Consider the following 57,421-nt stretch of genomic DNA (forward strand, 5'->3'; position numbering starts at 1 on the left):
AGTAGGGAACTGCCAGGCATCAAATAAAACGAAGGGCCCTGTCGGAAGACAGGGCCTTTTGTTTTATCTGTAGTCTGTCGGTGAGCACTCTCCTGAGGAGGAGAAATCCGCCGGGAGCGGATTTGAACGTTGCGCAGCAACGGCCCGTAGGGTGGCGGGCAGGACGCCCGCCATAAACTGCCAGGCATCAATTTAGTGAAGAAGCCCGTCCGTCTGGACGGGCTTTTTTGCGTGTGTGGTAACTGTAAAAATGTAGGCCTGATAAGCGCAGCGCCATCAGGCAACCGGCACCGCCGGATGGCAGCTTCGCCTTATCCGGCCTACAAGGAACGTGCTTTCTCTAACCACCGCAAAATGAAGGCAGAAATCTGCGATACATCATTAAGATCCAAAACGGGTACCGCTACGGCAAGTGGAATATCACTGGCAACCGCAATAACATGCTCATCAAGAATTAATTCTTCCTCGCTGTGCCCACATCCCTGACGAAAAAGTAAGATCTTCGCAACTGCCTCGTGTTTAAACCCTTCTACCAGCACCATATCCAGCTTTGATGCATCCATCCGGCTCACCAGCCATGCCAGATCCAACTCTTCTTGCCCCGGCGTTTCAGTCATTAACGCCCAGCGCTGCTGACTGGCAACCAGCGTCTGTGCCGCCCCGGCCTTACGTAATTCGTAGCTATCTTTACCCGGTTTATCAACATCCATATCATGATGGGTATGCTTAATCAGCCCTGGCCGAATACCGTGCGCACAAAGTGCTGGGATCAGTTTTTTCAGCAGTGTTGTTTTTCCCGTGCCGCTCCACGCGGCAATGGCGAGTAGCGGTATCATGGTCTCTTTTGCCATTGCGCGAGTTCCTCCGGCGTGTTGACGTTCACAAATGCCTCCTTACAATCGCTGAAATCAACGGCGTGTCCGCCTACCTGGCGCATAAAAATCATTACCCGCCGCTCGCCTGCTTGCAAATAAGCTGTCAACTGGGGCTCAACGGCACGATTAATCAACGCGATCGTTGGATGATCGCGCTCTCCATCATCAACCCAAACCACGGGTGCGCCATGACGCTGCGCTGCTAAACGATCGACCAGGTTGGGGGGGATACAGGGATTGTCACAGGGACAAAACAGAAACCAGTCGCCTGCTACCTGCTGAAAAACGGAAAGCATACCCGCCAGCGGACCGGGAAAGTCAGCAATTGAATCCGGAATGACTTTCAGGGCGCTGGCCTGGTAGATATCCAGATGGCGATTAGCACTAATGACGACCGTAGCCAGTTGCGGCGCGAGCGCGTCGGCAACGTGTCGCCAGAGCGGTTTACCGTTCAGTTCAAGCAGACCTTTATCCACACCTCCCATCCGCCGGGCTTTACCGCCTGCCAGCACCACGCCGGTTATTACTTCATCCAGATTCACCGATATCGCCTCTTTTATTGTGGGATTGACCCTGCTACCGTGTCTGTATCAAGAATAAGGAGCACAGCTATGAAATGTAAACGCCTGAATGAAGTCATTGAACTCCTCCAGCCAGCCTGGCAGAAAGAGCCTGATCTTAATCTGACGCAATTTTTGCAGAAACTGGCGAAAGAGTCAGGTTTTGACGGCAAACTGGAAGATTTAACTGATGATATCCTGATCTACCATCTGAAAATGCGCGATTCCGCCAAAGACGCCGCCATTCCAGGGATTCAAAAAGACTATGAAGAGGACTTTAAAACGGCGCTTTTACGCGCCCGCGGCGTTATTAAAGAGTAAAACCTTGTAAGCGGCGCCACCGAAATCGCCACGAAATGATATCCTGAATCATTCGTAGTATTTTCCGGATGATGGTGGGATGAACGACAACGCTTTTACTTTCCAGACGCTACACCCGGAAACCATCATGGATGCGCTGTTTGAACAGGGGATCAGGGTGGATTCCGGGCTGACTCCACTAAACAGTTATGAAAACCGCGTCTATCAGTTTCAGGATGAAGACCGTCGACGTTTTGTCGTTAAGTTTTATCGTCCTGAACGCTGGTCTGTTGATCAAATTCGGGAAGAACACCAATTCGCGCTTGAACTGGTGAAGGATGAGGTTCCGGTTGCTGCTCCGCTCGCGTTTAATGGCCAGACACTGTTAGCGCATCAGGGCTATCATTATGCCATTTTCCCCAGCGTAGGCGGTCGTCAGTTTGAAGCAGACAATATCGATCAGATGGAGGCGGTAGGGCGTTATCTTGGCCGATTGCATCAGACGGGGCGAAAACGTCCTTTCACTTTCCGGCCTGACATTGGGCTTGCAGAGTATCTTTTTGAACCTCGCCAGGTATTCGAAGATGCCGCACTGATTCCCTCCGGGCAAAAAGCGGCTTTCCTGAAAGCCACTGATACTCTACTGTCTGCAGTTACCGAATGCTGGCGCACCGATTTCGCCACGCTGCGATTGCACGGCGATTGTCATGCCGGCAACATTCTATGGCGTGATGGACCGCTGTTTGTCGATTTAGATGATGCCCGTAACGGTCCGGCGATACAGGATTTATGGATGCTGCTGAACGGCGACAAAGCCGAACAGCGAATGCAGCTTGAAACCATTATTGAAGCTTATGAAGAAGTTAGTGAGTTCGATACGGCTGAAATTGGTCTCATTGAACCTTTACGCGCCATGCGTTTAGTTTATTATCTTGCCTGGTTGATTCGTCGTTGGGGCGATCCTGCGTTTCCAAAAAACTTTCCCTGGTTAACAGGGGAAGATTACTGGCAGCGACAGACAACGGCTTTTATTGAGCAGACTAAAATTTTGCACGAACCCCCTTTACAATTAACGCCAATGTATTAATCGGAGAGAGTTGATCATGAAAAAGATTTGGCTGGCGCTGGCTGGTATGGTTTTAGCTTTTAGCGCCTCGGCAGCACAGATCAGCGACGGTAAACAGTATATCACGCTGGATAAACCGGTCGCTGGCGAACCCCAGGTACTGGAGTTTTTCTCCTTCTACTGCCCACATTGTTATCAGTTTGAAGAAGTGCTTCATGTGTCTGACAATGTGAAGAAAAAGCTGCCGGAAGGCACCAAAATGACCAAGTACCACGTTGAGTTCCTGGGGCCGTTGGGCAAGGAGCTCACCCAGGCATGGGCGGTGGCGATGGCGTTGGGTGTAGAAGATAAAGTCACGGTCCCGCTGTTTGAAGCCGTACAGAAAACCCAGACAGTACAATCTGCCGCGGATATCCGTAAAGTGTTCGTTGATGCGGGCGTCAAGGGCGAAGATTACGATGCGGCATGGAACAGCTTCGTGGTGAAATCACTGGTTGCGCAACAGGAGAAAGCCGCGGCTGACCTGCAACTGCAGGGCGTTCCGGCGATGTTCGTCAATGGCAAATACCAGATTAACCCACAAGGCATGGATACCAGCAGCATGGATGTTTTTGTTCAGCAGTATGCTGATACTGTGAAATATTTGGTTGATAAAAAATAAAAAGAACGCCGGTCACTGACCGGCGTTTTTATAAGATGTTTTAATCTCTTCTATCTGTATATCTTTCTTATCCCACAGCGTATTAAGCCAACGTTGAAAACGGCGTTTGAATGTTTTGTCGTTCACGTAATCGCCGTGCAGTTCTTCATTTATGGATTCCAGTTGCACCCGAACAACAATACGCGTCAGCCTACCGCTTAGCATATCGTAGAAGGGGTGGCGATCGTTGTTTGGGTAACACAACGTAATATTAAGCAGCTTATCGAACTGTGAGCCTAAAACATTAATCGCCATTGCAATACCGGCTGCTTTTGGTGGCAACAGATGTTGATAGGGTGAATGCGTTTGCTGACGTTTCTCATGCGTAAATCGCGAGCCTTCAACAAAGTTAACGATAGTGGTGGGATACCGACGAAACTTCTCGCAAGAGCGGCGAGTTGTTTCAACATCTTTGCCACGTCGATCGGGGTGGCGGAGCAGATAGCTACGAGAGTAGCGCTTCATAAACGGCATATCTAATGCCCAGCACGCCAGGCCGATGAACGGCACCCAGGCCAATTGCTGTTTAAGAAAGTACTTATTCATTGGGATATGCTTGCGGAACAGAACGCAAAGCACAACGATATCGGCCCAGCTGCGGTGATTACAAATCAGTAAATACCAATTTTTCTTGCTCAGCCCTTCTAACCCTTCTACATCCCATTGCAAGTGCGGATTAAGGCGTAACAGCGCTGCAAGACCAGCACACCAGCAATACATCATGAAATTGCAGAAAATGGAGACCTTGCGCCAGATACCGGGAACAGGCAAAAGAAGCTTTACCATACCGGCAACGATGATCGGTACTGAGCAAACAATAGTGACCAGGATGGTCAATACGATACTCAATGGGAGCGTGATAGCCGCGAGTATTCTCGTCATAATAAATTATTCAAAAGTTAGCCATAAACGGTGCGCGAAAAGGGCGCAAGAGGCTGATTCTATCAGAAAACGATGCTAATGATGGTGCTGAGTGAAATAGAAACACTCGTAACAACTATCCACATTATGATAACGGCATGAATCAGATAATCAGAAAAACGTGATGTTAACAACTCATTGAAAATAATGGTTAATTATTAAGGTGAGAAGGCTATCGCGCTGATTTTAAAGTAATGGTAAGAATTTACACACAAAGTTATCCACAGGTTGTTTTGCGAGCGATCCTGAAGATCGACAAAACTTTTCCGCAAATGCGGCGAAAAACTCAAGTTTTCCTCCTGTATGTGGCATCCTTTAACCATAATCTGTTAAACAGGCACGGACATTATGGTTCAGATCCCAGAAAACCCACTTATTCTCGTAGATGGCTCATCCTATCTCTATCGCGCCTATCATGCGTTTCCGCCGTTAACCAACAGCGCGGGAGAACCTACGGGCGCAATGTATGGTGTCCTCAACATGTTGCGCAGCCTGATCATGCAGTATCAGCCGACGCATGCTGCGGTGGTGTTTGACGCCAAAGGAAAAACCTTCCGTGATGAGCTCTTTGAACATTACAAATCGCATCGTCCTCCGATGCCGGATGATCTGCGAGCGCAAATAGAGCCGTTACATGCCATGGTTAAAGCCATGGGGTTACCGCTGCTGGCGGTCTCTGGCGTAGAAGCGGATGACGTTATCGGTACACTGGCGCGAGAAGCGGAGAAGGTGGGGCGTCCGGTATTAATCAGCACCGGCGATAAAGATATGGCACAGTTGGTGACGCCGAATATTACGCTGATCAACACCATGACTAACACCATCCTCGGCCCGGATGAAGTCGTTAATAAGTACGGCGTGCCGCCTGAGCTGATTATCGACTTTCTGGCGCTGATGGGGGACTCCTCGGATAATATTCCGGGCGTGCCAGGCGTGGGTGAGAAGACGGCGCAAGCCTTGCTTCAGGGATTGGGCGGCCTGGATACGCTGTACGCCGAGCCGGAAAAAATTGCCGGTCTCACTTTCCGCGGCGCCAAAACGATGGCCGGTAAATTAGCGCAGAATAAAGACGTAGCGTACCTGTCTTATAAACTCGCCACCATTAAAACGGATGTTGAACTGGAGCTGACCTGCGAACAGCTTGAAGTGCAGCAGCCGATTGCGGATGAACTGCTGGGCCTGTTTAAAAAATATGAGTTTAAGCGCTGGACGGCGGACGTCGAGTCAGGTAAGTGGCTACAGGCAAAGGGCGCGAAACCGGCGGCCAAACCGCAGGAAACGGTCGTTATTGATGAATCGCCCAGCGAACCGGCAGCGGCGCTCTCTTATGAAAATTATGTCACTATTCTGGACGACGTTACGCTGGAAAGCTGGATTGAAAAGCTGAAAAAAGCGCCAGTTTTTGCTTTCGACACGGAGACCGACAGCCTGGATAATATCGCCGCCAACCTGGTGGGCCTCTCGTTTGCCATCGAACCTGGCGTTGCCGCGTATGTACCTGTCGCACATGATTATCTGGACGCTCCGGATCAAATCTCCCGCCAGCGTGCTCTGGAACTGCTGAAGCCGCTGCTGGAAGATGAAAAAGTGCGCAAAGTGGGGCAAAACCTCAAGTACGATCGCGGCGTCTTGCAAAATTACGGTATTGAGCTGCGCGGTATCGCCTTCGATACCATGCTTGAGTCTTACATTCTGAACAGCGTCGCCGGACGCCATGATATGGACAGTTTGTCCGATCGTTGGCTGAAGCACAAAACTATCACCTTTGAAGACATTGCCGGTAAAGGTAAAAACCAGCTCACCTTTAACCAGATCGCACTGGAGGAAGCGGGGCGCTATGCGGCAGAAGATGCGGATGTCACGTTACAGTTGCATCTCAAAATGTGGCCTGAGCTCCAGCAGCACAAAGGCCCGCTGAATGTTTTCGAAAACATCGAAATGCCGCTGGTGCCGGTACTGTCACGCGTTGAGCGCAATGGCGTAAAAATCGATCCTGCCGTCCTGCACAAACATTCGGAAGAAATCACACTACGTCTGGCGGAACTGGAAAAGAAAGCGCATGACATTGCGGGCGAGGCGTTCAACCTGTCCTCAACGAAGCAGTTGCAGACCATCCTGTTTGAAAAGCAGGGTATTAAGCCGCTGAAGAAAACGCCTGGCGGCGCGCCGTCAACGTCGGAAGAGGTGCTGGAAGAGCTGGCGCTGGACTATCCGCTGCCGAAAGTGATTCTGGAGTATCGTGGTCTGGCGAAGCTAAAATCCACCTATACCGATAAGCTGCCGCTGATGATTAACCCGAAAACCGGGCGCGTCCATACGTCCTATCATCAGGCGGTAACGGCGACGGGACGTTTATCGTCCACCGATCCGAACCTGCAAAATATTCCGGTGCGCAATGAAGAAGGCCGCCGCATTCGTCAGGCATTTATTGCGCCTGAGGATTATCTCATCGTGTCTGCGGACTATTCACAGATTGAGCTGCGTATTATGGCGCATCTTTCCCGTGATAAAGGGCTGCTCACGGCGTTCGCCGAAGGGAAAGATATTCACCGCGCAACGGCGGCGGAAGTCTTTGGCTTGCCGCTGGATAGCGTGACCGGGGAACAGCGCCGAAGTGCGAAAGCCATTAACTTTGGCCTGATTTACGGGATGAGCGCCTTCGGTCTTTCTCGCCAGCTTAATATTCCGCGTAAAGAGGCGCAGAAGTATATGGATCTCTACTTCGAACGCTACCCTGGCGTGCTGGAATATATGGAGCGCACCCGCGCTCAGGCAAAAGAACAAGGCTATGTGGAAACGCTGGAGGGACGCCGCCTTTATCTGCCGGATATTAAATCCAGCAACGCGGCGCGGCGCGCGGGGGCGGAACGCGCGGCGATCAATGCTCCCATGCAAGGAACGGCTGCCGATATCATCAAGCGCGCCATGATTGCCGTCGATGCCTGGCTACAGGCCGAGCAGCCACGCGTGCGGATGATTATGCAGGTACACGATGAATTAGTGTTCGAGGTGCATAAAGACGACTTAGATGCGGTAGCAAAACGTATCCATCAGTTGATGGAAAACTGCACGCGTATTGATGTGCCGTTGCTGGTAGAAGTCGGTAGCGGGGAAAATTGGGATCAAGCGCACTAAGCATTTAAGGAATAACGCGCTTTTTTCGTAATTAAGCAACATAAGCACGGGGGTTTTGTGATGGGTATTAGAATTCCCTATGTAAAGAATGAAAAAAAATTACGAAAAGGTCTTTCTGTGTTGCTCAAAAAAGAGTAAAGTTATTCACGTAGGGTACAGAGGTAAGATGTTCTATCTTTCAGACCTTTTACTTCACGTAATCGGATTTGGCTGAATATTTTAGCCGCCCCAGTCAGTTTATGACTGGGGCGTTTTTTATTGGGCATAAGAAAAGTTTCGCTCACACCGTAGGCCGGATAAGACGCGCAGCGGCGCCATCCGGCATAGCGGGTGATTATTCCCCGTCCTGAATCTCTTCGACCGGTGCCAGTTCGCTAAACCAGCTGTCCAGTTTCTGACGTAACTTATCCACGCCCTGCTTTTTCAGCGAGGAAAACGCTTCTACCTGCACATCGCCATTAAAAGCCAGCACGGCTTCACGTACCATATTCAACTGCGCCTTGCGCGCGCCGCTGGCCAGTTTGTCCGCTTTGGTCAGCAGAACCAGAACCTGGATATTGCTCTCTACAGCCCACTGGATCATCTGTTGGTCGAGGTCTTTCAACGGATGGCGGATATCCATTAAAACGACTAAGCCCTGTAGGCTTTGACGTTTCTCCAGATATTCCCCCAGCGCGCGTTGCCACTTGCGTTTCATCTCTTCCGGGACTTCCGCATAGCCATAGCCCGGCAGGTCGACCAACCGTTTGCCCTCTACGACTTCAAACAGGTTAATCAATTGGGTACGGCCCGGCGTTTTAGAGGTGCGCGCCAGGCTTTTTTGGTTGGTCAATGTGTTCAGGGCGCTGGATTTGCCTGCATTGGAACGGCCAGCAAAAGCCACTTCAATTCCGCAATCGGAAGGTAAATGGCGAATATCAGGCGCACTCATCACAAAATGCGTCTGTTGATAATTCAGGTTAGTCAAAGCGGTCGTCTCCGTCAGTCAAAGCATTGTGGCGATTATACCTGAACGCCAGCAAAAGACGGATTTTTCGGCGCGGCGGTGCTGTAAGTAAAAGCCATACGCTTTGTGAGACATTGACCATTGCACTTATGCGACATGACAGAGTCGTTGTCAGGCTCAAAGCCAGTTAATATAGTTAAATCATGAATTTATAGAAAGGTAATTGTCTGAAAAAAAGGGATTTGCCGTGTCGGTATCTTGTGAGTTTACCCCAAAAAAGTAAAGTAATGCACATAGCGAGGACGCTAACAGGATCAACGACTCAGGATGAGGGTCAGGAGCGCCAGGAGGCGAAGACACAGGATTGTCAGGAAGACAAACGTCCGGAGACGTTAGTAAAAGGAAATGGAAACAACATGGAATGTTCCAGGCTAAGGGAAAAACAGGGCGTGTTGATAGCCAACAGGGATGGTGGAACCCGTTAAGGGTCGTGAGTCAAGAAAAAAGGCGGCAGATTACTCTGTCGCCTTTTTTCTTTGCTTGCTTTCTGCTAGATTCCGCCTCAATTCTATACTGAATAAAACGGCTTAAAGATCTGACATCATGAAAAAACCAACCTCTGCACCGCGCAGTAAAGCCTTTGGCAAACAGCGTCGTAAAACGCGTGAAGAGTTAAACCAGGAGGCGCGCGACCGTAAACGCCTGAAAAAACATCGCGGTCATGCGCCGGGAAGTCGCGCGGCGGGCGGCAATTCCGCTTCGGGCGGCGGCAATCAGAATCAACAAAAAGATCCACGTATTGGCAGTAAAACACCTGTTCCATTGGGCGTGACTGAAAAAGTGACCCAACAGCATAAACCGAAAAGTGAGAAACCTATGCTTTCACCGCAGGCGGAGTTGGATTTACTGGAAACGGATGAGCGCCTGGATGCGCTGTTAGAACGTCTGGAAGCGGGCGAAACCCTGAGTGCGGAAGATCAAGCCTGGGTAGATGCCAAACTGGATCGTATTGATGAACTGATGCAGAAGCTTGGTCTGTCTTACGATGACGACGAAGAAGACGACGAAGAGGACGAGAAGCAGGAAGATATGATGCGCCTGCTAAGAGGCGGCAACTAACGGGTTTACACCGTGGGCTTGCCCGTCCTGCTTATAACCCTTCCGGTTATATGTTATCTGGTGTGGTTATTCGTTAAACTACAGCGATTGTCGCGGCGACAGAAATGGCTGCGCAGCCGGCTTGCCGCCCGTCATGGCGTGAAGCCGGTACGCCGTACCCGCCAGAGACGCCATCGGAAGGAGTGAGCATGTCTGAACAGCAAATAGACTGGGATCTGGCCCTGATCCAGAAATATAACTATTCCGGGCCACGATATACCTCGTACCCAACCGCGCTGGAGTTTTCTGAAGACTTCGAGGACGCCGCATTCTTGCAGGCTGTGGCGCGTTATCCTGAACGTCCGCTCTCGCTGTATGTGCATATCCCGTTTTGTCACAAGTTGTGTTATTTCTGCGGCTGCAACAAGATTGTCACCCGCCAACAGCATAAAGCTGACCAGTATCTTGACGCGCTTGAGCAGGAAATTCGTCATCGCGCGCCGCTGTTTGCAAACCGTCATGTCAGCCAGCTTCACTGGGGCGGCGGTACGCCTACTTACCTGAATAAAGCGCAAATCAGCCGCTTAATGACGCTGTTGCGTGAAAATTTCCACTTTAATACCGACGCGGAAATCTCGATCGAAGTCGATCCCCGTGAAATTGAGCTGGATGTGCTCGATCATTTACGTGCGGAAGGTTTTAACCGCCTGAGTATGGGCGTGCAGGACTTTAATAAAGAGGTGCAGCGCCTGGTTAACCGCGAGCAGGATGAAGAATTCATCTTTGCGCTGCTTAATCACGCCCGCGATATCGGCTTTACCTCGACCAATATCGATTTGATCTACGGTCTACCGAAACAGACGCCGGAAAGCTTCGCTTTCACGTTGAAGCGTGTGACGGAGCTGAACCCCGATCGTTTGAGCGTCTTTAACTATGCGCATCTGCCAACGCTTTTTGCCGCCCAGCGTAAAATTAAAGATGCCGATTTACCCAGCGCGCAGCAGAAACTGGATATTTTGCAGGAGACCATCGTATCGCTTACTCAGGCCGGTTATCAGTTTATCGGGATGGACCATTTTGCCCGTCCGGACGACGAACTGGCCGTCGCGCAGCGCGAAGGCGTGCTGCACCGTAATTTTCAGGGCTATACGACCCAGGGCGATACCGATCTGCTGGGGATGGGGGTTTCTGCTATCAGCATGATTGGCGATGGCTACATGCAGAACCAGAAAGAGCTGAAGCGTTATTACCAGCAAGTGGATGAGCGGGGCAATGCGCTATGGCGTGGTATTACGCTGACCCGTGATGATTGCATTCGTCGCGATGTTATCAAGGCGCTGATTTGTAACTTCCGCCTGGATTTTAACGCTGTCGAACAGCAGTGGGGTTTGCATTTCGCTGAGTATTTTGCCGAAGATTTGCAGTTACTGTCGCCGCTGGCGAAAGATGGGCTGGTGGATATTAGCGAGAAGGGAATTCAGGTGACGGCGAAAGGTCGTTTGCTGATTCGCAATATCTGCATGTGCTTTGACGCGTATCTGCGCCAGAAAGCGCGGATGCAGCAGTTCTCGCGCGTCATTTAGCCGGGTTGCCCGGTGGCGCTGCGCTTACCGGGCCTACACGTTGCGACAACCTGTAGGCCGGATAAGCATTAGCGCCATCCGGCACATTGTCAGCTGAACAGTCCCACCAGCGCGGCACACAACACGGCGGCTAGCGCAGTTTGTGGCGTGTGGCTGTCGACCGCTCCACTCGATACCAGATTAATAATAGATTCTAACATAATGAATCCCCCCGTTTGCCGGGCATGATCATACTGAACTCATCGGAACAGTAAAGCGCAAAATAGCAGCGTTTTGCGCTCAATTATTAATCTTTACACTCGCGGGTAATGTTTACTCCATTCCCAGCTCTTTCAACTTCCGCGTTAGGGTGTTTCGCCCCCAACCGAGCAGCCTGGCGGCTTCCTGTTTATGACCCTGCGTATGGCGTAACGCCGTGGTCAGTAGCGTTCTTTCCAGTTCTGGCTGCGCTTCAGAAAGCAGGTTTTGATGACCGGATCGCAAGGCGCGGTCCGCCCATTGCGCCAGTAATGTAGCCCAGCTATCCGGCGGCAGGTGGGACGGGCTATCCGGCGCCGAGGCTTCAAACAGTTCGCCCGGTAAATCCTGGATCAATACCTCCTGTCCGGCGGCCATGACGGTGAGCCAGCGGCAGGTATTTTCTAACTGACGCACGTTACCAGGCCATGCCAGGCGCGTTAACGCCGTTTCGGTTTCCGGATGTAATAATTTGGCTTCCACGCCTAATTCACGGGCGGCGACCTGCAAAAAATGGCGCGCCAGGCGCGGAATATCCTCACGACGCTCGCGCAACGGCGGAAGATGGATACGAATCACGTTCAGGCGGTGGAACAGGTCTTCGCGGAATTTCCCTTCCTGAACGCGTCGTTCGAGGTTCTGGTGGGTGGCGGCGATAATGCGCACATCCACTTTTACCGGCGCGTACCCGCCCACACGGTAGAACTGTCCGTCAGCCAGCACGCGTAACAGACGAGTCTGGACATCCAGCGGCATATCGCCAATTTCGTCCAGAAACAGCGTGCCGCCGTCAGCCTGCTCGAAACGGCCCTGCCGGATGGTATTCGCCCCGGTAAAAGCGCCTTTCTCATGGCCAAACAGTTCGGATTCAATCAAATCTTTCGGGATGGCCGCCATATTGAGCGCGATAAACGGCGCTTTGGCGCGTGGGCTATGGCGATGTAGCGCATGGGCGACCAGTTCTTTACCGGTTCCTGATTCGCCGTTAATCAGCACGCTAATCGAAGAACGCGACAGCCGACCAATAATGCGAAACACATCCTGCATGGCGGGCGCTTCGCCTATCATGTCTGTTGTCGGGCCGTTAACCTCGATATTACGCGGCTGCTGCTGCTCCTGATAGTGGCTAATCGCGCGCTCGACCAGAGCGACGGCTTCATCAATATCAAACGGTTTAGGCAGATAATCAAACGCCCCCTGCTGATAGGCGCTCACGGCGGCATCTAAATCGGAATGCGCGGTCATAATGATGACCGGAAGCATCGGGTGACGCTGTTTAATCTGCTTTAATAGCGCCAGCCCGTCCATTCCCGGCATTCGGATATCCGACAGCAAGACGTCCGGCGTTTTACTGGCCAGCGCAGCCAGTACTTCATTACCATTCTCAAAGGTGGTACAGGTCAACCCTGCCCCGGCGAGAGCACGTTCAAGCACCCAACGGATGGAACTATCATCATCGACGACCCAGACTATTCCTCGTTGCATAAACACCTCTATTTCCGAATCGGCAGGTAAACCGAAAACTCGGTATGCCCCGGCCAACTGGTAAATTCAATTTTGCCGGCGTGTTGATCGATAAGATTGCGGGCGATAGATAACCCAAGCCCGGTGCCGCCTTCGCGACCGCTGACCATCGGGTAGAACAGCGTATCCTGTAAATGGGGAGGAATGCCCGGCCCATTGTCTTCAACGTCTATACGCGCCGCCAGGCGATAGCGTTCGCCATGCAGCGTTAACTGGAAGGCGGTACGGGTACGCAGCGTAATTTCGCCGCCTTCCGGCCCCAGCGCCTGCAAGGCATTGCGGACAATATTCAGCAGTACTTGCTCAATTTGTTCCGGATCGTGCGGCAGTTCTGGCAGACTGGGGTCGTAATCGCGGATAAGCCGGACATTATCCGGCAGTTCCATCGACACCAGCGCCACCACGCGCTCCGCGACTTTATGTATGCTCTCGGTAATGTGCATTCCCGGGTGCTGCGGCCCCAGCAAACGATCGACAAGGTTGCGTAGCCTGTCGGCCTGTTCAATGATGACTTTGGTATATTCCATTAGCGCCGGGTCGGGCAGCGCCTTGCTGAGTAGCTGCGCCGCGCCGCGCAGGCCGCCGAGCGGATTTTTGATTTCGTGCGCCAGACCGCGCACCAGATCGCGGGCGGCGATTTGCTGCGCGTGCTGCAACTGCTCCTGACTCAGACGACGCTGGTTATCCATCGGCGCCATTTCGAGCAGTATAAAATCGTCGGGCAGACGTTGGGCGGTCAAAGAGAGAATATGCGAGCGACTATCAATCACCAGCGTCACTTCGTTATCGGTAAAGCCTTGCCCTGCCGCTAAACTTTCGCGCATCAGGTCAATGTTTAACGAAAAATAGCTCAACAGTTCAGGTAACGGCGTCCCGAACAGTTTGCGTGAGCTTTGCGCGAGCAACTGCTGCGCGGCAGGGTTGGCGTAATGGATTGCCAGCGCGTCGTCGACCACCAGCACGCTGTTGATTAACGAATTGAGGATCTGCCCAGCATCGGGCTGTATGCCGCTTGCCATTCAGCAGTCTCCTGGAAAAGGTTGCACCATTTTAGTGCATTATAGCTTTTTACCACTAAAAAGCGCGTGAGATCAGATTGTTGGTGGAGAAAAAAGCCCATCCTGGGATGGGCTGAAAGTTTCCACGGCAACTCAAAAACTCCTGACGCCTTTCACGCTGCTGCTGCGTTGGCTGCCTTCGCTTACCCCGGTCACATCGCTATCTATGCTCCCGGGGATGTGCTCAGTTGCCGCCTTGCAGCAACGCGAAATTCGTCGGATTTTTAATATACGATTAAACGCTGTAGTACAGCTCAAACTCTACCGGGTGCGGAGTCATACGCACGCGGTCATCTTCTTCGCGACGCAGCGCAATATACGCATCGATCGCTTCATCCGTGAACACGCCGCCTGCTTTCAGGAACTCGCGATCCAGATCCAGCGCGTTCAGCGCTTCTTCCAGAGAACCCGCTACCTGTGGGATCTCTTTCGCTTCTTCCGGCGGCAGGTCATACAGGTTTTTGTCCATGGCTTCGCCTGGGTGAATCTTATTCTTAATCCCGTCCAGACCGGCCATCAGCAGGGCGGCAAAGCACAGATACGGGTTAGCCGCCGGGTCCGGGAAACGCACTTCGATACGGCGCGCTTTCGGAGACGCCACCACCGGAATACGGATGGAGGCGGAACGGTTACGAGCGGAGTAGGCCAGCATTACCGGCGCTTCGTAACCCGGGACCAGACGCTTGTAGGAGTTGGTGGTCGGGTTCGCCAGGGCGTTGATGGCTTTGGCGTGTTTGATGACGCCGCCGATGTAGTACAGCGCCTGCTCAGACAGACCGGCATATTTGTCGCCAGAGAACAGGTTGGTGCCGTTCTTCGCCAGCGACATGTGGCAGTGCATACCGGAACCGTTATCGCCGAACATCGGTTTTGGCATAAAGGTCGCGGTCTTACCGAAGCGGTGAGCCACGTTATGCACGACATATTTGTAAATCTGAATTTCGTCGGCTTTTTTGGTCATGGTGTTAAAGCGGGTCGCCACTTCGTTCTGACCTGCGGTCGCTACTTCGTGGTGGTGCGCTTCAACGACCAGGCCCATCTGCTCCATGACCAGACACATTTCAGAACGGATATCCTGCGCGGAGTCAACTGGCGGAACCGGGAAATAACCGCCTTTCACGCCCGGACGATGGCCTTTGTTGCCGCCTTCGTACTTGGTAGAGGAGTTCCAGGCGCCTTCAATATCGTCAATCGCAACATGTGAGCCGGAGATAGATGCGCCGAAGCGGATGTCGTCGAACAGGAAGAATTCAGGTTCCGGCCCAAACAGGACGGTATCGGCGATACCGGTCGCGCGCAGGTAGTCTTCCGCACGTTTTGCGATGGAACGTGGGTCACGGTCATAACCTTGCAGAGTGCCAGGCTCCAGGATATCGCAACGGATAATCAGGGTAGAGTCCGCGAAGAACGGGTCAATCACTGCGGTGGATGCGTCTGGCATCAGCACCATGTCGGATTCGTTAATGCCTTTCCAGCCGCCGATAGAGGAGCCGTCAAACATTTTGCCTTCTTCAAAGAATTCGGCATTTACCTGATGAGCAGGAATCGTGACGTGCTGTTCTTTGCCTTTGGTATCGGTGAAGCGCAGATCGACAAACTTCACTTCGTGCTCGTTCAGCATCGTCAAAACGTGTTCAGCGGACATACTTGTACTCTCCCGGATTGGTCATGGTCGGTCGTCGTGGTAACGAGATCTTCAATTCTGCTGGCCGTGTCGCCGTAAAAATATAAAGCGAAATCTGTGCCAACTTTCACATTGCCCCCAAAAGGCGTTATCATGCGCACCATCGTGCAAAAGGGCTGCACCACGGTGACTATGTTGCACCAAAATAGTGCTTTAATGTGAACATTAAGCACCACATTGGTGCAATAGAACGCAAGCCACCCTTTTAACGCTCCGTGAAAGCGATCACAAAGAGACTCTGCAATACTTGTTTGCGGAGGATGTTTGTGATCCTGTTTTGTAGTGCGATTAATCCGTGTACAATAACGCGCTATTTCTAATGCCTGAGGCAAAGTTGTGATCGAAAATTTGCGTAACATCGCCATCATCGCGCACGTTGACCATGGTAAAACTACCCTGGTTGATAAGCTGCTCCAGCAATCCGGTACGTTCGACGCGCGTGCCGAAACTCAAGAGCGAGTGATGGACTCCAACGATTTGGAGAAAGAGCGTGGTATTACTATCCTCGCTAAAAACACCGCTATTAAATGGAATGATTACCGTATCAACATCGTTGATACTCCCGGGCACGCTGACTTCGGTGGTGAAGTAGAGCGCGTCATGTCCATGGTTGACTCTGTGCTGCTGGTGGTTGACGCATTTGACGGCCCGATGCCGCAAACGCGCTTCGTGACCAAAAAAGCCTTTGCTCATGGCCTGAAACCCATTGTGGTTATTAACAAAGTTGACCGTCCTGGCGCGCGCCCTGACTGGGTTGTTGACCAGGTATTCGACCTGTTTGTTAACCTCGACGCGACCGACGAACAGCTGGACTTCCCGATCATCTACGCTTCGGCGCTGAACGGTATCGCGGGTCTGGACCACGAAGATATGGCGGAAGACATGACCCCGCTATATCAGGCGATCGTTGATCATGTTCCGGCGCCGGACGTTGACCTCGATGGTCCGTTGCAGATGCAGATCTCCCAGCTGGACTACAACAACTACGTTGGCGTTATCGGCATCGGCCGTATCAAACGCGGCAAAGTGAAGCCGAACCAGCAGGTCACTATCATCGATAGTGAAGGGAAAACCCGTAACGCGAAAGTAGGTAAAGTGCTCACGCATCTGGGTCTGGAGCGTATCGACAGCGATATCGCCGAAGCGGGCGATATCATTGCGATCACCGGTCTGGGCGAGCTGAACATTTCCGACACCATCTGCGACCCGCAGAACGTTGAAGCGCTGCCGGCGCTGTCCGTTGATGAGCCGACCGTGTCTATGTTCTTCTGCGTTAACACCTCGCCGTTCTGCGGTAAAGAAGGTAAGTTTGTGACTTCTCGTCAGATTCTTGACCGTCTGAACAAAGAGTTGGTGCATAACGTGGCGCTGCGCGTTGAAGAAACCGAAGATGCGGATGCGTTCCGTGTATCCGGTCGTGGCGAACTGCACCTGTCCGTGCTGATTGAAAACATGCGTCGTGAAGGTTTCGAACTGGCGGTTTCCCGTCCGAAAGTTATCTTCCGTGAAATCGACGGTCGTAAACAAGAGCCGTACGAAAACGTGACGCTGGACGTCGAAGAGCAGCACCAGGGGTCTGTCATGCAGGCGCTGGGCGAGCGTAAAGGCGACCTGAAAAACATGAATCCGGACGGTAAAGGCCGCGTACGTCTCGACTACGTGATCCCAAGCCGTGGGCTGATTGGTTTCCGTTCAGAATTCATGACCATGACTTCCGGTACGGGTCTGCTGTACTCCACCTTCAGCCATTACGACGATATTCGTCCGGGTGAAGTGGGCCAGCGTCAGAACGGCGTACTGATCTCTAACGGTCAGGGTAAAGCGGTGGCGTTTGCGCTGTTCGGTTTGCAGGATCGCGGTAAGCTGTTCCTGGGCCACGGCGCGGAAGTTTATGAAGGCCAGATTATTGGTATTCACAGTCGCTCCAACGACCTGACGGTAAACTGCCTGACCGGTAAGAAACTGACCAACATGCGTGCGTCTGGTACGGATGAAGCGGTGATTCTGGTTCCGCCAATTAAAATGAGCCTTGAGCAAGCGCTGGAGTTCATTGATGACGACGAACTGGTAGAAGTCACCCCAACCTCTATCCGTATCCGTAAACGTCACCTGACGGAAAACGATCGCCGCCGTGCGAACCGTGGTCAGAAAGAAGAGTAATTAACGCTCTTACGGATAAAAACCCTGCCGAAATGAAAACTCGGCGGGGTTTTTTTATTCACGTTGAGAAAGGGATAAGGTTGCCAAAAAATCAGCAATCGCTGGCGTATTATGCCGACCAATGACAATGGTCAGTGAGCGAAGCTTTGGCAGATCTTCATCGGTTAAAATCAAATTAATGAGCTGTTCCTGGGTTAATTCATTGTCCCAATCAATATTAAATCGCTTATTCATTTGTTTCCCTTCTCTATAAGCATGAATACGGTAAAACGCTTTGTGAATATTATCATGGCGCTTAGGGGCGGGATATCGGGAGTCTGATTCAGGATGAATGAGCGGGCAGAACAACTACCCGCTGTGATGCTGATTCGTAAAATAGAGGCGATAATATCAGAAGAAATACTTCGCCCCGATACGAATCTGGTTTTGCTCTCTATGGTAGGGGCCCACGTTACGATCTAACCAGCGTAATTCAAAGTAGGGCAACCAGTGTTCATTGATACGATAACGGAAGGTATTAGTGATTTCCCAATGATGCTTCGTACCATTACTACTATTAAAATCATTAACGTTATAAAAATAGTGTGGTTCAAAGGTATAAGAAAATTTATCGGTAATGATAAAATTCCAATAGTTACCGATTTCATAGCTGTCATTATTATCCAGTTCGCCATTCAAATCGGTTGAACTATAATTATTGTGATTATATCGGTTACGTACCGTAAGATTAAACCACAGGGTAAATTTATAGTTAACATCCAGATAGACGGCGCCGCCGGAACCAATGCTTTTGTCGTTTATTAACCCGCCAGGCTGGATGGTTAATTTATCTGTAGGTTTAAATAACGGATACCAGCCCTCAATCTCATTATAACCGTGCTTTAATTCATTATCACGCTGTAGCGTATAGGTATTGGTCAACATAATTCCGGCCCCCATATCGGAGTTATAGCCGACGCGCAGCATAAACTCCATTTGGTCAGACGCCAGGTTATAGGCCTCACGGTTTTCTACATAAGCGCCAGCAAAAACAGAGGTGGATATTACAGAAGTTAATATCACTAGAGTATTCAGAGATTTCATAATAAATCCATTTTTCAAATATAGGGAAGCCGCCATCCATCGGGATGGATAAAGCGGCAAGCGTCGTTTAATTATTTACAGTAGAAATACTTTGTTTATTATTAGTCGCGACAATTTGATTACCTGTTTTCTTTCGTTGGGCAATTTCCTCGATAATAAAAGCGAAACGTTGTTCATTGAGCTTATAAAAAAAGCCCATCGTTAGTGCTGCGATAATGGCAAGACCGCAAGGCCATAAAAAAATGAGCTGACGCAAACCAAGCAACGTGGTGTCACTTTGAGCTATGTTGGGGATATAACCGATTTGCGTCAGCATAATACCTGGCAAAAAGCCAGCAAGCGCAGCGGAAATTTTTCGGGAAAAGGTATAACCCGTATACACCGAGCCTTCAGCGCGAATACCCGTTTTCCATTCACCATAGTCAACCGTATCCGGAACCAGCGCCCAGTTCAGGCTGTTGACGAAAGCGGTACCGAAGAAGGCGATACAAGAAAAAATGACAAAATAAAAGGAGTTATAACCCCAAAAATAATTTAAAACATCGCCCGCGGCCCATAAAAGCATACCTGCTAAATACACGCGTTTCTTGCCAAAGCATTTTACGGTCCAGGGAACTAACAAAACACCAATAATTACACAGCCCATACTAAAAAAACCCATCCAGGATAATAGGTTAATGTCATTTAGTACATATTGGGTATAATAAACCTGAATAGCGAGCTTGATATTAAATGCTGCTAGTGTACACAAATTTGCAATGCATAGAACTAATAGTGGTGGGTTGTGAAAAATTGCACAAAATGATTTGATGATGCTTGCCTTATGTCCCGGCGATGGGGGTTCAATGTAATGTTCTTTGGTTCCTTTATAACATAACATAATAAAAATGAAACCAAAGATAGAGAAAGTTAAGGCTGCATAACCATAACCAATGGTAGTTGTAGAGAATAAAGATTGAAGTGGAATAAAAGCAACCGTACAGATTAATAATCCTATTGTTGCCCCTCCCTGCCGGAAAGCTGCCAGTTGTGCGCGTTCATTTGGATTTTTTGTTATTGCTGGGATCATAGCGCCATATGAACAGTTCATTAGACTGTAAAACAGTCCGAATAACATAAATAGACCGGTAGCAATAGCGGTCTTTATCGGCAGACTAAATGTTGTAGCAATAAACTGAACTGTCGCAATAATTGCTGATGGTGCTGCTGCATACAGAATGAAAGGTCTAAATTTCCCTCTGATTCCAATGTTTTTTTGAGAATCGAGAAGAAATCCGGTTAGCATATCTGTAAATGCAGTAAAGAATTTTGCTATGAGGAAAATAACCCCGCCATAATATGCAGGCATTCCTAGCTCATCTGTGTAAAACTTGAGCAAATATAATGTGCCAATGCTTAGCATTAGATTAGAGCCAATATCACCCGCACCGTAAGCGAGTTTTTCTCTCAAGCTTAGTTTTAGCGTTAGCGGATCATGGTCAGGCATAACCACTCCTTACAACGCCCCGAAGGGCATCAGTCATCATTATTGTTAAGCAGTACGTTTACGTGCTTCTATTTCCTCAACGATACGTATGTACATTTTCTCGTTGAGGTTGTAAAAACAGCCCATTGTAATCATGGCCAACACTGCGAGGGCACAAGGATATATGAAGATCAACTGACGTAATCCTTCAACAGTGCTGGTTGATTGCACCACGTTGGGTATGTAGCCAATTTGAGTAAGCATCCATCCGGGAAAAAATCCAGCCAACGCTTGGGACATTTTGCGAAAGAAGGTGAGCCCGGTATAAACCGTCCCTTCGGAACGAACACCTGTACGCCATTCACCATATTCCACTGTGTCCGAGACTAGCGCCCAGTTCAGGCTGTTGACGAATGCTGAACCAAAGAATGCCAGACAGGAGAAGGCCACGAAGCTCACCGAACTGTCGCCGAAGCTGTAGTTAAGCAAATCACCCACGGCCCAAATTAGCAGTCCGCCGATATAGACTTTTTTCTTACCAAAACGGCGTACAGCGGTAGGCATTAAAAATACGCCGATGAAGATACAACCCATACTGAAGAATCCCATATAGGACAACAGAATCGGATCGTTCAGCACGTACTGGGTGTAGTAGACCTGAATCGCCAGTTTGACATTAAATGCCGCAAGGGTGCAAAGGTTGGCGACGCACAGAATAAACAACGGGCGGTTACCGGCGATGGCGCGAAAGGATTGCAAAATTCCTGCTTTTTGTGCGGAATCAGCCTGTTTGACCTCGACATAACGCTCTTTGACACCCGCATAGCAAAGCCACATAAATAGCAGCCCGCATAACGAGAAAAGAGCAGCGGTTACGCCATATTGCAATTGTTGATTGCCTTCAATCAAATTCATAACTGGTACAAAAGCAACGGTGCCAATGAGAAGGCCTAAGGTGGATCCGCCCTGGCGCCAGGCTGCCAGCGAGGCACGTTCATTTGGATTTTTGGTTATAGCTGGCACCATCGCGCCATAAGAGCAGTTCATTAGGCTGTAGCATAATCCATACAGCATAAACAGCAGCGTTGCGACGACCGTTTTGCCCGTAATTTCTAACGGTGTTCCTATAAAGTTGGCTGTAGCCAGCAGTGCTACTGGGAATGAGCCATACAGAACGAACGGGCGAAATTTACCTTTCGGTCCTATTTTTCGCCGCGAGTCGAGCACAATACCAGTGCCCATATCGGCAAATGCGGTAAAGAATTTAGCGATTAAGAAAATAATCCCACCATAGGTTCCCGGAAGACCGAGGACATCTGTGTAGAATTTCAACAAATAGAGTGTGCCAATATCCAGCAGAATATTGGAACCCAGATCGCCTATGCCATAAGCTATTTTTTCTTTAAGCGGCAGGCGTAGCGTTGCCGGATCAGCAGAGGTCTGACTCATTATTTTTCTCCATCTGCCCGCAGGTTTCCCTGCGGGCGAGCCGTATTAGATATTCCGTAAAGAAGCAAAAAGTGAAGCCCACTCGCTCTTCGCGCGATAGAAGACTGGCGGCTTACCAATGGGCGCATCCACGGTAATTTCACCGCCGTGGTGAGCTTCGCCGGTCCAGATATTCACCCAGTGCTCTTCCGGCAGGTACAGCGTCCAGTCGCAACGCCCCTGCTCGTGAACCGGCGCGACCAGCAGATCCTGACCGAGCAGATATTGATATTTCAGGGTGTAGGTTGTGGCATCGTTCTCGTAGTGCAGGAATAGCGGACGCATGACCGGCAGACCGGTAGCCGCGTTTTGCGCCACCGCCTGCTTGAGATACGGTTTCAGCGTGGTAAAGACGGTGGTCATGCGGGCAAAGTGGGCAATAGTTTCCGCGTCGCCGTCGAACTGCCAGTTATCGCCGGGGCGGTTGCCTTCATGGGTGCGCATCATCGGCGTAAAGGCGCTGAAATCGCACCAGCGCAGCAGCAACTCTTTGCTGCGTTTCATGTCAAACAGGGTGGTGTAGCCGCCGATATCGCTGTGATGCAGACCGTGGCCGGTCATCGCCAGCGACAATGCCGCAGGCACGACAGAGGCCAGACCATCATCAAGGCTCCAGTCAACGTTCTGGTCGCCTGCCCACATCATGGTGGAATATTTCTGACTGCCGGTGTAACCCGCACGCATAAAGAACAGGATCTCGCCGAGCTTGCCGGTCTCCTGTAGCGCTTCGTAGTTACACTTCGCCCAGAGCGCAGGCCAGGCGTTATGCATGATCTCTGCGCTGACGCCGTTGTGCAGATACGTGTCGGTCGGCAGATATTCGCCGAAATCCGCCATCCAGCCGCTGCAGCCGAGCGCGATCATGTTCTTTTTGATGACGTCTTTGAACCAGTCGTAAGCTTCAGGATTGGTCAGATCGACCACGCCGCCATAGAATTCGCCAAACTCGACCAGATAGTCGCCGCCCGTGGCGTCTTTCGCCAGGTAGCCGTGTTTCGCCGCCTCGGCGCAGAGGTCTTTATCACTGGCGACGTATGGGTTGATATAAGAGAGGAACTGGACGCCTTCTTCTTTCCACTGTTTGATACGGCTATCCAGCTGTGGATAGTTGTCGCTATTCCACTTCCAGTTCCACATCACGCGTTTGCCGAAAGAGGTCATACGAATGCCGGACCAGTCCTGCGCCCAAATACCGTTCACTTTTACGCCTGCGTTGCGCATGGTATCCAGTTTTTGCTGGCAAACTTCCGTACCGCCCTGAATGCCTAGCGTGACGCCGTCGTAAACCCAGTCCGGCAGCTCCGGCTGGCGACCTAACAGCGCAGTCAGTTTTTCCAGTAGGGCGATGTAGGTGTCGGCACACTCAAAACGTAGCGTAGTTTTATCTTCCCACAGCGCCAGTTCGTGATACTCCGGCGCGCTGAAGTCGAAATTCATATAGCAGCTATTATCGACGTGGCAGTAATACTTCTGCGTGCTGACAAAGGTCGGTTGCGGGAAGAAGGTCCAGTAATAGTCGCCGCCGGAGTTCTCTTTACAGTCTGCCTGCCAGGTGACATAGCTGGTTTTATTACGGCCAACGCCCTGTTCGCTGGTCCACAGCGGGAACGGCTTGCCGCGCAAATCGAAATAAGAGAACTGTTCGCCGCAGCCGTAGATATGGTCGTCTGGATTAGCTACGAGGCGTAACCAGATACGGTTATGGTGCAGGTCGTCGTTTTGCAGATCCAGCTGCAGGCGTCCCGCCTCATCGGTGGAGATGCGAAGGGTGGCGCTAATTGTTGCGCCACGGCTGAATTGTACCAGCCAGCCGTCAGGTAGCTCGCTGACGGTGGCCTCCGTTAATGCAATCTTCTCGTTAAGTTTGTCTTTGATGCTGAAGTTGCCGCGAAACATGTCAATGTCGGCAACGCCCGCGCCAATCCACAGACAGGGGGTTTCGGCGCTGTGGCGTAAAATCAGGCGCTGGTGGTACGTCAGCGTAAAGCCCTCAATGTTCTTTTCTATCAGGACAGAGGATAAATGCTTACTTTGCGTGCTCATAAAATATTCTCCATGAAATTGAGGAACGCGAGCATACTGATTGTTTATGATTCGTTATTATTCATTAGCCTTAAATAGTTATGCGCTACTCTTGAAGTAGCGCCTGAACAAAGCAAGCACTTATTATTTGCTGGCATCCACTTTACGAATCTCAGCAATTTTTTTGCCTAAAAGTATTTGTAATATTGCCAACAGTACAAATGGTGGTAGAAGCGCAGTAGCCGCTGAAACACCTAATGCACCTTTTATTAACATTGCACCCGAAGCAATTAATAATAAAAATACTAAAACGCGGAATACTTTTACCGAAATACGCTTATGAACATATTGCCCGACTAAGGAACCGAGTATCATGGTAGGGATACAGAAAATAACCAGTTTAAATGTTGAAATTGTTAATATTCCACTGGTTGCCAGGCCGCCGACAACTGCAATGTTGTTTGCCGTAAAGAATGCATTCAGCGTACCGCGAAAAGCGGCTGGGCCAAGGTTACGTAGCATTCCATACATCACAACTGGCGGTCCATTTGTGGAAAAGGCCGCTCCTAGCGCCCCAGCTATCGCCCCTAACGGTGCAGCAATCCAACGTCTGTCATAGATGGGTAGACGGGGAATAAACATACTGTAGAATGAGTAGAGAATAAGAAAACCACCCAATCCTATTTTCATTATGTGATCAGGTAGATAGGAAAGTGCATATAAACCTACCGGAATGCCAAGAAAAGAGAAGCCGATAAGAACGGCAGCCGATCGCCAGTCCGTTTCTTTACGAGATAACCATGTGGCATAAATGGCGGTCGCTGTTCCGACAATAACAGAAAGTGGTGTTGCCATTTTTACAGGTAGCATTAGGGTTATGAGCGGCATGGTAGTCAATCCACCACCAAAGCCAGCACATATTCCTACGAATGTATAAAGAAACATTAAGGCTATAACGGTGTATATAACACCAGGTTCCAACATCACGCCATCAGGTGTAAATAAATTAAAGAAATCCATTATAATTCCTTCATTATCAAATTCTAAAATATTACTTTGACTGTTTTAAGTCAGGGTAATAGGTATCCTGCACAAATAAATACATGAACTATATGCATTCACCACAAATATTAAAAAACAATATATGCTGTTGTTTTGGTTTAAGTAATAGTAAGTCGATCCCAGAATTAAAGGCATTCGGCGGACAACTCATCGGTTCGATAGCTAATCCCCGGCGATTCAACTTTTCGCCACTATAGACCTGAAGCCACGGTTGATCGGAACATAAACTAACAGCCAGTTCCTGTTGATGGTTAATAATTTTCGCCTCCCATCGCTCGCTGTAAGTTTTGAAAGTATGATCAATCCGTTTATCACCAATTTTTTGTTGGATGGAATAGTCCAGATTCAGCTCATCGACGCGTAGTAACGTTGATGAGTTAGACTGTGTATCGAAAGCAAAAACCTCTTTTGCAGGAAGTTGCAGCGTATAATCATCAACAGGTGCTAAGTCGCAGGTTAAGTAGGGGTGAACACCGACGCCATAAGGTGCTGGTTTATCGCCGATATTTTGGCTAATTATTTCAACGGACAGCCCTGTTGTTGCGTCCAGTGAGTAAATAACCTGCGAAATCAATGCGAATGGGTAGCCATAGCTTGGCGGTAAAAATATGGAGAACGAGGCTTTTGTGGCTGTTAATTCATCAACTTGCCAGTCTCTCCATGCAAGCAAGCCGTGAATAGCGGCGTTAGAGCCATGTTCATTAATCGGCAACTGATACTCATGCCCATCATGCTGATAGATACCATTGGCAATACGATTTGGCCAAGGGATTAATACCTTACCCAGATGAGCAAGAGGCATCTCTTCTGGTTTATGAGGTATAACCAGATGCTTGCCCTGCCAGGTTAATTCGGCAAGACCGGCACCCACTGAAACTATTTGCGCCCGGTAATCACCTGCAGCGAGTAATATCGTATTCCCACCACTATGCATACATATCACCTTAATATTAAATACCCTTACTAAACAACGGCATATGCAATGTTCATTTGCTGATATGCCGTCGTTACCAGGCTTATTTATTTCGCATTGATATCTAACAAACCTGCTGCTACGGCTGGTGCCAGCCCTGGAGCGAGCGGGATGCGTGGAATTACCAGACAGTGCAGAAGATGGTATATATCCTGCTTACCGTCCCAGACTTTAGTTGTCACCTTGTTGTCAGCATCCAATTCTTGCCACCAGGAACCATTTTCATAGTCCATCAGGTATTTAATGCAGTAATCCCACCATGTTTGATACCAGGTTTCGTATTGACGATCCCCTGTTACGGTATAGAGGGCATAGGCTGTCCCCATCGCTTCTACAATTGGCCAGCGTACACGTTCACGTACAACGGGTTTCCCTTCCCAATCAACGGTATACACAATGCCGTCTGCTCCATCCGGAGCCCAGGCATCACGTACCGTAGCGTGGAACAAACCTTTCGCGTCTTCCAGCAGCCATGCAGGGGGTTGTTCGCATCTGGCTTCCAGTGCTGCGTGGATATGCAGCATTAAACGACCCCATTCGATCCAATGACCTGGAGTACCGCCAAATGCACGGAAACGGTGTGCTGGATTTTCTTTGTTATAGTCGCGGATAGGATTCCACTGTGAATCGAAATGTTCATTAACACGGTAATGATTATTTCTGGCTACATCATGAATAATGACTGATGCGATTCTGATAGCGCGATCCAGCCATTTTTTGTCATGGGTAACGTCATAAACAATCAGGAACGCTTCGACGGCGTGCATATTGGCGTTACCGCCACGGTAATCTTCGGTTTTGCTAAAGGCTTCGTCCCAGGACTCCAGGCACATCTGCTCTTCTTCACTCCAGAAGTATTTCTCAATCACTTCTATGGTGTAATCCAGCAATTTTCTGGCTTCAGGATGACCGGTCGTGACGGCGCTGGCCGCGCCCAGCAAGGCGAAGAAGTGTTGATAACCCTGTTTAGAGGCATCTACCACGCCCTGATCGTTAACGCAGGCATACCAGCCGCCGTATTTTTTATCGCGCAGCGCGCCGTTCATGGCTTTGATGCCATGATCGACCAGATCATAAGCGCCCGGTCGGCCCATCGACGCCGCCACGGAATAAACGTGCAGCATACGCGCCGTGATCCAAAGATGGGTGCCCATCTCTTCTTTAATTTGCCCTTTATTTCCCAGCCAGCCGAAGCCTGTCGGCACCACGGCGTTTTTACCGAAATTAAAGATGCGGTCGGTTTCCTGCTCCAGCCAGCGGTTGTGGCTCAATGTGTTAAACCATTTCATTCTTTCATCCTCGTATTAGCGGCGACAAGCCATCATTTCATCGACAATGTCACCTAAACGTTGCAATTTAGGCGCGGAAACATCACGTAGCATCAGCTCGGTATCCGGTAAACCAATCACTGATGACCAGACCGCGCGTCCCGCCAGGAACCCGGATGCGCCAGCTTCCATGGCGACCCTGACTGCGCGAGGGAACAGTTTTTCGTCCACACCGGAAGAGAGGATGACCCACGGCATATTGATATGCCCATTCAGGCGTTGTGAGGCGGTAAGAAGATCGGAGCGCGCGCCTTTGCCGTAGAGCGGCATTTCAACTTTGTAAAGATCGGCGCCGCTGTCGCCCAGCTCTTTGGCCGCATCGATAATCGCCTGCTCGCGATCGAACTTGTCGCCGCAGCGCGGCGGACGTACAACCGGTTCGATAATGCTCAGCAAACCATTGGAGTGGCATAATTCATTGAATTCTTTGACCATATCCAGACGCTGCTGCGCGTCTTCGTCGCTGCGCCACAGCACCAACAGTTTTAAGGCTTTCGCGCCATCCCGTTTTACCGCCTGCGCATTAATTTTTTTATCAATGACCACGTTATCAACGGGAATACCGTTGCCCGGGATGAAATCATCCGCCGCGACGATCATGGCGCAGCTTTTAGCGACCGCGTTTTGTTCTACGGCCTGGCGATAACAGAACTGCTGATCCAGCAGAACGGCAGAGGCATACGGGGAAAGAATTTTCGCCGCATTCACTTTGAAATCCGTCAGCACGCTATCGGCAACGGGTGTTTTCGCACCAGCAGCAGCAAACATTAAACGCATCGCCTCGCGCTGATCGACAGCCAGCATGGCAAACCCGCCGGACGCTCGCGTAATGTCTTTGATGGTGTAGTTGTTCATTCAATTTTCCTTTATACAGTCGTTACTTTTTTACGTTGGCGGTCAGCCCGGCGCTGATGCGCACCTGTTCCAGGATGGCGCTCCAGTCTTCCCGACCGCGGCCTGCGGCCCGGGCTTGGTTATAAACTTCACGGGAGGCGGCGCCGAGCGGCATCGGTACGTGCAGTTGATTGGCGACATCCAACGCGATGCCAAGATCTTTGTGCGCCAGATCGATCATGAAGGCGGGAGACAGATCCCCTTTCATCACTTTATTCGGCCAGGTGGTGGTGAAATGCCCTTTGCCTGCGGCAGTGCCGCTCATCACTTTTAAAGCCACGTCGAAGGAAAGCCCCAGCGCTTCACACAGCACGGCGGCTTCGGCGGAGAGCGCATTTAGCGCAATACTCATGTAGTTGTTGATCAGTTTTACGCGAATACCCATTCCCGGGCCGCCGGTGTTGACCAGCTCATTACCCATCGCCATCAGAACAGGGGTAGCGCGCTCTACTTGCTCCGCCGTACCGCCTGCCAGCAGCAACAATGTGCCGGTAATCGCGTTGTCGGATGTCCGGCCTACCGGCACATCCATCATGCTGAACCCTTTGCTCTGCATGTCGGCAATCAGCTTATCGGTTTGCAACGGATGAATAGTGGACATATCAATGACCAGCGCTTCACGGGAAAGGGTTTCACAAACGCCTTGCTCGCCAAACAAAACGGAACGAACCAGATCGCCGTTCGGGAGCATGGTGATAACAAATTCAGCGCCGATGGTTGCCTGAGCCGGGCTGCTTGCAGGTTGCGCGCCTTTGTCTACCAGACGCTGTACGGCGTCTGGATTAACATCGAAGACGCTGAGTTGATGGCCCTGCTTTAGCAGATTGCTCGCCATAGGGGAGCCCATCTGTCCCAACCCGATAAATGCTATAACTGCCATATCGTTCTCCTGAACACGGTGGTGTCATTTTTTGTCATTAATGAGCCTTTTTCTGTCTGTTTGTGATCGTATTTGTAATTTATAGTCAAAAAATTGACAGCCGTCACTTTTTAAACATTTCGTGAAATTAAAATGAGCACATCGAAAATGCTTGAGGAATGACCATGGTTCGTATTGCTTGTGTAGGTATTACCGTGATGGATCGCATCTATTACGTGGAAGGATTACCGACAGAAGGGGGTAAATATGTGGCGAAGCGCTATACGGAAGTGGGCGGTGGGCCTGCGGCGACCGCTGCCGTGGCTGCGGCGAAATTGGGCGCGCAGGTGGACTTTATTGGCCGTGTGGGCGATGACGACACCGGAAACAGTCTGCTGGCAGAGCTGGAATCCCTGGGGGTAAATACGCGCTATACCCGCCGCTACACGCAGGCCATGTCGTCGCAGTCAGCGATTATGGTGGATGCCAAAGGAGAGCGGATTATCGTTAATTATCCCAGCCCGGATTTATTACCTGACGCCGACTGGCTTAACGACATCGATTTTTCGCAGTGGGATGTGGTGTTGGCGGATGTGCGCTGGCATGACGGCGCAAAACAGGCGTTTACGCTGGCGCGTCAGGCTGGCGTCATGACTGTTCTTGATGGCGATATTACGCCGCAGGATATTAGCGAGCTGGTGGCGTTAAGCGACCACGCCGCCTTCTCCGAGCCAGGGCTGGCACGCCTGACGGGGATGAGCGAAGCCATTGATGCGCTAAAAAAAGCACAAATGCTCACAAATGGACATGTCTATGTCACGCGAGGCAGTGAAGGCTGCAACTGGTTGGAAAAAGCGGCGGTACGCCACCAACCGGGTTTTACCGTGGAGGTGGTGGATACTACCGGCGCGGGCGATGTTTTTCATGGCGCACTGGCATTTGGCCTGGCAAGCGGATACGCCATCGAAGAGGCTGTCAGATTCGCCAGCGGCGTTGCCGCGCTGAAGTGTACGCGCCCGGGTGGCCGGGCGGGTATCCCTGATTGTGAGCAAACCCGATCTTTCTTGTCACTTTTTGTATAATATGAGCAGTAGGAAGCTTTTAGAGGAATGCTCATGAGTCTTACCGAACTGACCGGTAATCCGCGACACGATCGGCTGTTAATGCTAATTGATGAGCGCGGCTATATGAATATCGATGAGTTAGCCAGTTTGTTGGAGGTCTCTACCCAGACGGTTCGCCGCGATATTCGTAAATTAAGCGAGCAGGGGCTGATTACGCGTCATCACGGCGGCGCTGGCAGAGCGTCCAGTGTGGTCAATACCGCCTTTGAGCAGCGAGAGGTCTCCTGGACGCAAGAGAAAAAAGCCATTGCGGAAGCCGTGGCTGACTATATTCCGGATGGCTCCACGATATTTATCACGATTGGAACGACGGTTGAGCAGGTGGCGCGCGCGCTGCTCAACCATAATCATCTGCGCATTATCACCAATAGCCTGCGCGTCGCGCACATTCTTTATAATAACCCTCGCTTTGAAGTGATGGTGCCTGGCGGCACGCTGCGCCCGCATAATAGCGGCATTATCGGGCCATCCGCGGCGGCGTTTGTGGCGGGGTTCCGGGCGGACTATCTCGTCACCAGCGTAGGCGCGATAGAGAGCGATGGCGCGTTACTGGAGTTTGATGTCAACGAAGCCAGCGTAGTGAAAACCATGATGGCCCACTCGCGACATATTCTGCTGGCCGCCGATCATACGAAATACCATGCTTCTGCGGCGGTTGAGATCGGCAATGTGTCACAGATTACCGCTCTGTTTACGGACGAGTATCCAGGTCCGGCATTACAGAATTTACTTCAATCCCAGCAAATCGAAGTGGTTCAGGTGAGTCCTTCGCTGGACGACGCCGTTTCAGCGTGACAAGCGCCCTTGCGCCGGAGGGTCGCGTCAGCGCTTTATCCGGCCAATAAAACGGCGCTGTGATGCAGGCGATATTGAACATCGTCTGCGTTTCTATTGTCTTTTTGTTAATTGATTTATAAAGGGATACATAGTCAAACTTCTCCTTTCCCGCTACAGTTATTCATCCCCGGTTAGCAAGGAGAATGACATGCTCTACATCTTTGATTTAGGTAATGTGATTGTCGACATCGACTTTAACCGCGTATTAGGTGTGTGGAGCGACCTGAGTCGAGTACCGCTGGCTTCGCTGAAGCAAAAATTTACGATGGGCGAGACTTTTCACCAACATGAACGCGGTGAGATAACGGACGAAGCGTTTGCTGAAGCTTTCTGTCATGAAATGGCGTTATCGCTCAGTTATGAACAATTTGCACACGGCTGGCAGGCGGTATTTGTCGGGTTACGGCCCGAAGTGATTGCTATCATGCATAAACTGCGCGAGCAGGGGCATCGCGTGGTGGTGCTATCCAATACTAACCGACTGCATACCCACTTCTGGCCGGAGGAATACCCGGAGGTGCGCGCTGCCGCCGACCATATCTATTTATCGCAGGACTTGGGAATGCGTAAGCCGGAAGCGCGTATTTATCAGCACGTCCTGCAGAAAGAAGGTTTTTCCGCTGCCGATGCGGTCTTTTTCGACGACAATGCCGATAATATAGAAGGGGCCAACCAGTTGGGGATCACCAGCATTCTGGTGAAGGATAAAGCCACCATCCCTGACTATTTCGCGAAGCTGTTATGCTAAAAACCGTTCACCAAAAAGCTGGACGCCATACGCGCCCTGTTCGGGCCTGGCTCAAGATATTATGGCAGCGTATCGATGAGGATAATATGACGACTCTGGCGGGAAATCTCGCCTATGTCTCATTACTCTCCTTAGTACCGCTTATTGCCGTCGTTTTTGCCCTTTTCGCTGCTTTTCCGATGTTTTCTGATGTCAGCATTCAGTTACGCCATTTTATTTTTGCTAACTTTATGCCAGCCACCGGAGACGTGATTCAGCGCTATATTGAGCAGTTTGTCGCTAATTCCAACAAAATGACGGCGGTGGGCGCCTGTGGACTGATTGTGACGGCATTGCTGTTGATGTACGCCATTGATAGCGCCTTAAACACTATCTGGCGCAGCAAACGCACACGGCCAAAAGTGTACTCTTTTGCGGTGTACTGGATGATCCTCACGCTCGGCCCGCTTCTCGCTGGCGCCAGCCTGGCGATCAGCTCCTACCTGCTTTCTTTACGCTGGGCCAGCGATCTGAATACGGTCATCGACAATGTATTGCGCATCCTTCCGCTGCTGCTCTCGTGGATCTCATTCTGGTTACTTTACAGTATTGTCCCAACGACTCGCGTACCGAACCGTGACGCCCTTGTCGGCGCGTTTGTCGCAGCGTTGCTGTTCGAGGCCGGAAAGAAAGGTTTCGCGCTTTATATCACCATGTTCCCGTCATATCAGCTCATTTATGGCGTACTGGCAGTGATCCCTATCCTGTTTGTCTGGGTATACTGGACCTGGTGTATAGTCTTGCTTGGCGCAGAAATAACTGTCACTCTCGGGGAATACCGAAAACTCAAACAAGCCGCAGAACAAGAAGAAGCTGACCAACCATGATTGCATTAATTCAACGCGTAACCCGTGCCAGCGTCACCGTGGAGGACGAGGTGACGGGTGAAATCGGCCCAGGACTTTTGGTGTTATTGGGTGTCGAAAAAGAAGATGACGAACAAAAAGCGAATCGTCTGTGCGAGCGCGTGCTGGGATACCGTATCTTCAGCGATGCTGACGGCAAGATGAATCTGAATGTACAACAGGCTGGCGGCAGCGTGCTGGTGGTGTCGCAGTTTACGCTGGCGGCAGATACCGAGCGCGGTATGCGGCCAAGCTTTTCCGGCGGGGCTGCGCCGGATCGCGCGCAGGCGCTTTATGAATATTTTGTCGAACGCTGCCGCCAGCAGGCGATAAACACGCAAACCGGACGCTTCGCTGCCGATATGCAGGTTGAGCTGGTTAATGACGGTCCCGTGACATTCTGGCTCCAGGTATGAGTCAGCTTCCGGCGTGGCCGCGGATAACAAGAGAGAGTACGGCTATGTATCACCTTCGAGTTCCGCAAACAGAAGAAGAATTAGAACGTTACTACCAGTTTCGCTGGGAGATGCTGCGTAAACCGCTGCACCAGCCGAAAGGGTCGGAACGGGATGGCTGGGATGCGTTGGCGCACCATCAAATGGTGGTGGACGAAGAAGGAAATTTAGTTGCAGTGGGCCGCCTTTATATCAATGCAGATAACGAGGCGTCTATCCGTTTTATGGCTGTACATCCCTCGGTACAGGATAAAGGGCTGGGGACATTAATGGCGATGACCCTGGAGTCTGTTGCCCGCCAGGAAGGCGTTAAGCGCGTCACCTGCAGTGCGCGCGAAGATGCGGTTGAGTTCTTTGCCAAACTCGGGTTTGTCAATCAGGGGGAGATTACTACGCCCACAACCACGCCAATCCGCCATTTTCTGATGATTAAACCGGTAGCATCGCTGGATGATATCCTGCATCGCGGCGACTGGTGCGGGCAGCTTCAGCAGGCCTGGTATGAGCACATTCCATTGAGTGAAAAGATGGGGGTGCGCATTCAGCAGTACACCGGGCAAAAATTTATCACCACGATGCCGGAAACCGGTAATCAAAATCCGCATCACACGGTGTTTGCCGGCAGCCTGTTCTCCCTGGCGACGCTGACCGGATGGGGACTTATCTGGCTGATGCTCCGTGAACGCCACCTGGGCGGGACGATTATTCTTGCTGACGCCCATATTCGCTACAGTAAACCCATTAGCGGAAAGCCAAACGCCGTGGCTGATTTGGGGTCGCTAAGCGGTGATTTGGACAGGCTGGCGCGGGGTAAAAAAGCGCGTGTCCAGTTGCAGGTTGAACTGTTGGGCGGCGAGACCGCCGGAGCAATTTTCGAAGGCATTTATATCGTACTACCTGCGAAACCGTTCGGCCCGTATGAAGAGGGCGGGAATGAGGAGGAGTAGCTGGACATATCCAACTACTCGATGAAGGCATCTGCTGGTAGTTTGAAGCGTTGTGTAAGCGCTTTAATATGATTAACCGTTAGTGCTCTGCGGCCATTTAAGATGTTGCTGACGTTCGATTTAGAACCAAGTTCGTTGGCAAGATCTGCTGCTTTGAGACCGTATTGATCCATGAGCGTTCGCAATACTGAAACGCCAAGGGGCGTTTTCTCCAGGTGTTGGTTGAGTGCTTTGAATTCCGGCGCATGTTTTTCGTATTCACTGATTCGGGCACAGAGCAATTCAAATAGTGGGTTTTCAAGATCGTCGTGGTCGACCAGAAACTCCACTAGCGCTAGTGCCCTGCGATACTCATTGTCATTTCGGTCTTCCCCCATCAGTGGGACGGTTTTTACCGCATCGCTGAAGGTATCAACGATCTTTTTTGCGCTGGTTGCATCCATCTGACGATGAGTTCTCATTCTTTATTACCCCGATAATATGCGGTCAGTTTGTCATATTCGGCATGGGAAACGATATGTTTCACAAATATCTTATGTAACCTGAAATCTATGTAGGAAATGAGTCTCAGGCTGTTACCAGAAACATCAATCACCCACCATTTATCTCTGTACTTAAAATTATCCAGTGAAGGAATATACCGCTTCATCTCTTCAGGCTGAGTGAATGTTTTTTTCTCAAGAACATTCAGCAACTCAGTGAGAGCAAGCTCATGGTTTGGATACATGAGCATCGCTTCATTGAACGGTTTTCGGCTGATAACATGCACAATGTCGTTCCATTACAAAGTTTTCAACCTGAAAACAACTTAGCGCAACGTTATCCAGTTTTCAAGTTGAAAACAAAATTGAATTTTAGGTCATTTTGCTTGTTGATGGACTTACAACACGCCAGGCCACATCTCGCATGGCGCTTCGTGCCGCCTGGCTCACGCCTCCGAGCTGGAAAAAGCCATGGATAACACCGAGATAGCGCTGGCAAGTACACGCCACGCCCTGTTCCTGGAACCGTTGATACAGGGCCTCGCCCTCATCGCGCAGTGGGTCGAATTCGGCAGTAATGATGTGCGTGGATGGCAGCCCGGCGAAGTCCTCACGCCAGAGCGGACTGGCTTCAGGATGCAGTGGATCGGTTCGCGGCATATACATCTCGTAGCCTGAAAGCAGCGTGTCACGCGTGATAATGTAATCCAGCCCATTACAGGTGTAGCTCGCAAACCTGGCGGTTGCGTCCAGCATGGGGTAGATCAGAATCAGCTGTGCAGGTTGCCATTGACGGGCGGCTTTCAGGCGTAGCGCGGTGACCAGCGCCAGATGCCCACCCGCGCTGTCACCAGCAAGCGTAATGTTCTCGCGATCTATCCCCAGTTTCTGGGCATATTTCCAGATAGTATTGGCTCCGGTTTCGGCATCGTTATGTGCGGCCGGGAAGGTGTGCTCTGGTGCAAGTCGGTACTGTGCCGCAATCACGCGACAACGGCTGTAAAAAGCTAACTGCCTTAACTGGTTATCGTGAGTGGCAAAACCGCCGCTGACAAAGCAGCCACCATGATAATAAATGATGCAGGGTAATTTCCCTGTGGCATTGAGCGGCGAAACCACGCGAAACGTCATGGCATCGAGTTCAATATCTTCAACCTGGACGCGGGTTTCTGTTTCTCCTGCCAGTGTCGTGCTGGCGATGTAGCCCGCCCTCCGGTCATCAATATTCTGTTCGCGAGAAGAGGGGCGGCCCGCAGCGATAAACCCGGCGACCAGTTCGGCAATTCCTTTTTCCAGTGGCATATAAGGCTCCTTAAGCTGTATGTATGTACAGTTTATAACCTGATTTGTTGGGGATGGAAAGTGGTGAAATGAGGGGATAATGATTCTGGATAGAGGTTCGCAAAAAATGGAATGCGGTTGGCGCTGGGTTTTTAATTTTTGTACTGTGAAATGATGATGCTATACGCCATTGACGTATAGATTATTTTCACTACTATAAGCCAATGGCGTATGGAATATGCAATTTATAGAAACGGAACTCTTTACTGAAGATGTTAAAAAACTGCTCGATGATGATGAATACCATAAGCTTCAGGTTTTTATGGCTCAGCATCCAGATTGTGGTGATGTCATTCAGGAAACGGGCGGCCTGAGAAAAATGCGCTGGGGAGCGCGAGGCAAAGGAAAGCGTAGTGGCGTGCGAATTATCTATTTTCACCGTAGTCAACGGTATGAGATTCGCTTGCTTCTGATTTATCAAAAAGGCATTAAAGATGATCTCACGCCGCAGGAAAAAGCGGTGCTTCGTATGCTGAATGAGAGGTGGTAGATGGATAAAGTGTTATTTGAGCGATTAACTCAAAGTATGTCTCAAATGAATGAAATCATTGAAGGGACCCGTGAGCCTTCTCGTACCTTTCATATTGATGCAATGAAGATTAAAGAAATACGGCAGGCATCTGGGTTGTCGCAATCTAAGTTTGCAGAACTGATTTCGGTCAACGTGGATACGCTGCGCAACTGGGAGCAAGGAAGACGTTCACCGACAGGGCCAGCCAAAGCGTTACTTCGCGCCATTGCCAACGACCCGAGAAACGTTATACAAGCATTGCGTTATTGAGCAATGATCCGGCTAACGTAGATTGCTAGCCGGTATACCAGAGAACTTATTCCCCTTCCCCCGGGAACAGGAACGGGTTGATGGAACTGCGGGCGAAGCCCTCCTGTTCCATGCGCGCGTCCAGCACCAGCGAGGCGAGGTCGTCGGCCACGGCTTCCACTTTCGGGTCTTTTTCCTGATAGAGAATCTTCAGGTAAGTCCCGCAATCGCCGCAGCTTTCGGCTTTCACCGCAGCCTGCTCATTTTCCAGCGACCAGTAGTGTAAGTCGCGGCTCTGTTCGCAGTTACTGCATTTTACGCGCACGACATGCCATTCGGTTTCGCACAGGTTACAGTGCAGATAACGCAGCCCCTGCGTGGTGCCGATTTGCACCATGCTGGAGACCGGCATCGAACCGCACACCGGGCAATACTGGCGCGCTTCACCGTATTCCGCGCGGGCTTTGCCTGGAATCAAGCTGGCCATTTGCGCCCAGTAAAGGGAGAGCGCGGCCCAGATAAAGGGGGCTTTATCGCTGCTGACGGAGGCAAAATCCGAGGCAAACAGCGCGCTGGCCATCTGCTCCAGCTCCTGCTCTGAGGCTTTCTCCAGGTTCTCAATCACCGCCAGCGCGGGGCCGCTCATCTCGGGTTTTAGCTCGGCAATTAACGAATGCAGCAGTTTTTGCCAGTGCTTATCACGCGGCAGCACGTGGATATCCAGCGGCGGTTTGCCCTGGTCGTTCGCTTCTTTAATACGTGCGGTCAGATCCATCTCCAGCGGATGGTCGTACAGCACCACTTCCTGCGCGTGCGCGATAAGCGCGGCAAAGCGCAGGTAATCGCCCAGCGGGTTATTTTCAGCCAGCTCGCGCAGACGTTCGGCGCGGCGGTTGTAGACGTTTTTGAGTCGGGGGAACAATAACGGCGGAATCATATCCGCCGTACGTTTCTCGCTCGACCCCAGCTCATCTTGCGGGATTATGCGAATACTCATTCAGTTTCTTTTTCCGTTGTCTTGCGGACTTCTCGGTACCAGCGCGGGTGATGCTTCTTCGCCCACGACCGGGTTACCCAGCCTTCCACCATCGCGGTAATGGTGCCTTTCACCCAAAGGGCGGCGTAGATATGCACCATGATAACCACAATTAACGCTACTGCGGCAAAAGAATGCAACATTAACGCGAATCGGATCACCGGGATTGAGAAAGCAGGCGCAAAGTACGGACGCCAGATAATTACCCCGCTCACCAGCAGCAGCACCAGGAAGATAATCGCCGCCCAGAATACGCATTTCTGACCGAAGTTATAACGCCCGGTGTCACCCACTTCCTCGTTGACGACGATCTTACGAATATTCTTCGCCCAAAAGATATCATCCCGATTGATTAGATTGTGGTGCCAATAACGGAAAAACATGATGATGAACGAGGCAAACATAACCACGCCCACAAACGGGTGCAGAATTCGCGCCAGTTGTGGGGTGCCCAGGATATGCATCAACCAGTTGAAGGATGGGAATAAAAAGCCCAGCCCGCTCACCGCCGCCAGCACGAAGCAGAAGGCGACGATCCAGTGGTTGATGCGTTCCGGCGCCGTATAGCGCACGATGGTGTCACGTCGTTTCATTTGCGCACCTCGTCTTTCTCTTCATGCAGGTTGTCATCTTCCTCTTCCGCGCGGTTCGGGCCGACGCCAACATAGTGGAAGACGCTGGCGGCAAAGGTCGCGGCAAAACCGAACGCGGCGAGCGGTTTCCAGACGCCTTTCCAGAACTTAACGGTTTCGCTGATTTCCGGGTTCTCCGGCAGACCGTGATACAGATTCGGCTTGTCGGCATGATGCAGCACGTACATGACATGCGTACCGCCTACGCCCGCCGGATCGTACAGACCCGCGTTGTCATAACCACGGGTTTTGAGTTCCGCCACCCGCTCGCCCGCCAGCGTTTTCATATCCTCTTTCGAGCCAAAATGAATGGCGCCGGTTGGACAGGTCTTCACGCAGGCCGGTTCTTGGCCGACCACCACACGGTCGACGCACAGCGTACATTTATAGACGCGGTTGTCTTCCGGGTTAAGGCGCGGCACGTTGAACGGGCAGCCAGCGATACAGTAGCCGCAGCCGATACACTGCTCGGACTGGAAGTCGACAATACCGTTAGCGTACTGAATGATCGCCCCTTCCGCCGGACAGGCCTTCAGGCAGCCTGGATCGGCGCAGTGCATACAGCCATCCTTACGGATCAGCCACTCCAGTTTGTCGTTCTGTTCCACTTCCGAGAAGCGCATCACCGTCCAGGATTTCGCGGTTAAGTCCGCCGGGTTGTCATACACCCCGACGTTATTGCCCACTTCATCACGGATGTCGTTCCACTCGGAGCACGCCACCTGACACGCTTTACAGCCGATACAGGTGGTGACGTCGATGAGTTTCGCCACCTCTTCCTGGTGGTCCCGCGCCTGGGGCGCGGGGGTGAAACCGTTAGTGGCGGAACGACGAATGATGTCTTGCGATTGATAAGCCATAGGTCGTCTCCGTTACACCTTTTCCACGTTCACAAGGAAGGATTTAAACTCCGGCGTTTGCGTGTTCGCATCACCGACGAAAGGCGTTAACGTATTGGCGATAAAGCCTTTTTTCGCCACGCCTTCGTAGCCCCAGTGAATAGGAATACCGATGGTATCGATATCCTTGCCGTCCGCTTTCAGCGTGCGAATACGCTTGGTCACCACTGCTTTGGCTTTGATATAGCCGCGGTTCGAGGAGACCTTCACGGTATCGCCATGCGCGATACCGAGCTTATTCGCCAGCTTCTCGCCAATTTCCACAAACTGTTCCGGCTGGGCGATAGCGTTAAGCAACGCGTGCTTGGTCCAGTAGTGGAAGTGCTCGGTCAGACGGTAAGTGGTTCCGACATACGGGAACTTATCCGCTTTACCCAGCGCGTCGGCATCGTCTTTAAAGATACGGGCGGCAGGGTTAGAGATAACGTTCGGGTGCAGCGGGTTAGTGCCCAGCGGCGTTTCAAACGGCTCGTAGTGTTCCGGGAACGGCCCTTCCGCCATCTTATCGATAGCAAACAGGCGGCCCATCCCTTCCGGCTGCATGATAAACGGTCCGACGTCGCTGCCGGGCGCGGCGGCGCTGTAGTCCGGAATATCCCATCCGGCCCATTTTCCGCCTTCCCATTTCAGTAGCTGACGTTTCGGGTCCCAGGGATTACCCTGCGGATCGGCGGAGGCGCGGTTATAGAGGATGCGGCGGTTAAGCGGCCATGCCCATGCCCAGCCCAGCGTGTTGCCGAGACCAGACGGGTCGGCGTTATCACGACGCGCCATCATGTTGCCTTCCGGCGTCCAGCTACCGGCGAAAATCCAGCAGCCGCTGGACGTCGTACCGTCATCACGCAGTTGCGCGAACGAACTGAGCTGTTGACCTTTCTTCACTACCACTGCGCCGGTTGCCGGGTCGATAAGATCGGCCAGCGCTTTACCATTACTTTCCATCGCCACTTCTTCAGAGGCGGGTTCGTATGGTTTGGTGTAGTTCCAGGTCATATTCAGCACCTGTTCCGGGTTGGCGCCGCCCTGTTCAGAGTACATCTTACGCAGGCGTAAGAAGATACCGGCGAGGATTTCGCCGTCGGTCATGGCAATTCCCGGGGCGTCCGCGCCCTTCCAGTGCCACTGTAACCAACGACCGGAGTTAACGATGGAACCATTTTCCTCGGCAAAACAGGTGGAAGGCAGACGGAACACTTCGGTCTGGATTTTTGCGGGATCAACGTCGTTCGACTCACCGTGGTTTTGCCAGAAGGTGGACGTTTCGGTGTTGAGCGGATCGATAGTCACCAGGTACTTCAGTTTGGAAAGCGACGCGACCACTTTGTTTTTGTTCGGGAATGAGGCCACCGGGTTAAAGCCCTGGCAGATATAGCCGTTGACCTTACCCTGTTTCATCATCTCGAAGTACTGCAACACGTCGTACCCTTTGTCCCACTTCGGTAGCCAGTCAAAGCCCCAGCTATTTTCCGCTGTCGCTTTATCACCAAAGAAGGCCTTCATCATTGAGACGAAGAATTTCGGATAGTTGCCCCAGTAGTTGACCTGATCCTTCAACAATGGCTTCGGCGTATTGGCAGCCAGATAGGTTTGCAGGTCGGTCTGTTTTTCGCTCGGCAGCGTCAGGTAGCCCGGCAGACTTTGCGACAGCAGTCCTAAGTCGGTCAGTCCCTGAATGTTGGAGTGACCGCGCAGGGCGTTAACGCCGCCGCCCGCCATCCCCATATTGCCGAGCAGAAGCTGGATCATCGCCATAGTACGGATGTTCTGCGCGCCGATGGAATGCTGCGTCCAGCCCAGCGCGTACAGGAACGACGCGGTTTTATCTTTTGCGCTGGTTTCTGCAATGTACTCGCACACTTTCAGGAAGTCCGCTTTCGGCGTACCGCAGATATTTTCTACCACGTCCGGCGTATAGCGTGAGACATGCTGTTTCAACAGATTCCAGACACAGCGCGGGTGTTGCAGTGTCGTATCGCGTTTGGCAAAACCGTTTTCGTCCAGCTCATAGTGCCAACTGGTTTTATCGTACTGCCGCTTATCTGCGTCGTAGCCGGTGAACAGACCATCATCGAAGCCAAAATCTTCACGTACGATCAGGCTGGCATTGGTATAGGCCTCGGTGTATTCACGGTTGTATTTTTCGTTGGTCAGCAGATACAGCATCACGCCTGACAAGAAGGCAATGTCAGTACCAGAGCGTATTGGCGCATAGAAATCGGCCACCGACGCGGTACGCGTAAAGCGCGGATCGATCACAATCAGCTTCGCGCCGTTGTGAATTTTGGCTTCCATCGCCCAGCGGAACCCGACCGGGTGAGCTTCTGCGGCGTTACCGCCCATCACCACGACGAGGTTGGCGTTCTTGATGTCGACCCAGTGGTTGGTCATCGCACCGCGACCAAATGTTGGAGCAAGACTTGCTACCGTTGGTCCGTGTCAGACACGCGCCTGGTTGTCGACCGCGAGCATACCCAGCGCGCGGGAGAATTTTTGCGTTAAATAACCCGTCTCGTTACTGGATGCGGAAGCGCACAGCATCCCGGTGGTGAGCCAGCGGTTAACGGTAACGCCTTCGGCGTTCTGCGCCTGATAGTTGGCGTCGCGATCTTCCTTCATCAGTTTAGCGATGCGGTCAAACGCTTCTTCCCAACTGATTTGTTGCCACTTATCTGAACCCGGCGCGCGGTATTGCGGGAATTTCAGGCGGCTTTCAGAGTGGATAAAGTCCACCAGACCGGCCCCTTTCGGGCACAGCGCGCCACGGCTTACCGGATGATCCGGGTCCCCTTCGATATGGAAAATAGATGCTTTGGCGTTTTTCGCACCGTCGCCGAGGCTGTACATCAACAGCCCGCAGCCAACGGAACAGTAGGTGCAGGTGTTACGGGTTTCGCGGGTGCGCAGCAGTTTATATTGCCGTGTTTCCGCTAGCGCTACGCCGGGCGCGAAGCCCAGTGCCGCCGCCGTGGTGCCTGCCATACCGCCAGCGCAGATCTTAAAGAACTGCCTTCTGCTGACCTGCATGGTTTGCTCCTTGTTTCGACATTGTCACTTCTCTTTCACATTTCTCTATCCGAAACGCTCAGGGAGTGGTTGTTATTTTTCTTTGCGGACGGGCCCGCAAAGGTTCAGAATTGGATAAATTTTCCTCCATCCGGGAGGAGTTGTAACAGAATACCATAATGTTGGTGTGTGTGTTCTTATATGGTTAAAAGAAAGTGAACAATATACTGTCTGAAGAAGTCCTAAATGTGACTGATTTCACAACCTCACGCCAGTTGACTCTCTGGAAACGCGAGGATTTGCAGTCCCCCCAACTTGATGATGTTGCCGAGGAAGTGCCAGTGGCACTGGTGTATAACGGCATTTCGCATGTCGTTATGATGGCCTCTCCGAAAGATCTGACGCATTTTGCAATGGGGTTTTCTCTGTCGGAAGGGATCATTGACAGCCCGCGTGAAATCTATGGCATGGACGTTGTACCGTCCTGTAACGGACTTGAAGTGCAGATTGATCTTTCCAGCCGTCGATTTATGGGGCTGAAAGCGCGTCGTCGCGCGCTGGCCGGACGTACCGGTTGCGGCGTATGTGGCGTGGAACAGCTCAATGACATCGGTAAGCCGGTGCAACCGCTGCCGTTTAGCCAAACGTTTAATCTCGGTAACCTTGATCGCGCGTTAAAACATCTGAATGATTTTCAACCGACGGGTAAGCTGACGGGTTGTACGCACGCTGCGGCGTGGGTCATGCCGTCGGGTGAACTGGCGGGGGGCCATGAAGATGTCGGACGCCACGTTGCGCTGGATAAACTGCTCGGCCGCCGCGCTACGGAAGGTGAGGAATGGCGGCAAGGCGCGGCGCTGGTTTCCAGTCGCGCGAGTTACGAAATGGTGCAGAAGTCCGCGATGTGCGGCGTTGAAATTCTGTTTGCCGTCTCTGCCGCAACGACGCTGGCGGTCGAGGTGGCTGAACGCTGCAATCTGACGCTGGTGGGGTTCTGTAAGCCGGGTCGGGCGACGATTTATACCCATCCGCAGCGGTTAATCGCAGACTAAAATAGTACCCTCTACATTTGCGTAAAATATATATTTTCTCAATTTTACAGCCTCTCTTGATAACGGAATCACGTATAGTGGCGAGGCCATACAGGTTTTAATCGTTTTTATGCTGGACCGCAGCTTATTCCAGCCATTCACGAGGCGCTTGCTACCCGGTAATACTTCGAACGAAAAAAGCGCCCCTGGGGCGCTCTTTCGGCAGTCGCTAACGACTTATTTGCTCAGTTTAGCGGTTATATGCACGCGATTTGCAGCGTGAAAAGCTTAGAACTCACGCTCAAGATGATAGCCATTATAGGTATCGATGAGCTCGTTATAAGCTTTAACCACAGCCTCATAAGAACCATCTACCATATCGCCGCTGCCGCTATTGAGGTAGTCCTGCTCATGCGAGGTATACGCCACGTTATCGCGCACGCGCCGAATGCGTTTTTTCACCTTGCCCTGGAATTTTTCCAGCTCAGAAATAAAACCAGGGAAGCTACGATGTTTATCTATATCAACGTTGATCTTCTCGTTTAGCTTCTGAGTATGCTCTTCAAAATCAGCGAGCTGTTTGCTTACTGCCGCCACATCAAAAGAATCATCAGCTACAGCGTCATTAAGCGTCTCGGCTTCCTGCATCGTCAAAAGCGTATAGTACTTAATGGATTTACCTTCTTTCTTCTCGGTCGCCTTAATTTCATTAGCCGCATGCTGCCCACTCATAATGGTAATCTCGGCGATATATTTCTTCGCAATGGGATCAAACTCATCGAACTGTTTTATAAACGTTTTATGGAACGCTTTAGCGCCAGCAAAGGCATCATCCTTGAAGTTATCTTGATCATAGTATTTATTCATACTATTGATTGTTTCAGCTAGTGGCCCAGCTGCATTAATAAATGCCAGAGCAGCACTATCCAGAGAGGCAAACGCCGGCTTTAATTCAGCCGCCGCCTTGATGTCTTTCCGGCAGTCCTGGATAAATGCAGGATACACAGGAACCAGCGGAGAGGGATCGTCTTCCTTACCGGTAGGGCCGGTGCGGAAATCGTCGAATGTGTTAGCATAACGATTTACAGCACGGTAAATATCTGCCTGGAGATTATTATAACAATCAATGTAAACATTCAGCTTTTGGTTAAGAACATCGTTCGCATCTGCGCTTTCCGCTGATGTGGATTGTGTATTGCTCGCTGATGAATCCGCACTCTGAGCTACAGGTTGTTCGTCCGCTTTTTTTTCATCACAAGCGCTTAGCCCGGCAGTCATCAGCATAGCGATAATAATTGATGATAACAAATCCTTTTTCATTAGAATAACCTATAAATAATATCATTGAAATTTACAGATTCATTTTAATGAAAAAAAACAGGTATGTGATTTATTCAACACAAAAAATACTTAATCCATATTTCATTATAATTAACATTATCAATATCAATGTGTTCGTTAAAATAAGAGAACCCCAACGTAAATATACAAAAGGCAATTAAATGAAAAGGAATTTATTATCCTCAGCGATAATCATTGCGCTAATGACCCTGGGCGCAACAGGATGTGATGACAATAATGTTAAAACCGAGGCGACGCCGGCCGCCAGCAGTCAGCCTGCGACGCCAGCGCCTTCTCAGACGCCGGAAACGCAATCTGACGAAAGTCCAGCGCAGCCCTCAGCAGCGAAGCCAGAAACGGCAACTCAGCCCCCGGTGGCGAAACCAGAAACGCCAGCTCAGCCGGAGGTTGACGCTGAAGAAGTTTATAGTGAAAAAATGGATGTCTATATCGATTGTTTTAATAAACTTCAATTGCCCGTTCAGCACAGTCTGGCGCGTTACGCGGATTGGGTGAAAGACTTTAAAAAAGGTCCGACAGGGAAAGAGAGCCTGGTTTATGGCATTTATGGTATTACGGAGTCTTACATAACGAATTGCCAGAAAGAGATGAAACAGGTGGCCGCCTTAACGCCATTACTTGAGCCTATTAATGGCGTTGCCGTTAGCTATATTGATAGCGCCGCTGCGCTGGGTAATACCATTAACGAAATGGAAAAATATTATACCCAGGAAAACTATAAAGATGATGCCTTTGCTAAAGGTAAGGCGCTGCATCAGACATTACTGAAGAATATCGAGGATTTTAAACCCGTCTCGGAAAAATATCATGAGGCTATTCAGGAAATAAATGACAGGCGGCAATTGACACAGTTGAAGAGAATAGAAGAAGCGGAAGGCAAAACATTTAACTATTATTCTCTGGCTGTCATGATTTCGGCAAAGCAGATCAACAAGGTTATTTCTGCCGATACCTTTGATGCCGAAGCGATGATGAAAAAAGTCGCGGAACTGGAAACAATGATTGCGCAATTGAAAGAAGTGAATACTGATGGCCGTAATTCTTCTTTCATCAGCTCTGCGGCTGATTATCAGCTACAAGCTAAAAAATATATTCGTCGCATCAGAGACAATGTTGAGTATTCTGATTTTGAAAAGAAACGGGTGCAGGACCCTGCAACAGGATGGATGGTTGCGGATTCTTATCCGGCGTCGTTGAGAAGTTATAACGAGATGGTGGATGATTATAACCGCCTGCGTTGAGTGACGGCACATTAACTGCGCACATGCTGGCGCAAGTGCCTATAAAATTACGCTATAACGCCAATAAAAAGCGCCGATCAGGCGCTTTTTTCGTTCATGTATTTCGTCAGGCAATATCCGTAAAATAGCTGACGTAAACATTAACTAAAGAGAGTTATTAGGAAAACCAGTAATCTGAAGCTATCACAAGATGTTGAAGTTACTCTGACAGTGTCATTGAGGATCGGCATTCATATGGAAAGCATTTATCCCGCCTGATGCGAAAGTTCTGGGCTACTTCAGCATAGGGCGGCCCAGCCTTCATCACTTATAGGGTGTCACGTCCAACTATTCTGTAAGACGTTAATTAATACCCGCCATTCGTAATAACGCGGTCACCACTGCAGCGGCGATAATCACCACAATAAGCGGCATTTTACGCCAGGCTAAAAATACGGCGAAGCCAACCCCAAGAACGCGCGCCATTCCGGCAAAATGTTCGCCTTCGTAAAAGGTGGTCGCCAGCGCGACGGAGAATAGCAGCACCGTTGCCGCATCCGAGAGCAGCGCCTGTGAACGCTCAGACAGCGCCAGACGGCTGCCAAGTTTCGCGCCGCCGAGGCGCATCAAATAGGTCCCCGCAGATAAAAGAGCAATACCGATAATAAATAGCGTCATATTGCCCATTATTTTTTCCTCGCCAGTAGGCCAAGCAGCGAAAGCAACACCGGCAATCCGGCAGCCACAAAGGGAACGGCGGCAAGCGACAGCGCGGCGCCGCTGCAACCACGAATCAATGTGGTGCGGTTTTTAAACGCCGGGATCACCAGCGCCAGTAAGATTGCCGGGAATACGGCATCCAGACCGATGGTTTCTGGGGCCGGGAGCAGTTTGCCGACACCTGCGCCAATCAGTGTGCCAATCGGCCAGAATAGGGCGACGCCCAGACCGCATAGCCAGTAGGCGGCTTTACGTTGTTCGGGTGTTTTTTGCGACAGGCCGAACACCACGCTCTCATCATTCATAATATGGCAGCCGAAAAAGCTGGCGGCGCGGGTGCCAACCAAATCGCGCACCGTTACGCCAAACGGCACGTGGCGCGCATTCACCAGCAGTCCTGCCGCCGCCGCCGCTAACGGATTGCCGCCGCTGGCAACAATGCCGATAAACATAAATTCGGACGCGCCCGCCAGTACAAAAATAGAGAGGACAAACGGCACCCACAGTGGGAAACCGTAGGCCATCGCCAGTGAGCCATAGGACATGCCGACGACGCCCACGGCCAGGCACACTAAAAATATCGCTTTTATCGTGTCTCCCTTGAGACAGGAAAAATAGTGTTTCATCTTCTTTAGTCATATCGAATGAATTTTCATTATAATGAACGGAACAGATTTGCTTTACAAGACGAACATTTCGTTCGTTATAGTGAACATTGGATGCTTTATGACACAACCTATTAGCGTCATTGCCAGAAGTCTGGTACGCGAACGCCAGCGAACCGGACTGTCGCTGGCGGAGATTGCGCGGCGCGCAGGCATCGCTAAATCTACGCTTTCACAACTGGAAGCAGGGAACGGCAACCCCAGCCTGGAGACGTTATGGTCGCTATGCGTCGCGCTCGACATTCCCTTTGCCAGGCTGCTGGAGCCGCAGGTACAAAAAACGCAGGTGATTCGCCGCGGAGAAGGCACCAAAGTGGTGGCGGAGCAGGCGCATTATCAGGCGATATTACTGGCGGCATGTCCGCCCGGCGCGCGGCGTGATATCTATCTGCTGTTGACGCAGCCGGGGGCCGACCGGATCTCTCACCCGCATCCGCCGGGGTCGGTGGAACATATTATTGTTACGCAGGGAAAAGCCCTCGTCGGCTTAACCGAGGCGCCGGAAGAGCTGGCGGAGGGCGATTACATTTGTTATCCCGGCGACCAGGCGCATATCTTTAAAGCGCTGGAACCGGATACTCAGGCTATCCTGGTAGCGGAGCAGAATTGAAATTGCCGGATGGCGGCGTAACCGCCTTATCCGGCCGACAAAAAATAAAACCGTAGGCCCGGTAAGCTTGCGCCACCGGGCACACGACTTACTGCAGATAGAACACCTCTTTTAGCTCTGCGCTGACCGGGCTGTTATCCGGATTCGCGGGCATAACGTCACGCATATGTTTCCACCAACGCTGGCAAACGTCGGTGCTGGCAACGGCGTTCCAGCGCTCCTCGGATTCAATCTCAACGGTGGCGAACAGCAGATTGCGCTCCTGATCGAGATAAATCGCGTAGTGATGCGCGCCGTGAGATTTTAATACGGCTTCCAGCTCCGGCCAGATTGGGTTATGACGACGCTGATACTCCTCGTGCGCGTCGGCATTTACCTGCATCACAAAGGCTTTGCGGATCATAACGCCTCCAGGTACAGCCCGCGAACTTCATCGCGGCTGGCGGTGCGCGGGTTACACGGCGCGCACGGGTCGGCGAGGGCTTTATCCAGCCAGCCTTCGATATCTTCTTTTGTGACGCCCAGCTTGCTGAAACCTTCTGGAATGCCGACGCGTTTGCTCAGCGTACGGATAGCGTTAATCGCTTCCTGACTTGCGGCTTCGTCAGACATACCGCGCGTCTCTACGCCCATCGCCTGTGCGATACGGGCAAAACGCGCGACGGCGTTCGGACGGTTAAAGTTCTCGACAATTGGCAGCAGGATAGCGTTGCAGACTCCGTGCGGCAGGTTGTGAGTTGCGCCCGGCTGGTGCGCCAGCGCGTGAACCAGCCCCAAACCGGCGCTGTTGAACGCCATACCCGCCAGGTACTGGCCGAATGCCATTTGCTCACGGGCTTCGAGGTTATGGCCATCGTCAACCGCTTTCGGTAGCCACAAATTGATTAAGCGAATCGCTTCCAGCGCGTTAGCGTCGGTAAGCGGATGCGCGCCAACGGAGACATAGGCTTCCACCGCATGGGTCAGGGCATCCATGCCGGTTGCGGCGGTCACAGAAGCGGGGATTTCCAGCATGACGCTGGCGTCATCCACGGCAATATCCGGGATGATATTCGGGTCGATGATCACCTCTTTGACCTTACGGGCAGAGTCGATAATCACCGCGTTGCTGGTCATCTCTGCCGCGGTACCTGCCGTAGTATTAATCGCTACCAGCGGTACGCCGGCGTTTTTCACTTTGCCGACGCCGGAGTAGGCGGTAGAAGGACCTGGGTTGGCGGTCAGAATTTTCACCGCTTTTGCGGTATCGATCGGGCTGCCGCCGCCGAAGGCGATAATGTAGTCACATTCTGCGCTCTGATACGCCGCAAAACCTTTCTGCACCAGCTCTTCTGTCGGGTTTGGGAACACCTCATCAAACAGGTGGTAAGACATTTGATGTTCATCCAGTGCGCTAAACAGGCTATCCAGCAGGCCCAGCTTTACCAGTTGACCATCGGTAACGATCAGCGCTTTGCCCCATTGCTTATTCGCCACGAGGTTCACCATATCGGCAATCGCTCCAGCGCCATGCAGGCTAATTTTTGGCAGTGCCAACATAAAGCTCATCACTATTCTCCTTAAAAAAATTCCCTGTTGCCCGATGGCGCTACGCTTATCGGGCCTACGGTAAAATGCGCACCGTCCTGTAGGCCGGATAAGGCAAAGCCGCATCCGGCGTTGAGTTGGGAGGTATCAGTACAGCGCTACGGCGCTGGCCAGCGGTGTCACACCAAAACGTTTGCCGAGTGCGACCAGTTCTTCGCGCGTGATGGTCTGCTTCATACCGCCCATCGAATAGATTTTGACTAATACCTCAGCGGATTTCTCTGCGGTATCTATCAAACCGAAGGTTTCATCCAGCGTAGGTCCGCTTCCGAACACGCCGTGGAACGGCCACAGTACCAGCGAATGTTTCTGCATTTCTTGCGCGGTGGCCTGGCCGATTTCATCGGTGCCTGGCACCATCCATGGCAGAATGCCGACACCGTCCGGGAATACCACCAGGCATTCGGTGCTGCCTTCCCACAGTTTGCGGGTGATCAGCGCAGTGTTGTTTTCCAGTACGTAGGTGAGGGCGATCAGGTTAGTCGCATGGCAATGCATAATGACGCGGTCTTTGCCGTGGGTGGCTTTGATGCGTTCGCAGTGGGAGAGGAAATGCGCCGGGAGTTCAGAGGTGGGTACCGCGTCGTGGGTTAAGCCCCACAGAATGTGGTAGCCTGCGCCGTCGCTGTCGATTTTGACCACGCCTAAATTGGCTGCCGGATCGAGCTGCACGTTGCGAAAGAATTTGCCGGAACCGGTGACAATAAACGGCGTGTTCGCCAGCAGCGGCATGGGTTGACTTAGCGCGATGTAGCGCGGTTTTTCGTGGAAATTAGCTGCAAACGGTGCGATATCGGCTTCATCCAGACGCAGCGTCAGGTTACCGCCATTACGTTCGTCCCACCCTTTCAGCCACGCATCAGACGTGGCTTTAATCATGCCCTGGACAAACCAGGAATCGGTAATATTTTGCATGTTCGTGTTCCCATTTATTGCCCGAAGGTTATTCGGGTCTTACGTAGGCCGGATAAGCGCAGCGCCATCCGGCAATCGTGTTTCATTTATTGCCGGATGGCGACGCGGGCGTCTTATCCGGCCTACAGATCAGGTGTCGCTGTCAGCTACGTTTGCTCAGGATCTCTTTTTCGTAGGCGCGAACGCTGTCCAGCCACTGGCTGCCAGCCGGCGTGTCGTGACGCTGGCAATACATTTCCCAGACGGCCTGCCACGGCAGAGATTTTTGCTCTTCCAGCAGCGCCAGACGCGCGGTGTAATCGCCGCTGGCCTCAAGCTGACGCAGTTGATCTGTGGGTTCCAGCAGAGCGCGCAGCAGCGCTTTTTTCATGTTGCGGGTACCGATAACCCACGCGGCGACACGGTTGATAGAGGCGTCGAAGAAATCCAGACCGATATGCACACGGTCGAACAGGTTATGACGGACGATTTCGCTGGCAATTGCCTGGGTTTCATCGTCCAGGAGTACCACGTGGTCGCTATCCCAGCGTACCGGGCGGCTGACGTGCAGCAGCAGCCGTGGCACGTAGAGCATGGCGGCGGAAATTTTGTCGGAAATCACTTCAGTGGGATGGAAGTGGCCCGCATCCAGGCACAGCGCGGTCTGACGGCTGGTGGCGTAGCCCATGTAGAACTCATTGGAGCCGACGGTGTAGCTTTCCGCGCCGATGCCAAACAGTTTGCTCTCAACGGCGTCGATGTGGTGCGCCGGGTCGAATTTCTCGCTAATGACCTCATCCAACGCTTCCAGCAGGCGCTGGCGCGGGGCTAAACGGTCGACGGTAATGTCTTTCATGCCGTCCGGAATCCAGATGTTCATCACCGACGGCGTACCGAGCTGCTCACCAAAGTATGCCGAGACGCGGCGGCTGGCTTTGCAGTGATCGATCCAGAACTGGCGAATTTTCGTGTCTGGATGAGAGAGGGTAAAACCGTCAGCGCTCAGTGGATGAGAAAAACAGGTGGGGTTGAAATCCAGCCCCAGCCGGTTCGCTTTCGCCCACTCCACCCAGTTTTTAAAATGCTCCGGTTTGATCTGGTCGCGAGCAACCGGCGTATCCGACTCAAGGTAAATGGCGTGTAGGTTCAGCCGTTTTGGGCCTGGGATCAGACGCAGCGCCTGTTCCAGATCGGCGCGCAGTTCGGTGGCGTTACGCGCTTTGCCCGGATAGTTGCCGGTCGATTGAATTCCGCCCGTCAGCGAACCTTCCGGGTTCTCGAATCCGGCAACATCGTCGCCCTGCCAGCAGTGCATGGAAACCGGCAGGCGATCGAGCTGGCGCAGCGCCTCCTCGACATCAATACCTACTGCGGCGAAACGTTGTTTTGCCAGTTCCCAGGCTTGTTCCAGTTGAGTGGTCATGCGCAAAGCTCCTTTGTCTGTCGTTTGGGTTGAAACTGCGCAACGTGGCGGGCAATTTCACTATCAGGATTAGGGATATAGGTTGTCAGGTCGTAGTTAGCGCTGACGACCTGACGGAAGTCATCGACGTTGTTTAATTCGTCGAGGGTCATAAGCTGAATACCAATATTGCCAAGGGTGGAGGCTTCAACCGGCCCGGCCATCACGCGAATGCCACATGCATCGGCGCACAACTGGTTGAGTAGCGAGTTTTGGCATCCGCCGCCGACAATATGCAGTTGGGTAAATTTTTCGCCGCGCAGATTTGCCTGTTCGTGCAGAATGTCGGCATACAACAGCGCCAGACTGTCGAAAATGCAGCGCGCCAGTTCGGCATCGCTGACGGGAACGGGCTGGTCGGTCTCGCGACAGGCTGCCTGGATTTCAGCGCGCATATCGTCAGGATTGATAAAGCGATCGTCATTCGGGTTAATCAGGAAACGGCAGGCCGGCAGCGCTTCTGTTTGGGCGATAAGCGCAGGCAGATCGGTAATGCGCCGTTCTTTCAGTACGCGCTGGAGCAGCCACAAACCCATAATGTTTTTCAGTACCCGATAACGCCCTTCCGCGCCGCCTTCGTTGGTGATATTGGCAGCCAGCGCCTCGTCAGTGGTGTAGGGCATTTTGCTTTCAAAACCCATCAATGACCAGGTGCCTGAAGACAGGTAAGCGCTATGTTTATTTGCCAGCGGAGAGGCAATAACGGCGCTGGCGGTATCGTGGCTGGCGACGGCTACCACCGGAATACGGTTGCCCTGCGGGCAAATCCAGTCGCCGATAACATTGCCAGGGTGCGAGGGGCGACCGAACCAGCTCTTTTTCGCGCCAGTCCACGCCAGCAGGGTATCGTCCCAGTCATCGGTATTGATATTGACCAACTGGGTGGTCGTGGCGTTGGTGTATTCCCAGTTCATTTCACCGGTCAGGCGGTAACTGAAATAATCGGGCATCAGCAGCGCATGAGCGACCTGCGCCGTTAACTCAGGCTGTTGTTTCGTCAGCGCGCGTAGCTGATAGATGGTGTTAAACGGCAGAAACTGAATCCCGCTGCGGCGATAGATTTCGCTTTTGCCGATCTGGACCAGCGCTTGCGGCATGATGCCCGTGGTACGGTTATCGCGGTAGGAGACCGGCAGGCCGACACGCTGACCTTGTTTATCCAGCAGGACATAATCGACGCCCCAGGTGTCGATGCCGATGCTGTCGATAAGAATGCCTTCATTGCAGACTTTCTTCAGACCAAGACGGATATCCTTTTCCAGACTGTCGATGTCCCAGGTGTCAAACCCGTCTGTTTTTTGTAGGCAGTTCACAAAACGGTGAATTTCACGTAGCGTCAGGGTACGGTGTTTGCTGTCGTAACGCGCCAGCATCACGCGCCCGCTGGATGCGCCGAGATCAACCGCGACACAATGGCGAAAAGTCATAATCAGGTCCTTCTTAGAGTCATTGCGCACAGTCTAAAAAAGCCCTCAAAGACCTACCTTCTCGTTACTGACAGGAAAATGAGCCGCTGGCAACAAGGCAAAGATGAACGTGATAGCGTTCACAGTTTCTACTAATAGGCCGGTGTGATGTCGTCCGCATTTCCCGCTTTTTCCCGCCTTTTCTTGAAAAAAAGACCATGTTTGCGCGCTTTAGCGTCAAAAATTTAAGGTGAGGCCGATAACCCTTAATTACTATTCGGACATGTTGAATTCAGGAGGAAGCAACCATGACCGTACTGCATAGCGTGGATTTTTTTCCATCAGGTAAAGCGCCCGTGGCGATTGAACCTCGTCTGCCGCAAGCCGCTTTCCCTGAACATCATCATGATTTTCATGAAATCGTGATTGTGGAACACGGTACGGGCATTCATGTATTCAACGGGCAGCCGTATACCATCAGCGGCGGTACCGTGTGTTTTGTTCGCGATCACGACCGGCATTTATATGAACATACCGACAACCTATGCCTGACGAATGTACTGTGGCGTTCACCGGACGCCTTCCAGTTCTTGGCGGGGTTGGATCAATTGCTGCCGCAGGAGCAGGATGGTTACTATCCTTCTCACTGGCGGGTGAATCAGAGTGTGTTGCAGCAGGTGCGCCAGTTGGTCGGTCTGATGGAGCGCGCCGGAGACGGCATGGATGCGCCTGCCGTGGCGAATCGCGAAATTTTGTTTATGCAACTACTGGTGTTGTTACGCCGCAGTAGCCTGATGGAAGGCGCGACCAATAACGACGCCAAACTCAACCAACTGATGGCATGGCTGGAAGACCATTTTGCGGAGGAGGTCTGCTGGGAGGCGGTAGCTGAACAGTTTTCGCTGTCGCTACGCACGCTGCATCGTCAGCTTAAACAGCATACCGGGCTGACGCCGCAACGTTACCTTAATCGCCTGCGTTTGATCAAAGCCCGGCATTTATTGCGCCATAGCGATCATAGCGTGACAGAAATCGCGTACCGCTGCGGTTTTGGCGACAGTAACCACTTTTCGACTCTGTTTCGCCGAGAATTTAACTGGTCGCCGCGGGATATCCGTCAGGGACGCGATGCGATAATCCAGTAACGCGAACGCTATCAACGTTTTCGTCGCCAATATGCTGATAATTATACCCTTTAATACCGGATGGCGGCTGCGCCTTACCTGGCCTACGGCGGCGAGCGGTAGACAGAATAAGCGTAGCGCCATCCGGCAAGCATTCAACATGAGGTGCTGCGGTGGCAAATCAGTTAATCCTTTTGAAAAAAGATTTTTTTACTGATGAGCAGCAGGCCGTTACGGTTGCCGATCGCTATCCACAGGATGTTTTTGCGGAACATACGCATGAGTTTTGTGAACTGGTGATGGTCTGGCGGGGCAATGGCCTACACGTTCTTAATGAGCGCCCATACAGAATTACCCGCGGCGATCTGTTTTACATTCGTGCTGAAGACAAACACTCCTATACTTCCGTTAACGATCTGGTGCTGCAAAATATTATTTACTGCCCGGAGCGTTTGAAACTCAATGTAAACTGGCAGGCGATGATTCCCGGCTTTCAGGGAGCGCAGTGGCATCCTCACTGGCGGCTGGGCAGTATGGGAATGAATCAGGCGCGGCAGGTCATTAACCAGCTTGAACATGAGAGTAATGGACGCGATCCGCTGGCGAATGAGATGGCGGAATTGCTGTTTGGTCAACTGGTAATGACGTTAAAACGGCATCGCTACGCGACCGACGATCTTCCGGCAACCTCCCGAGAAACCCTGTTGGATAAATTAATTACCGCTTTGGCTAATAGCCTTGAGTGTCCCTTTGCGCTGGATGCGTTTTGCCAGCAGGAACAATGCAGCGAGCGGGTGCTGCGGCAGCAGTTTCGCGCCCAAACCGGGATGACGATTAATCAATATTTACGCCAGGTCCGTATTTGCCACGCGCAGTATCTGCTTCAGCATAGCCCGCTGATGATTAGCGAGATTTCGATGCAGTGCGGTTTTGAAGATAGTAATTATTTTTCAGTGGTGTTCACGCGGGAAACCGGGATGACGCCGAGCCAATGGCGTCATCTCAGTAATCAAAGCGATTAACTGGCCATGCCTAAACCGACAATATTCGCCGCGATAATAATTACCACGCAGCCGAGGCTTAATACGGCAACGGGACGGCGGCCAGCATTTTTCCACTCTTTTAGCACCAGACCGACAAGCCCCCCGCACAGCACATAGAAGCTCATGTGCAGCATCCAGCTCATGTAGTCATATTGCGCTGGAATGCGCGCGTGACCCCAGGCATAGAAAAAGAACTGCAAATACCACATCAGACCGCCAAGCGCGGACAGCAGAATATTGCTGATAATCAATGGCCTTGCCAGCGAGAAGTCGGCTTTTATCGACAGATTTTGCACTTTTGCCAGGCGGATAAAACAGAAACCGAGGTTCACCAGCGCGCCGCCGCCCATAATCACCACGTAACTCGGCAGCGCGACATAGAGCGGGTCAACGCCAAGCGCGGCAGCAGCTTCATGCATCGGTTTCGCGGCGTTCATGGCAAAAGACATCCCCGCCGAGAAAATACCGCACATCACTGCCAGCAGAAGCCCTTTCTTCAGATTGAACTCCTCCGCTTTAATGCCCATTTTGCGTTCTTTTAACTGTCCGGCGCGCGTCACAATCCCGACGCCGATCAGCGCGACAAAAACGCCAAGTAGCGTCATGCGTCCCCCTTCGGTATGGATTAACACATCGAAGTTACCGTTGATGATAGGCGTCATCAGCGTGCCGACGATAAGCGTAATGCCGATAGCGATGCCGATACCCATCGACATCCCGAGATAACGCATGGTTAGACCGTAATTAATATTGCCGATGCCCCACATGGCGCCGAACAGAAAAACCGGTAAAAGGGTGGAGAGGTTAAACTGCCCATAATAGGCCCAGAAATCAGGCAGTAACAGAGCGCTAATTGTCCACGGCAGAATAAGCCATGAGACGATGCCGCCCACTGACCACATGGTTTCCCATGACCACTGTTTCACTTGCTTGAACGGGGCATAGAAGCAGGCTGCACTGGCCGCCCCTATCAGATGCCAGAAAATACCCATCGTAATCGCGTTACTCATGACATGTTCCTCATTATTTTTTATGGACGGGATACCCCTTCCGTTTGCATGAGTTTAAAAATTACGCAGCCTGGTAACCTTATAACGATTGCCGCCGTTGGGTGTATTCTGGCAATCAGCACGTTAATGAAGTGATTAACTTCACGTTTTAAAAAAGTCGGAGCGCATCGTGACCGTCTGGATGTTATTTAAATCAGTGGGTAATATTTGTTTTCTAAAATACCTTCATCATAACGACACGAAACGACTTAGCTGGCAGTAATGCAAAGAAAACGCTGCGTGAGATCACATAATGGGAATAGTCTGACTTACCGTTTGATAAAAGGGTAGTTATACAGTAATTATTTAGTTGTTTTATTTGTATTTACAATTTAAATATATTGAAATTAACGTTAGGAATCAATGAAATATAAATATAAGGAAATCCCTATATTGGCGTTGTTGATGGTGTTTTGATTTTTATTTTATATTACGAATATAAATTTCATTTATTTTATTTTGCTTTTTGAACATTATCCCAATTTTAAATTAAAGATCTTTGTCTATATTGTCGCCATTCACATTGCGTATTATGGTTGTAATGGTATGACATGAAACAACGTTTTAATTTTAAATTAAATGGATTCTGTTATGAGAAAATCTCTTTTCTTACTATTACCTCTTGTTGTAACAAATGCGCATGCAGTATATGTCGATGTTCGTCATGAATATCTTGATGACAGTAAAGCTAACTATGACCGTGCGTATATTTCTCATCGGTTTGCGAATGGTGTTGGTTTTGCGATAGAAGCTATCTCAAAATCAGGCGGGGATGACACCAATAAAGCGTTTAATGACCTGGAAACACAGGGTAACGAATATACGATAAGCTACCAATTTAAAACCGGTGATGTCGCCTGGCAACCGGGTTTCGTGCTGGAAACAGGCAACGGTTACTCTACCTATAAGCCTTACTTCCGCGCGACGTGGACATTAAATGAAAGCTGGTGGGTTGGTGCGCGCTATCGTTTTGAATATGTACGCCGTTCTTCTGATATCCGTGATGATGATACCATCAATCGTATGGATGTCTGGGCGGGTTATAAATGGAACAACTTTGACTGGACAATTGAAGGGAT

Annotated in this window: 55 protein-coding genes and 2 pseudogenes (1 of these 57 cut by a window edge); 22 read left to right on the forward strand and 35 right to left on the reverse strand. The window is 51.3% G+C overall.

Going from position 1 to position 57,421, the window contains the following annotated elements; genetic code table 11:
- Positions 1–320 precede the first annotated feature (320 nt).
- Both mobB and mobA read right to left on the reverse strand, forming a co-directional pair.
- On the reverse strand, positions 321–836 hold the full coding sequence (mobB, locus tag ACLJRS_RS20430) for a molybdopterin-guanine dinucleotide biosynthesis protein MobB (protein ID WP_010989085.1): 516 nt from the start codon (positions 834–836) through the stop codon (positions 321–323).
- Positions 833–1,417 (reverse strand): molybdenum cofactor guanylyltransferase MobA, encoded by a 585-nt coding sequence (mobA, locus tag ACLJRS_RS20435; RefSeq protein ID WP_001046895.1) that lies wholly within the window; start codon positions 1,415–1,417, stop codon positions 833–835. The genes mobB and mobA overlap by 4 nt, the downstream gene beginning before the upstream one ends.
- Before the next feature lie 69 nt (positions 1,418–1,486).
- On the opposite strand from mobA, the gene ACLJRS_RS20440 reads away from it, so the two are divergent.
- From ACLJRS_RS20440 to dsbA, 3 genes are all read left to right on the forward strand, one after another.
- The gene (locus tag ACLJRS_RS20440; RefSeq protein WP_000649858.1) at positions 1,487–1,756 is read left to right on the forward strand and encodes a YihD family protein; all 270 of its coding nucleotides are present in this window, start codon (positions 1,487–1,489) and stop codon (positions 1,754–1,756) included.
- Positions 1,757–1,835: 79 nt separating this feature from the next.
- Entirely contained in the window at positions 1,836–2,822 is a 987-nt protein-coding gene (locus ACLJRS_RS20445; protein ID WP_000999262.1) for a serine/threonine protein kinase, read from the forward strand.
- A gap of 16 nt (positions 2,823–2,838) precedes the next feature.
- On the forward strand, positions 2,839–3,462 hold the full coding sequence (dsbA, locus tag ACLJRS_RS20450) for a thiol:disulfide interchange protein DsbA (protein ID WP_000725364.1): 624 nt from the start codon (positions 2,839–2,841) through the stop codon (positions 3,460–3,462).
- 12 nt (positions 3,463–3,474) lie between these two features.
- Here dsbA and ACLJRS_RS20455 read toward each other — a convergent pair whose 3' ends face one another.
- Positions 3,475–4,383 carry an acyltransferase gene (locus ACLJRS_RS20455; protein WP_000196903.1) on the reverse strand — a complete coding sequence of 303 codons (909 nt, stop codon included), beginning with the start codon at positions 4,381–4,383 and terminating at the stop codon, positions 3,475–3,477.
- A gap of 387 nt (positions 4,384–4,770) precedes the next feature.
- On the opposite strand from ACLJRS_RS20455, the gene polA reads away from it, so the two are divergent.
- Positions 4,771–7,557 carry a DNA polymerase I gene (polA, locus tag ACLJRS_RS20460; protein WP_000249972.1) on the forward strand — a complete coding sequence of 929 codons (2,787 nt, stop codon included), beginning with the start codon at positions 4,771–4,773 and terminating at the stop codon, positions 7,555–7,557.
- 334 nt (positions 7,558–7,891) lie between these two features.
- Here polA and yihA read toward each other — a convergent pair whose 3' ends face one another.
- Positions 7,892–8,524, reverse strand: a complete 633-nt coding sequence (yihA, locus tag ACLJRS_RS20465) for a ribosome biogenesis GTP-binding protein YihA/YsxC (protein ID WP_000183331.1) — start codon at positions 8,522–8,524, stop codon at positions 7,892–7,894.
- Positions 8,525–8,763: 239 nt separating this feature from the next.
- On the opposite strand from yihA, the gene ACLJRS_RS20470 reads away from it, so the two are divergent.
- The 3 genes from ACLJRS_RS20470 to hemN all read left to right on the forward strand — a co-directional run bounded on the left by ACLJRS_RS20470 (position 8,764) and on the right by hemN (position 11,184).
- A complete protein-coding gene (locus ACLJRS_RS20470) occupies positions 8,764–8,988 on the forward strand; it encodes a hypothetical protein (protein WP_001541209.1) in 225 nt (74 codons plus the stop codon).
- A 118-nt stretch (positions 8,989–9,106) separates the two neighbouring features.
- Positions 9,107–9,622, forward strand: coding sequence for a Der GTPase-activating protein YihI (yihI, locus tag ACLJRS_RS20475; protein WP_000743292.1), 516 nt, complete (start codon positions 9,107–9,109; stop codon positions 9,620–9,622).
- A gap of 188 nt (positions 9,623–9,810) precedes the next feature.
- Positions 9,811–11,184 carry an oxygen-independent coproporphyrinogen III oxidase gene (hemN, locus tag ACLJRS_RS20480; protein ID WP_000003528.1) on the forward strand — a complete coding sequence of 458 codons (1,374 nt, stop codon included), beginning with the start codon at positions 9,811–9,813 and terminating at the stop codon, positions 11,182–11,184.
- Between the two features lie 89 nt (positions 11,185–11,273).
- On the opposite strand, the gene ACLJRS_RS20485 is transcribed toward hemN, so the two are convergent.
- From ACLJRS_RS20485 to glnA, 4 genes are all read right to left on the reverse strand, one after another.
- A complete protein-coding gene (locus tag ACLJRS_RS20485) occupies positions 11,274–11,384 on the reverse strand; it encodes a YshB family small membrane protein (RefSeq protein ID WP_001578131.1) in 111 nt (36 codons plus the stop codon).
- Between the two features lie 112 nt (positions 11,385–11,496).
- Positions 11,497–12,906, reverse strand: coding sequence for a nitrogen regulation protein NR(I) (gene glnG, locus ACLJRS_RS20490; protein ID WP_001188782.1), 1,410 nt, complete (start codon positions 12,904–12,906; stop codon positions 11,497–11,499).
- Positions 12,907–12,914: 8 nt separating this feature from the next.
- A complete protein-coding gene (gene glnL / locus ACLJRS_RS20495) occupies positions 12,915–13,964 on the reverse strand; it encodes a nitrogen regulation protein NR(II) (protein WP_000146190.1) in 1,050 nt (349 codons plus the stop codon).
- A gap of 274 nt (positions 13,965–14,238) precedes the next feature.
- Positions 14,239–15,648, reverse strand: a complete 1,410-nt coding sequence (gene glnA, locus ACLJRS_RS20500) for a glutamate--ammonia ligase (RefSeq protein ID WP_001271699.1) — start codon at positions 15,646–15,648, stop codon at positions 14,239–14,241.
- A 375-nt stretch (positions 15,649–16,023) separates the two neighbouring features.
- Between glnA and typA the strand changes: the two genes are divergently transcribed.
- Positions 16,024–17,847: a ribosome-dependent GTPase TypA gene (gene typA / locus ACLJRS_RS20505; RefSeq protein ID WP_000572064.1), complete on the forward strand. Its 1,824-nt coding sequence runs from the start codon at positions 16,024–16,026 to the stop codon at positions 17,845–17,847.
- Between the two features lie 54 nt (positions 17,848–17,901).
- Here the strand turns inward: typA and ACLJRS_RS20510 are convergent.
- From ACLJRS_RS20510 to yihU, 11 genes and pseudogenes are all read right to left on the reverse strand, one after another.
- Positions 17,902–17,973: pseudogene (locus ACLJRS_RS20510) on the reverse strand (hypothetical protein); the annotation flags it as partial.
- A pseudogene (locus ACLJRS_RS20515) lies at positions 17,974–18,081 on the reverse strand (cytoplasmic protein); the annotation flags it as partial. It lies immediately after the preceding pseudogene.
- Positions 18,082–18,237: 156 nt separating this feature from the next.
- Positions 18,238–18,930 (reverse strand): porin OmpL, encoded by a 693-nt coding sequence (ompL, locus tag ACLJRS_RS20520; protein WP_410957890.1) that lies wholly within the window; start codon positions 18,928–18,930, stop codon positions 18,238–18,240.
- 67 nt (positions 18,931–18,997) lie between these two features.
- Positions 18,998–20,416 (reverse strand): MFS transporter, encoded by a 1,419-nt coding sequence (locus ACLJRS_RS20525; protein ID WP_001112780.1) that lies wholly within the window; start codon positions 20,414–20,416, stop codon positions 18,998–19,000.
- A 45-nt stretch (positions 20,417–20,461) separates the two neighbouring features.
- Positions 20,462–21,844: an MFS transporter gene (locus ACLJRS_RS20530; protein ID WP_000084233.1), complete on the reverse strand. Its 1,383-nt coding sequence runs from the start codon at positions 21,842–21,844 to the stop codon at positions 20,462–20,464.
- 45 nt (positions 21,845–21,889) lie between these two features.
- The gene (locus ACLJRS_RS20535; RefSeq protein ID WP_410957891.1) at positions 21,890–23,926 is read right to left on the reverse strand and encodes an alpha-glucosidase; all 2,037 of its coding nucleotides are present in this window, start codon (positions 23,924–23,926) and stop codon (positions 21,890–21,892) included.
- 123 nt (positions 23,927–24,049) lie between these two features.
- The gene (locus tag ACLJRS_RS20540; RefSeq protein WP_000345334.1) at positions 24,050–24,925 is read right to left on the reverse strand and encodes a sulfite exporter TauE/SafE family protein; all 876 of its coding nucleotides are present in this window, start codon (positions 24,923–24,925) and stop codon (positions 24,050–24,052) included.
- Positions 24,926–25,013: 88 nt separating this feature from the next.
- Positions 25,014–25,916, reverse strand: a complete 903-nt coding sequence (locus ACLJRS_RS20545; RefSeq protein WP_024131638.1) for an aldose-1-epimerase — start codon at positions 25,914–25,916, stop codon at positions 25,014–25,016.
- A 71-nt stretch (positions 25,917–25,987) separates the two neighbouring features.
- Positions 25,988–27,229, reverse strand: a complete 1,242-nt coding sequence (gene yihS, locus ACLJRS_RS20550; RefSeq protein ID WP_000870940.1) for a sulfoquinovose isomerase — start codon at positions 27,227–27,229, stop codon at positions 25,988–25,990.
- A 15-nt stretch (positions 27,230–27,244) separates the two neighbouring features.
- On the reverse strand, positions 27,245–28,123 hold the full coding sequence (gene yihT / locus ACLJRS_RS20555; RefSeq protein ID WP_001067412.1) for a sulfofructosephosphate aldolase: 879 nt from the start codon (positions 28,121–28,123) through the stop codon (positions 27,245–27,247).
- Positions 28,124–28,145: 22 nt separating this feature from the next.
- The gene (yihU, locus tag ACLJRS_RS20560; protein WP_000268249.1) at positions 28,146–29,042 is read right to left on the reverse strand and encodes a sulfolactaldehyde 3-reductase; all 897 of its coding nucleotides are present in this window, start codon (positions 29,040–29,042) and stop codon (positions 28,146–28,148) included.
- A gap of 164 nt (positions 29,043–29,206) precedes the next feature.
- Between yihU and ACLJRS_RS20565 the strand changes: the two genes are divergently transcribed.
- The 6 genes from ACLJRS_RS20565 (at position 29,207) to fabY (ending at position 34,016) form a co-directional block, all read left to right on the forward strand.
- Positions 29,207–30,103: a sugar kinase gene (locus tag ACLJRS_RS20565; RefSeq protein ID WP_001520529.1), complete on the forward strand. Its 897-nt coding sequence runs from the start codon at positions 29,207–29,209 to the stop codon at positions 30,101–30,103.
- 33 nt (positions 30,104–30,136) lie between these two features.
- On the forward strand, positions 30,137–30,940 hold the full coding sequence (locus ACLJRS_RS20570) for a DeoR/GlpR family DNA-binding transcription regulator (RefSeq protein WP_000059693.1): 804 nt from the start codon (positions 30,137–30,139) through the stop codon (positions 30,938–30,940).
- Positions 30,941–31,130: 190 nt separating this feature from the next.
- A complete protein-coding gene (yihX, locus tag ACLJRS_RS20575) occupies positions 31,131–31,730 on the forward strand; it encodes a glucose-1-phosphatase (RefSeq protein WP_000965695.1) in 600 nt (199 codons plus the stop codon).
- Entirely contained in the window at positions 31,724–32,596 is an 873-nt protein-coding gene (locus tag ACLJRS_RS20580; RefSeq protein ID WP_410957892.1) for a virulence factor BrkB family protein, read from the forward strand. Before yihX ends, ACLJRS_RS20580 begins: the two co-directional genes overlap by 7 nt.
- On the forward strand, positions 32,593–33,030 hold the full coding sequence (gene dtd, locus ACLJRS_RS20585; RefSeq protein WP_000560969.1) for a D-aminoacyl-tRNA deacylase: 438 nt from the start codon (positions 32,593–32,595) through the stop codon (positions 33,028–33,030). Before ACLJRS_RS20580 ends, dtd begins: the two co-directional genes overlap by 4 nt.
- A gap of 44 nt (positions 33,031–33,074) precedes the next feature.
- Positions 33,075–34,016, forward strand: coding sequence for a fatty acid biosynthesis protein FabY (gene fabY / locus ACLJRS_RS20590; RefSeq protein ID WP_001518251.1), 942 nt, complete (start codon positions 33,075–33,077; stop codon positions 34,014–34,016).
- Positions 34,017–34,030: 14 nt separating this feature from the next.
- On the opposite strand, the gene ACLJRS_RS20595 is transcribed toward fabY, so the two are convergent.
- The 3 genes from ACLJRS_RS20595 to ACLJRS_RS20605 form a co-directional block, all read right to left on the reverse strand.
- Complete coding sequence (locus ACLJRS_RS20595; protein ID WP_410957893.1) at positions 34,031–34,477, reverse strand: helix-turn-helix domain-containing protein; 447 nt, start codon at positions 34,475–34,477, stop codon at positions 34,031–34,033.
- A complete protein-coding gene (locus tag ACLJRS_RS20600; protein ID WP_000558166.1) occupies positions 34,474–34,785 on the reverse strand; it encodes a type II toxin-antitoxin system HigB family toxin in 312 nt (103 codons plus the stop codon). The genes ACLJRS_RS20595 and ACLJRS_RS20600 overlap by 4 nt, the downstream gene beginning before the upstream one ends.
- An 85-nt stretch (positions 34,786–34,870) precedes the next feature.
- A complete protein-coding gene (locus tag ACLJRS_RS20605) occupies positions 34,871–35,800 on the reverse strand; it encodes an alpha/beta hydrolase (RefSeq protein WP_001127704.1) in 930 nt (309 codons plus the stop codon).
- Positions 35,801–36,017: 217 nt separating this feature from the next.
- Between ACLJRS_RS20605 and ACLJRS_RS20610 the strand changes: the two genes are divergently transcribed.
- Positions 36,018–36,329, forward strand: a complete 312-nt coding sequence (locus tag ACLJRS_RS20610) for a cytotoxic translational repressor of toxin-antitoxin stability system (protein ID WP_001159630.1) — start codon at positions 36,018–36,020, stop codon at positions 36,327–36,329.
- The gene (locus ACLJRS_RS20615) at positions 36,330–36,620 is read left to right on the forward strand and encodes a helix-turn-helix domain-containing protein (RefSeq protein WP_000362050.1); all 291 of its coding nucleotides are present in this window, start codon (positions 36,330–36,332) and stop codon (positions 36,618–36,620) included. It abuts the gene before it with no gap.
- Between the two features lie 46 nt (positions 36,621–36,666).
- Here ACLJRS_RS20615 and fdhE read toward each other — a convergent pair whose 3' ends face one another.
- The 4 genes from fdhE to fdnG are packed head-to-tail and all read right to left on the reverse strand — an operon-like array spanning position 36,667 to position 42,190.
- The gene (gene fdhE / locus ACLJRS_RS20620; RefSeq protein WP_000027730.1) at positions 36,667–37,596 is read right to left on the reverse strand and encodes a formate dehydrogenase accessory protein FdhE; all 930 of its coding nucleotides are present in this window, start codon (positions 37,594–37,596) and stop codon (positions 36,667–36,669) included.
- Positions 37,593–38,228: a formate dehydrogenase cytochrome b556 subunit gene (fdoI, locus tag ACLJRS_RS20625; protein WP_000829025.1), complete on the reverse strand. Its 636-nt coding sequence runs from the start codon at positions 38,226–38,228 to the stop codon at positions 37,593–37,595. The genes fdhE and fdoI overlap by 4 nt, the downstream gene beginning before the upstream one ends.
- Entirely contained in the window at positions 38,225–39,127 is a 903-nt protein-coding gene (gene fdxH, locus ACLJRS_RS20630; protein WP_000331364.1) for a formate dehydrogenase subunit beta, read from the reverse strand. The genes fdoI and fdxH overlap by 4 nt, the downstream gene beginning before the upstream one ends.
- 12 nt (positions 39,128–39,139) lie before the next feature.
- Positions 39,140–42,190 (reverse strand): formate dehydrogenase-N subunit alpha, encoded by a 3,051-nt coding sequence (gene fdnG / locus ACLJRS_RS20635; protein WP_077248424.1) that lies wholly within the window; start codon positions 42,188–42,190, stop codon positions 39,140–39,142.
- Between the two features lie 194 nt (positions 42,191–42,384).
- Between fdnG and fdhD the strand changes: the two genes are divergently transcribed.
- Positions 42,385–43,221 carry a formate dehydrogenase accessory sulfurtransferase FdhD gene (gene fdhD / locus ACLJRS_RS20640; protein WP_001059744.1) on the forward strand — a complete coding sequence of 279 codons (837 nt, stop codon included), beginning with the start codon at positions 42,385–42,387 and terminating at the stop codon, positions 43,219–43,221.
- Between the two features lie 267 nt (positions 43,222–43,488).
- Here fdhD and ACLJRS_RS20645 read toward each other — a convergent pair whose 3' ends face one another.
- Positions 43,489–44,520 (reverse strand): YiiG family protein, encoded by a 1,032-nt coding sequence (locus ACLJRS_RS20645; protein ID WP_000710967.1) that lies wholly within the window; start codon positions 44,518–44,520, stop codon positions 43,489–43,491.
- 182 nt (positions 44,521–44,702) lie between these two features.
- On the opposite strand from ACLJRS_RS20645, the gene ACLJRS_RS20650 reads away from it, so the two are divergent.
- Positions 44,703–45,803 carry a DUF3829 domain-containing protein gene (locus tag ACLJRS_RS20650; RefSeq protein ID WP_410957894.1) on the forward strand — a complete coding sequence of 367 codons (1,101 nt, stop codon included), beginning with the start codon at positions 44,703–44,705 and terminating at the stop codon, positions 45,801–45,803.
- Positions 45,804–46,145: 342 nt separating this feature from the next.
- Here the strand turns inward: ACLJRS_RS20650 and ACLJRS_RS20655 are convergent, their stop codons facing one another.
- Positions 46,146–46,469: an AzlD domain-containing protein gene (locus tag ACLJRS_RS20655; protein ID WP_000527677.1), complete on the reverse strand. Its 324-nt coding sequence runs from the start codon at positions 46,467–46,469 to the stop codon at positions 46,146–46,148.
- Positions 46,469–47,128 carry an AzlC family ABC transporter permease gene (locus ACLJRS_RS20660; RefSeq protein ID WP_000683586.1) on the reverse strand — a complete coding sequence of 220 codons (660 nt, stop codon included), beginning with the start codon at positions 47,126–47,128 and terminating at the stop codon, positions 46,469–46,471. Before ACLJRS_RS20660 ends, ACLJRS_RS20655 begins: the two co-directional genes overlap by 1 nt.
- A 100-nt stretch (positions 47,129–47,228) precedes the next feature.
- Between ACLJRS_RS20660 and ACLJRS_RS20665 the strand changes: the two genes are divergently transcribed.
- Positions 47,229–47,777 carry a helix-turn-helix domain-containing protein gene (locus tag ACLJRS_RS20665; protein WP_001517951.1) on the forward strand — a complete coding sequence of 183 codons (549 nt, stop codon included), beginning with the start codon at positions 47,229–47,231 and terminating at the stop codon, positions 47,775–47,777.
- Between the two features lie 88 nt (positions 47,778–47,865).
- Here ACLJRS_RS20665 and rhaM read toward each other — a convergent pair whose 3' ends face one another.
- From rhaM to rhaB, 5 genes are all read right to left on the reverse strand, one after another.
- Positions 47,866–48,180, reverse strand: a complete 315-nt coding sequence (rhaM, locus tag ACLJRS_RS20670; protein WP_000619478.1) for an L-rhamnose mutarotase — start codon at positions 48,178–48,180, stop codon at positions 47,866–47,868.
- Complete coding sequence (gene fucO / locus ACLJRS_RS20675; protein ID WP_000009249.1) at positions 48,177–49,325, reverse strand: lactaldehyde reductase; 1,149 nt, start codon at positions 49,323–49,325, stop codon at positions 48,177–48,179. Before fucO ends, rhaM begins: the two co-directional genes overlap by 4 nt.
- A 126-nt stretch (positions 49,326–49,451) precedes the next feature.
- Complete coding sequence (gene rhaD, locus ACLJRS_RS20680) at positions 49,452–50,279, reverse strand: rhamnulose-1-phosphate aldolase (RefSeq protein ID WP_001179685.1); 828 nt, start codon at positions 50,277–50,279, stop codon at positions 49,452–49,454.
- Between the two features lie 142 nt (positions 50,280–50,421).
- Complete coding sequence (rhaA, locus tag ACLJRS_RS20685; protein ID WP_000211480.1) at positions 50,422–51,681, reverse strand: L-rhamnose isomerase; 1,260 nt, start codon at positions 51,679–51,681, stop codon at positions 50,422–50,424.
- Positions 51,678–53,147 carry a rhamnulokinase gene (gene rhaB / locus ACLJRS_RS20690; protein WP_000143970.1) on the reverse strand — a complete coding sequence of 490 codons (1,470 nt, stop codon included), beginning with the start codon at positions 53,145–53,147 and terminating at the stop codon, positions 51,678–51,680. Before rhaB ends, rhaA begins: the two co-directional genes overlap by 4 nt.
- Before the next feature lie 287 nt (positions 53,148–53,434).
- Between rhaB and rhaS the strand changes: the two genes are divergently transcribed.
- The gene (rhaS, locus tag ACLJRS_RS20695; RefSeq protein ID WP_000217112.1) at positions 53,435–54,271 is read left to right on the forward strand and encodes an HTH-type transcriptional activator RhaS; all 837 of its coding nucleotides are present in this window, start codon (positions 53,435–53,437) and stop codon (positions 54,269–54,271) included.
- Positions 54,272–54,423: 152 nt separating this feature from the next.
- A complete protein-coding gene (gene rhaR / locus ACLJRS_RS20700; protein ID WP_000013290.1) occupies positions 54,424–55,272 on the forward strand; it encodes an HTH-type transcriptional activator RhaR in 849 nt (282 codons plus the stop codon).
- Here rhaR and rhaT read toward each other — a convergent pair.
- On the reverse strand, positions 55,269–56,303 hold the full coding sequence (gene rhaT, locus ACLJRS_RS20705) for an L-rhamnose/proton symporter RhaT (RefSeq protein WP_000063541.1): 1,035 nt from the start codon (positions 56,301–56,303) through the stop codon (positions 55,269–55,271). The two genes, rhaR and rhaT, sit on opposite strands and share 4 nt — an antisense overlap.
- A 618-nt stretch (positions 56,304–56,921) precedes the next feature.
- On the opposite strand from rhaT, the gene ACLJRS_RS20710 reads away from it, so the two are divergent.
- On the forward strand, positions 56,922–57,421 hold the 5' portion of the coding sequence (locus ACLJRS_RS20710; RefSeq protein WP_000378721.1) for an oligogalacturonate-specific porin KdgM family protein. Its footprint extends 184 nt past the window's final position; 500 of the gene's 684 nt are visible here — the first part of the coding sequence; its start codon is at positions 56,922–56,924; its stop codon lies beyond the right edge, outside the window.

The organism is Salmonella sp. SAL00670, assembly GCF_046552235.1.
Taxonomy (GTDB): domain Bacteria; phylum Pseudomonadota; class Gammaproteobacteria; order Enterobacterales; family Enterobacteriaceae; genus Salmonella; species Salmonella enterica.

Excerpts from the sequence above, each read along its gene's own strand:
- mobB (WP_010989085.1), bottom strand. The coding sequence starts at position 836 with ATGATACCGCTACTCGCCATTGCCGCGTGGAGCGGCACGGGAAAAACA.
- ACLJRS_RS20440 (WP_000649858.1), top strand. The coding sequence starts at position 1,487 with ATGAAATGTAAACGCCTGAATGAAGTCATTGAACTCCTCCAGCCAGCC.
- ACLJRS_RS20445 (WP_000999262.1), top strand. The coding sequence starts at position 1,836 with ATGAACGACAACGCTTTTACTTTCCAGACGCTACACCCGGAAACCATC.
- dsbA (WP_000725364.1), top strand. The coding sequence starts at position 2,839 with ATGAAAAAGATTTGGCTGGCGCTGGCTGGTATGGTTTTAGCTTTTAGC.
- ACLJRS_RS20455 (WP_000196903.1), bottom strand. The coding sequence starts at position 4,383 with ATGACGAGAATACTCGCGGCTATCACGCTCCCATTGAGTATCGTATTG.
- polA (WP_000249972.1), top strand. The coding sequence starts at position 4,771 with ATGGTTCAGATCCCAGAAAACCCACTTATTCTCGTAGATGGCTCATCC.
- yihI (WP_000743292.1), top strand. The coding sequence starts at position 9,107 with ATGAAAAAACCAACCTCTGCACCGCGCAGTAAAGCCTTTGGCAAACAG.
- hemN (WP_000003528.1), top strand. The coding sequence starts at position 9,811 with ATGTCTGAACAGCAAATAGACTGGGATCTGGCCCTGATCCAGAAATAT.
- ACLJRS_RS20485 (WP_001578131.1), bottom strand. The coding sequence starts at position 11,384 with ATGTTAGAATCTATTATTAATCTGGTATCGAGTGGAGCGGTCGACAGC.
- glnG (WP_001188782.1), bottom strand. The coding sequence starts at position 12,906 with ATGCAACGAGGAATAGTCTGGGTCGTCGATGATGATAGTTCCATCCGT.
- glnL (WP_000146190.1), bottom strand. The coding sequence starts at position 13,964 with ATGGCAAGCGGCATACAGCCCGATGCTGGGCAGATCCTCAATTCGTTA.
- glnA (WP_001271699.1), bottom strand. The coding sequence starts at position 15,648 with ATGTCCGCTGAACACGTTTTGACGATGCTGAACGAGCACGAAGTGAAG.
- ompL (WP_410957890.1), bottom strand. The coding sequence starts at position 18,930 with ATGAAATCTCTGAATACTCTAGTGATATTAACTTCTGTAATATCCACC.
- ACLJRS_RS20525 (WP_001112780.1), bottom strand. The coding sequence starts at position 20,416 with ATGCCTGACCATGATCCGCTAACGCTAAAACTAAGCTTGAGAGAAAAA.
- ACLJRS_RS20530 (WP_000084233.1), bottom strand. The coding sequence starts at position 21,844 with ATGAGTCAGACCTCTGCTGATCCGGCAACGCTACGCCTGCCGCTTAAA.
- ACLJRS_RS20535 (WP_410957891.1), bottom strand. The coding sequence starts at position 23,926 with ATGAGCACGCAAAGTAAGCATTTATCCTCTGTCCTGATAGAAAAGAAC.
- ACLJRS_RS20540 (WP_000345334.1), bottom strand. The coding sequence starts at position 24,925 with ATGGATTTCTTTAATTTATTTACACCTGATGGCGTGATGTTGGAACCT.
- yihS (WP_000870940.1), bottom strand. The coding sequence starts at position 27,229 with ATGAAATGGTTTAACACATTGAGCCACAACCGCTGGCTGGAGCAGGAA.
- yihT (WP_001067412.1), bottom strand. The coding sequence starts at position 28,123 with ATGAACAACTACACCATCAAAGACATTACGCGAGCGTCCGGCGGGTTT.
- yihU (WP_000268249.1), bottom strand. The coding sequence starts at position 29,042 with ATGGCAGTTATAGCATTTATCGGGTTGGGACAGATGGGCTCCCCTATG.
- ACLJRS_RS20565 (WP_001520529.1), top strand. The coding sequence starts at position 29,207 with ATGGTTCGTATTGCTTGTGTAGGTATTACCGTGATGGATCGCATCTAT.
- ACLJRS_RS20570 (WP_000059693.1), top strand. The coding sequence starts at position 30,137 with ATGAGTCTTACCGAACTGACCGGTAATCCGCGACACGATCGGCTGTTA.
- yihX (WP_000965695.1), top strand. The coding sequence starts at position 31,131 with ATGCTCTACATCTTTGATTTAGGTAATGTGATTGTCGACATCGACTTT.
- ACLJRS_RS20580 (WP_410957892.1), top strand. The coding sequence starts at position 31,724 with ATGCTAAAAACCGTTCACCAAAAAGCTGGACGCCATACGCGCCCTGTT.
- dtd (WP_000560969.1), top strand. The coding sequence starts at position 32,593 with ATGATTGCATTAATTCAACGCGTAACCCGTGCCAGCGTCACCGTGGAG.
- fabY (WP_001518251.1), top strand. The coding sequence starts at position 33,075 with ATGTATCACCTTCGAGTTCCGCAAACAGAAGAAGAATTAGAACGTTAC.
- ACLJRS_RS20595 (WP_410957893.1), bottom strand. The coding sequence starts at position 34,477 with ATGAGAACTCATCGTCAGATGGATGCAACCAGCGCAAAAAAGATCGTT.
- ACLJRS_RS20605 (WP_001127704.1), bottom strand. The coding sequence starts at position 35,800 with ATGCCACTGGAAAAAGGAATTGCCGAACTGGTCGCCGGGTTTATCGCT.
- ACLJRS_RS20610 (WP_001159630.1), top strand. The coding sequence starts at position 36,018 with ATGCAATTTATAGAAACGGAACTCTTTACTGAAGATGTTAAAAAACTG.
- ACLJRS_RS20615 (WP_000362050.1), top strand. The coding sequence starts at position 36,330 with ATGGATAAAGTGTTATTTGAGCGATTAACTCAAAGTATGTCTCAAATG.
- fdhE (WP_000027730.1), bottom strand. The coding sequence starts at position 37,596 with ATGAGTATTCGCATAATCCCGCAAGATGAGCTGGGGTCGAGCGAGAAA.
- fdoI (WP_000829025.1), bottom strand. The coding sequence starts at position 38,228 with ATGAAACGACGTGACACCATCGTGCGCTATACGGCGCCGGAACGCATC.
- fdxH (WP_000331364.1), bottom strand. The coding sequence starts at position 39,127 with ATGGCTTATCAATCGCAAGACATCATTCGTCGTTCCGCCACTAACGGT.
- ACLJRS_RS20645 (WP_000710967.1), bottom strand. The coding sequence starts at position 44,520 with ATGAAAAAGGATTTGTTATCATCAATTATTATCGCTATGCTGATGACT.
- ACLJRS_RS20650 (WP_410957894.1), top strand. The coding sequence starts at position 44,703 with ATGAAAAGGAATTTATTATCCTCAGCGATAATCATTGCGCTAATGACC.
- ACLJRS_RS20655 (WP_000527677.1), bottom strand. The coding sequence starts at position 46,469 with ATGGGCAATATGACGCTATTTATTATCGGTATTGCTCTTTTATCTGCG.
- ACLJRS_RS20660 (WP_000683586.1), bottom strand. The coding sequence starts at position 47,128 with ATGAAACACTATTTTTCCTGTCTCAAGGGAGACACGATAAAAGCGATA.
- ACLJRS_RS20665 (WP_001517951.1), top strand. The coding sequence starts at position 47,229 with ATGACACAACCTATTAGCGTCATTGCCAGAAGTCTGGTACGCGAACGC.
- rhaM (WP_000619478.1), bottom strand. The coding sequence starts at position 48,180 with ATGATCCGCAAAGCCTTTGTGATGCAGGTAAATGCCGACGCGCACGAG.
- fucO (WP_000009249.1), bottom strand. The coding sequence starts at position 49,325 with ATGAGCTTTATGTTGGCACTGCCAAAAATTAGCCTGCATGGCGCTGGA.
- rhaD (WP_001179685.1), bottom strand. The coding sequence starts at position 50,279 with ATGCAAAATATTACCGATTCCTGGTTTGTCCAGGGCATGATTAAAGCC.
- rhaA (WP_000211480.1), bottom strand. The coding sequence starts at position 51,681 with ATGACCACTCAACTGGAACAAGCCTGGGAACTGGCAAAACAACGTTTC.
- rhaB (WP_000143970.1), bottom strand. The coding sequence starts at position 53,147 with ATGACTTTTCGCCATTGTGTCGCGGTTGATCTCGGCGCATCCAGCGGG.
- rhaS (WP_000217112.1), top strand. The coding sequence starts at position 53,435 with ATGACCGTACTGCATAGCGTGGATTTTTTTCCATCAGGTAAAGCGCCC.
- rhaT (WP_000063541.1), bottom strand. The coding sequence starts at position 56,303 with ATGAGTAACGCGATTACGATGGGTATTTTCTGGCATCTGATAGGGGCG.